Source organism: Streptomyces solicavernae, assembly GCF_029968095.1.
Lineage (GTDB): Bacteria > Actinomycetota > Actinomycetes > Streptomycetales > Streptomycetaceae > Streptomyces > Streptomyces solicavernae.
The window spans coordinates 1-57,671 of the sequence record NZ_JASCIR010000030.1 but is presented as its reverse complement, the minus strand read 5'-3'; the positions used below and the strand labels follow the sequence as shown (position 1 = coordinate 57,671).

Genomic DNA, 57,671 nt, shown 5'->3' with positions numbered 1-57,671 from the left:
GCGGCGGTACCAGTCCTGGTACCGCCGCTGGCATGTCCGCCCAGTTACCAAGCGTCCTCGAAATATTGCCCATCAGGTCGGGGAACTTTGCCCGTTGCCTGGTGCAGCTGGCCCGTAATCGACGGGTCGACGTCGCGTGGGTGCTCGACGGCCATGCTTCGGTCCGTGGGGCCTTCGGTTGCGTTAAAGGTGATCCTCTCGGATGTCCTTGGTCTCGCGGGCCGTTGACTCCTTTCTACTCCTGTCATGGGGGATGCGAAAGTCCTGGGCTGACTTCTTTACTTTTAGGTTCAAACGCGGGCGAAACGACGCCGTTGTGCCGCCTTCGAGCGCACGATGAGTGCCTGAATTCAGGAGGCGAGCGCGCGCCGCCTGCTGGCGAACCAGACCAGCCCCGCGGTGGCCGCGGCCGCGCCGACCGCGGCCACGGCGACGAGCGCGGGCCTCGGCGGAGCCGACAGGGACGGAACCCGCTGCTTCAGGCGGACCGGCCGGTGGAAGTCCAGAATCGGCCACTCGCGCGTGAGCGCCTCGCGGCGCAGCGCGCGATCCGGATTGACTGCGTGCGGGTGGCCGACCGTCTCCAGCATGGGCACGTCGGTCGCCGAGTCGCTGTACGCGAAGCACCGCTCCAGGTCGTACCCCTCGGACTCGGCCAGCTCTCTGATGGCCTCGGCCTTCGTCGGCCCGTACGCGTAGTACTCCACCTCGCCGGTGAAGCAGCCGTCCTCGCCGACGACCATGCGCGTGGCCACCACCCGGTCCGCGCCCAGGAGTTCACCGATCGGCTCGACCACCTCGGCGCCCGAGGTGGAGACGATCACGACGTCCCGGCCGGCGGTGTGGTGCTCCTCGATGAGGGAGGCGGCCTCGTCGTAGATGATCGGGTCGATCAGGTCGTGCAGCGTCTCGGCGACGATCTCCTTGACCTGCTGCACGTTCCACCCGCGGCAGAGCGCCGAGAGATATTCGCGCATACGCTCCATCTGGTCGTGATCGGCACCGCCCGCGAGAAAGACGAACTGGGCATATGCGGTACGCAGCACGGCCCTGCGGTTGATCAGTCCTCCTTGGTAGAAGGACTTGCTGAACGTGAGCGTGCTCGACTTCGCAATGACCGTCTTGTCCAGGTCAAAGAAGGCAGCTGTGCGAGGCAGGGAGTGGTTTTCCACATGCCCGAGCATAGGGGCCAACCATTCGGCGTAAGCTCGGGCGCGTGGGTTTGCCTGAGAAGGCTCTCGGGTACACCATGGAAGTCACGGATCGTTCGCGACCGTGCTAACCCGGTCTGGCTCCTCCCCCCCCGAGTCGGACCGTGGGGACGACCCCCGCTCTCCCCCCCGGCGGGGGTCGTCGCATGTCCGGGCCCGTTTCGGGCCCTTCTTTCTGCCCGCTCCACGCTGCTCGGTGCCGCTTGGCGCCCGATCGGCGTGCAGGCGCCGCATCCCAAGATCCGTGACCGTGCGTAGCGATCAGGCTGCTCTGTGGCAGTTTTCCGTCCGTCACCGGTTTGGGTGACGGAGTTATTCACAACCGCTGAGTTGTCCACAGTTTTCGACCAAGATCCACACGATTTCCAGCCTCCGCTCATCGTGATTCCAGCCGCGAAGTCCGGGACCCGTTCATCGGCCCGATCGCGGACTGCGGGATTCACGACGTTCGCCACGTTCACAAGTGAGAGGGGGGCCGAGTCATGACGGGTTCGATCGCGCATGACCGGGGGCCGGCCGAAGGAGAAGAGCGGGCCGGACCGCTGATCGTCACCGAGGACGCGCTGTTGCTCGACGACCTGCTGAGGCTGTGCGCCGCGGCGGGTGCGCGACCCGAGGTGCACCATGGTGTGCCCGAGCGCGGCGGCGGCTGGGACACGGCGCCGCTGGTGCTGGTCGGGGACGACGCGGTGTGTCGGCTGCGCGGGGCCGCCCGACGGCGCGGGGTGTGCCTGGTCGGCCATGACCAGGACGACCCCAGGGTCTGGCGGCGGGCTGTCGAGATCGGCGCCGACCATGTGCTGCGCCTTCCGGACGCCGAGGAGTGGCTCGTCGACCGGATCGCCGACGTGGCGGAGGGAGTGGGCCATCCGGCCCTCACCGTCGGCGTGCTCGGCGGCCGGGGCGGCGCCGGGGCGTCGACGCTAGCCTGCGGCCTCGCCCTGTCGGCGGCACGGTCCGGCCGGCGCACCATGCTCGTCGACGCCGACCCGCTCGGCGGCGGCCTCGATGTGCTGCTCGGCGGGGAGACGGCGAAGGGGCTGCGCTGGCCCGCGTTCGCGGAGTCCAAGGGGCGGGTCGGGGCCGGCGCCCTGGAGGAGTCGCTGCCGCGCCTGCACGATCTGCGGGTCCTCAGCTGGGACCGCGGGGACACCGTGGCGGTGCCGCCGGGCGCGATGCGGGCCGTCCTCGCCGCGGCACGCCGCAGGGGAGGGGCGGTCGTGGTGGACCTGCCGCGCCGCCTGGACGACAGCGTCGTGGAGGCGCTGGCCCAGGTGGACCTCGGCCTGCTCGTGGTGCCCGCCGAGCTGCGCGCGGTCGCGGCGGCCGGCCGGGTCGCGGCAGCGGCGGGCATGGTGCTGCGGGACCTGCGCGCCGTCGTCCGTGCACCGGGCCAGGCAGGGCTCGACAGCGACGAGGTGGCCGGACTGCTCGGCCTGCCGCTGGCCGGAGTGCTGCCGCAGGAGCCCGGCCTCCGGCACACCGGCGGGCCGCCCGGCGCCGACACGCGCGGTGCCCTCGCCCGGTTCTGCTCGGCCTTCTGGGCGAGCGTCCCCGCGGAGGGCACGTCATGACGGCGGACCTGCTCGACGGCGTACGGCAGTGGCTCGCCGCGTCCGGTGCCGAGCCGACACCGGCCGGGGTCGCGCGGGCGCTGCGGGAGCAGGGCAGAGTCTTGGGCGATGCCGAACTGCTCGGCGTGGTGCGGGAGTTGCGCTCCGAGTTGGTGGGCGCCGGTCCGCTGGAGCCACTGCTCGCCGATCCCGAGGTGTCCGACGTGCTGGTGACGGCGCCCGACCAGGTCTGGGTCGACCGGGGCGGCGGCCTTGAGCTCACCGCGGTCGCGTTCGCGGACGTCGGCGCCGTACGGCGGCTTGCCCAGCGGCTCGCCGCGGTCGCCGGACGGAGGCTGGACGACGCCCGCCCGTGGGTGGACGCGCGGCTGCCGGACGGCACGCGGCTGCACGCCGTGCTGCCGCCCGTCGCCGTCGGGTCGACGTGCCTGTCCCTGCGGGTGGTGCGGCCGAAGGCATTCTCTCTGGACGAGCTGGTCGCGGCGGGCACGGTGCCGCCCGGCGGTGACCGGATCCTGCGCGCGCTGCTCGACGCCCGGCTCTCCTTTCTGATCAGCGGTGGCACCGGGTCGGGCAAGACGACGCTGCTGTCGGCCCTCCTCGGCCTCGTCGAGCCGACCGAGCGGATCGTGCTTGCCGAGGACTCCGCCGAGCTGCGCCCCGACCACCCGCACGTGGTCCGGCTGGAGACCCGGCCCGCCAATCAGGAGGGCGCCGGCCTGGTGAGCCTGCGGGACCTGGTCCGCCAGGCGCTGCGGATGCGGCCCGACCGGCTGGTCGTGGGCGAGGTGCGCGGTGCGGAGGTCGTGCACCTGCTGGCCGCGCTCAACACCGGCCACGAGGGAGGCTCGGGCACGCTCCACGCCAACGCCGCCACCGACGTCCCGGCCCGCCTGGAGGCGCTCGGTACGGCCGCGGGGCTCGACCGGGCGGCGCTGCACAGTCAGTTGGCGGCCGCCGTCTCGGTCGTCCTCCATCTCGTACGGGACCGTGCGGGGCGGCGGCGCATCGCCGAGGTGTGCGTGCTGGAGCGGGACGCCGCGGGCCTCGTGGTGGCGGAGCCCGCCCTGCGGTGGGGCTCGGAGGCGTTCGCGTACGAGCCGGGCTGGCCGCGTCTGCAGCGGCTGTTGGGCGGTGCCGCGTGAGCGGGGGAGCGATGGCCGCGGCGGGTGGCCAGGCCGCGCCGGTGTACGCGGCGGCGGTGTGCGCGGGAGCGGCCGCCTGGCTGTGCCTCGGGCAGGACCGGGGGATGCGGCGGGCACGGCTGCTCCTCGCGGGGACAGCGGTGCGCGAACCGGTGGCCGCGCCTCCGTGGGAGCGGCTGCTCGCGCGGGTGCGGGAGCGGGTCGGACGGGAATGGTGGTGTCTGGCGGTCGGGCTGGTGGTGGCGGTCGTCGCGGAGTCGGTGCTTCCGCTGCTTGCCGGTGCGCTCGGAGTGCCGTTGCTGAAGCGGGTGTTGGGCGGCCGGGAGCGGCGCAGGAAGCAGCAGGCGCGGGCCGATGCGGTGATCGCGCTGTGCGGTGCGCTGGCCGCGGAGGTCCGCGCCGGGCGGCAGCCGGGGGAGGCGATGCTGGCCGCCGTCCGTTCGGCGGATGCGGACCGCTCGGCCGATGCGGATGCCGGTGCCGGTGCCGGTGCATGGGCTGGGGGCCATGCCCATGCCGATACCGGGGGCGGTCTCGGGGCGGAGCAGGGGGCGGTGCTGGCGGCCGCGCGGTTCGGCGGCGATGTGCCGCAGGCGTTGCGCGCGGCCTCGGCGGAGCCGGGGGCCGAGGGGCTGCTGGGGCTCGCCGCGTGCTGGCGCGTGGCGGTCGACCGGGGCGGCGGGCTCGCGGCCGGCCTCGCCCGGCTTGAGGGCGCGCTGCGGGCCGAGCGGGACCAACGTGCCGATCTGCGCGTGCGGTTGTCCACGGCGCGGTCCACCGCGGCCCTGCTCGCCGCTCTCCCGGTCGTCGGTCTCCTCATGGGGACGGGCCTGGGCGCCGACCCGCTGCGCGTACTGCTGCACACCCCCGCCGGGATCGGCTGCCTGCTGGTCGGCGGCGCTCTGGAAGGTACGGGGATCTGGTGGGCGGTGCGGATCGTGCGCCGCGCGGAGGAGCGGTGACTCGGGATGGGCATGACGGGCGCGGGGGAGTGGTTCGTGTCGGCGACCGGGACGGGGATCGGGATCGGGATCGGGATCGGGACGGGGATCGGGGCCGAGACCGGGGTCGAGCTCCATGCGGATGCCGTCCACCGGGCGGCCGATGCGGTCCACAGACTGGGGGTGACGCTGCTGCTGGTGGTGGCGCTGTTCCTCGTCGTCGGGACGGTCCTGGCGGAGAGGCGCGTACGACGGGCGCGGCGACGGGTCCGCGCGTTGCTGGGAGGCAGGAACCGGCCACGGCGCTCCCGGAAGCCGCTGCACACGCGCGAACTGACCGGCTGGATCCCGGTGTTGGGAGCGGCCTGCGCAGGCCTCGTGCTGCTGGACGGCGTTCTGGGGGCCGGTCTCGGTGGCCTGGCCGGGTACGCCGTACGGCAGTGGCTGCGGCGGCGCGAGCGGTCCTCGGGAGGCGCCGGACCGGACGGCACCGGCGGCGCCGCGGAGCGGGCCGAGGCCGAGCGTCAACTCCCGCTGGCGGCAGACCTGATGGCGGCCTGCGTGACCGCGGGGGCGGATCCCGTCGTCGCTGCGGAGGCCGTGGGGGAGTGTCTGGGCGGGCCGGTGGGTGACCGGCTGGCGCTGGCGGCCGTGGAGCTGCGGCTCGGCGGCGAGTCGGCCCAGGTGTGGGGGAGGTTGGGCGCACTACCGGGCGCCCGGCCCTTGGCGCGCTGCCTCGCGCGGGCCTGCGACGCGGGCGCGCCCGCGGCCGAGGAACTGGCCCTGATCGCCGCGGACTGCCGCGCCGCGTGGACCCGTGCGGCCGCGGCGAGGGCGCACCGGGCGGGCGTTCTGATCGCGGCACCGGTGGGGCTGTGTCTGCTGCCCGCGTTCCTCGCGGTGGGGGTGGGGCCGGTGGTCATCGGGCTGGCCGGTGGGGTTCTGCACATCGACTGATCCGAGCGAGCCAGCGAAACAGAGCCAGCGAGCCAGCGATACAGAGCCAGCGAGCCAGCAAGCCAGCAAGCCAGCAAGACAGCAAGGCAGCGATACGGAGTTACGGGGGTTCATCAGCACATGGGAGGAAGGCGAGGCATGCGGTACGTGAAGGAGAACGGGGTCCGTGCGGGCGGTGTCGGAGGCCGTTGCCGTGGGGCTCTGCGAGGGGTGTGCGACCGGCTGCGGGCGGCGGGCGACGCGGGGATGACAACGTCCGAGTACGCCTTGGGCACGGTCGCGGCCTGCGCCTTCGCGGCCGTGCTCTACAAGGTCGTGACGTCCGACACGGTGCGGGCGGCGCTGGAGTCGATCGTCGGGAAGGCGCTCGGTGTCCAGGTCTGAGCAGGGCGCCCACAAGGTCCACAAAACCCACAAGGTTTACAGGGCCCACAAGACCCACAGGACCCACAAGGCCCACGCGTCTCTCGGGGCGCGTGACGGCGGCTATGTGACCGCCGAGGCGGCCACGGTGATCCCCGCGCTCGTCCTGGTCGGGGTGGCGCTGCTGTGGGCGCTGATGGCGGCCGTCGCGCAGATCCAGTGCGTGGACGCGGCCCGGGCCGGGGCGCGGGCGGCGGCCCGGCAGGAACCGGAGCGCGCCGCCGTCGCCGCGGCGGAGCGGGCCGCCCCGGAGGGTGCGCAGGTGGAGGTGCGCAGAGCGGGAGACCTGGTCCGTGTGGCCGTCACCGCCCACGCTCCGGGCCCGCGTGCGCTCACGCTGGAGCTGGAGGCGGAGGCGGTCGCCCTGGCCGAGGAGGCGGTGGGGCGGTCATGGCCGCAGAAGTGAGGCCCGACGGCGCACGGCGGGCTGCGGTGGTCGGCCGTGCGAACGGTGCGCCGGGGCACGTGGCGGACGGTGAGCGCGGCTCGGCGACGGTCTGGGCGGTGATGGTGGTGGCCGCGCTGTGCGTGGTCTTCGGGGCCGTACTGCTGCTGACGCAGGCCGTGTTGGCGCGGCACCGGGCCGGCGGGGCCGCCGACCTGGCCGCGCTCGCCGCCGCGGACCGGGCTTTGCGTGGCACGCGCGCGGCGTGTGCCACGGCCGAGCGGGTGGCGGCGGAGCAAGGGGCCGAGGTGGTGCGCTGCGCGGTGCGTGGGGAGATCGCCGACGTGACGGTACGGGCGCGGGCGGGCGGCTTCCGGGCACAGCTACGCGCGCGTGCCGGACCGCCGGAGGCCGGACCGCCGGAGGCGGGGCCGCCGGTGTCGCCCGGCGAGTCGCCGCCGGACCAGGGGCTCGGCAGCGCGCCTAAGAGTCCGGCTCCCCGGGCGCCCCCCTGAGGAGTTCCGTGAGGAGGCGTACGGCTCCGCGTTTGTGCAGGGGGTCGTTGCCGTTGCCGCACTTGGGAGACTGGACGCAGGACGGGCAGCCGGCCTCGCACTCGCAGGAGGCGATGGCCTGCCGGGTCGCGCCCAGCCACGCGCGCGCGGTGTGGAAGGCGCGCTCCGCGAAGCCCGCGCCGCCCGGGTGGCCGTCGTAGACGAAGACGGTCGGCAGCAGGGTGTCGGGGTGCAGCGGCACGGACACCCCGCCGATGTCCCAGCGGTCGCAGGTGGCGAAGAGCGGCAGCATGCCGATGGAGGCGTGCTCCGCGGCGTGCAGGGCGCCGCCCAGGATCTCCGGGTTGATCCGGGCCGCGTCCAGCTGGTCCTCGGTGACCGTCCACCACACCGCGCGGGTGCGCAGCGTACGAGGAGGAAGGTCGAGCCTGGACTCGCCAAGGACCTCGCCGGTGATCAGGCGGCGGCGGAGGAAGGAGACGACCTGGTTGGTGACTTCGACGGAGCCGTAGCAGAGCCGGCCCTGGCCCCACGGGATCTCCACATCGGTCTCCAGGACGGAGATGGCGGTGGTGTCCCGCGCGGTGGTCGAGTAGGGCGGGTCGGCCCGCTCGACGAGGGCGACCGAGTCCTCCAGGTCGAGCTCGCGCACCAGGTACGTGCGGCCCTGATGCAGGTGGACGGCACCGGTGTGCACGGCGGTGTGGGCGGCGGAGGCGTCGACGGTGCCGAGGAGGGTGCCGGTGCCGGCCTCCACGACCTGGACGGGGGTGCCGCCCTCGCCGCGGATGTCGGTCAGGTCGGCGGCGCGCTCGCGGCGGGTCCAGTGCCAGGCGCTGGTGCGGCGGCGCAGCAGCTTCGCGGCCTCCAGCTGCGGCAGCAGCTCCTCGGCGGTCGGCCCGAACAGCTTCAGGTCGTCGCCGGTGAGTGGCAGTTCGGCGGCTGCGGCGCAGAGGTGGGGCGCGAGGACGTACGGGTTGTCGGGGTCGAGGACGGTGGACTCGACCGGCTGCCGGAACAACGCCTCCGGGTGGTGGACGAGATACGTGTCCAGCGGGTCGTCACGCGCCACCAGGACCGCGAGCGCGCCCTGGCCCGAGCGTCCGGCGCGGCCTGCCTGCTGCCACAGGGAGGCGCGAGTCCCGGGGTAGCCGGAGATGACGACCGCGTCCAGGCCGGAGATGTCGACGCCGAGTTCGAGGGCGGTGGTGGCGGCGAGCCCGAGGAGCTCGCCGGAGTGCAGGGCACGCTCCAGGGCGCGCCGCTCGTGGGGCAGATATCCGCCCCGGTACGCGGCGACGCGCCGGGCGAGCGAGCGGTCGACCCCGGCCAGCCGCTCCTGGGCGATCACGGAGATCAGCTCGGCGCCCCTGCGGGACCGTACGAAGGCGACCGAGCGGACGCCCTGGACGGTGAGGTCGGTGAGCAGGTCGGCGGTCTCGGCGGTGGCGGTACGGCGGACCGGGGCGCCCTTCTCGCCGTGGAGTTCGGTGAGCGGGGGCTCCCACAGGGCGAAGACGACTTCGCCGCGGGGGGAGGCGTCGTCGGCGACCTCCTGCACGGGCAGACCGGTGAGCCGGCCCGCGGCTATGGACGGGTCGGCGGCGGTGGCGGAGGCGAGGAGGAACACCGGATCGGAGCCGTAGCGGGCGCACAGGCGGCGCAGCCGGCGCAGGACCTGGGCGACATGCGAGCCGAACACGCCGCGGTAGGTGTGGCACTCGTCGATGACGACATAGCGCAGGGCGCGCAGGAAGGAGGACCAGCGGGGGTGGGAGGGCAGCATGCCGCGGTGCAGCATGTCGGGGTTGGTGAGGACGTAATTGGCGTACTGGCGCACCCACTCGCGTTCCTCGACGGGGGTGTCGCCGTCGTAGACCGCGGGCCGGATCGCGGTGCCGAGCGGGCCGGCCAGTTCCTTCACGGCGCGGCACTGGTCGGCGGCGAGGGCCTTGGTGGGGGCGAGGTAGAGGGCGGTCGCGCCCCTGCCGTTGGGCGCCTCGGAGCCGTCGAGGAGCGCCGAGAGCGTGGGCGCCAGATAGGCGAGGGACTTGCCGGACGCGGTGCCGGTGGCGACGACCACGGACTGGCCGTCGAGGGCGTGCTCCGCGGCCTCCGCCTGGTGGGCCCAGGGGTGCTCGATGCCCGCTCGTTGAACGGCAGCGATCACTTCTGTTCGGATGCGATCGGGCCAGACGGCATGGCGGCCTTCTCTCGGGGGCAAGTGCTCCACATGAGTGATGCGCGAAGCCCGGTTTCCCCCTGCGGCGAGGCGGTCGAGGACCGCACGCGGCGAGGGTCGCTCGGGCCCGCCCGCAGAGGGGCGATCGGGTCGGTGATTCTTGGCCATCGGCACCGAGTCTGTCACTGGCGTGACGGACAATGGTCCGAAGGCGTCGTGCACGCCCGCCGGTAAGTGATTGAATGCCATCGCGGCTGGCGACCGTCCCAGGCCTGAGACCAGGTGTCCGAGGGGCGAGCGCTCGATAGCAAGGTGCTGGAGGATCCGTGGACCTGTCCCTGTCGACCCGTACCGTCGGCGATCGTACGGTCGTTGAGGTCGGTGGCGAAATCGATGTATATACCGCGCCCAAGCTGCGCGAACAGCTGGTCGAGCTGGTGAATGACGGCAGTTTCCACCTTGTCGTCGACATGGAGGGCGTGGACTTCCTCGACTCCACCGGACTCGGCGTGCTGGTTGGCGGTCTGAAGCGAGTGCGGGCCCATGAGGGCTCACTGCGACTGGTGTGCAACCAGGAGCGCATTCTGAAGATCTTCCGCATCACCGGCCTGACCAAGGTGTTCCCGATTCACACCTCGGTCGACGAAGCGGTGGCGGCCACCGACTGAGGGCCGGTGCCCCCGGGCCTGCGGGTCCGGGGTGTCAGAGCAGGGGGTGCCGGACCGATCGGTCCGGCACCTTGAAAGCACGCTCACACGTCCGAGGGGGATGCATGGCCACCGTTGAACTCCGCTTCAGCGCGCTGCCCGAGCACGTCCGGACCGCCAGACTCGTGGCGGCCGCAGTAGCGCGCAGGGCCGGAGTGGACGAGGCCGTACTCGACGAGGTGCGGCTCGCCGTCGGCGAGGCATGTTCGCGCGCCGTCGGGCTGCATCAGAGTGCCGGCGTCACGGCGCCGGTGCGGGTGGCCCTCGTCGAGGAGGAGAAGCAGTTCTCCATCGAGGTAGGTGACGAGGTGGCGCACGCCGACACCTCGTCCGGCGCCGGATCCGCCTCGGGTGCGCCCCGAGCGGACGACCTGGACGCCGACGGCGAGGACGACATGGGCCTCGCCGTCATCAGCGGACTGGTCGACGACGTCGAGGTGACGGCCGGACCGGAGGGCGGACTCATCAAGATGAGCTGGCCGACGGCCCCGGAGCCGCAGCTTCCCTGACCCGGATCGAACAGACGGCGCCGTCCCCACGGGGGCGGCGCCGTTTTCCGTGTCGCGGCAAGCCCTCCGTTTCCCTCAACTCTCCCTGTAAACAGGCCATGTGACGATCAATGGCGGCGGCCGATGTTTATCGATCACCATCAGCGCATCGGCCGAGCGTCCCACCCCGTCAATGCCTTTGAGGCATTACCACTTTCGAGGGCAATCGTAGGACGCGATCATTTGCTGATGAGCTGGTGCGGGCCAATTCCGTTTGTCGCGCACTGTTTTGATCAGGTTCTGCTCCCTACAATCCGTCCACATCTTGAGCTCAGCCCAAGCGTCAAGGAGGACGAATGGCGGGGCTTTCTACCCCTCATCAGTTTGACCACCCCTCAACCCTCGCGGCAGCGGTACTCACCTCCGACAATCGACTGATCGTCATGGCCATCGGAGTCGTCGCGCTCGCGGCGCTCGCGGTTGCCGGAGTCCTGGTGCGCCAAGTGCTCGCGGCGGGCGAGGGCACCGAGAGCATGAAGAAGATCGCCGGAGCGGTCCAGGAAGGCGCGAATGCCTATCTGGCACGGCAGTTGCGCACCCTCGGCGTATTCGCCGTAGTGGTGTTCTTCCTGCTCATGCTGTTGCCCGCGGACGACTGGAATCAGCGCGCCGGACGTTCGATCTTCTTCTTGATCGGCGCCCTCTTCTCCGCGGCCACCGGCTATATCGGCATGTGGCTCGCGGTCCGCAGCAATGTGCGGGTGGCGGCAGCCGCTCGTGAAGCCACCCCCGCGGAAGGCGAACCGGCAAAGGACCTCACCGCCGTTTCGCACAAGGCCATGAAGATCGCTTTCCGTACGGGCGGCGTCGTCGGCATGTTCACGGTCGGGCTCGGCCTCTTCGGTGCCGCCTGCGTGGTGCTCGTATACGCCGCCGACGCGCCGAAGGTGCTCGAAGGGTTCGGCCTCGGCGCCGCGCTGATCGCGATGTTCATGCGAGTCGGCGGCGGCATCTTCACCAAGGCCGCCGACGTCGGCGCCGACCTGGTCGGCAAGGTCGAGCAGGGCATTCCGGAGGACGATCCGCGTAATGCCGCGACCATCGCCGACAACGTGGGCGACAACGTCGGTGACTGCGCGGGCATGGCCGCCGACCTTTTCGAGTCGTACGCCGTGACCCTGGTCGCCGCGCTGATCCTCGGCAAGGCGGCCTTCGGCGACGCCGGACTCGCGTTCCCGCTGATCGTGCCCGCGATCGGCGTGCTCACCGCCATGATCGGCATCTTCGCCGTGGCCCCGCGCCGCACCGACCGCAGCGGGATGAGCGCCATCAACCGCGGCTTCTTCATCTCCGCGGTGATCTCGCTCGCGCTGGTCGCGGCGGCGGTCTGGGTCTATCTGCCGTCCACGTACGCCGAGTTGAAGGGCGTCACCGACGCCGCGATCCAGGCCAAGAGCGGGGACCCGCGGGTGCTCGCCGTGGTCGCCGTGGCCATCGGCATCGTGCTCGCCGCCCTGATCCAGCAGCTCACCGGCTACTTCACCGAGACCAACCGGCGCCCGGTGAAGGACATCGGCAAGACCTCGCTGACCGGACCGGCCACCGTGGTCCTCGCCGGGATCTCCATCGGCCTCGAATCGGCCGTCTACACCGCCCTGTTGATCGGCCTCGGCGTGTACGGGGCGTTCCTGCTCGGCGGTACGTCGATCATGCTGGCGCTGTTCGCGGTGGCCCTGGCCGGTACCGGTCTGCTCACCACGGTCGGCGTGATCGTCGCGATGGACACCTTCGGTCCGGTCTCCGACAACGCGCAGGGCATCGCCGAGATGTCCGGCGACGTCGAGGGCGCGGGCGCGCAGGTGCTCACCGACCTGGACGCCGTCGGCAATACCACCAAGGCCATCACCAAGGGCATCGCCATCGCTACCGCGGTCCTCGCGGCCTCGGCGCTCTTCGGCTCGTACCGCGACGCCATCGCGGGTGCGGCCAGGGACGTCGGCGAGAAGCTCGGCGACGGTGCGCCGATGAACCTCGTGATGGACATCTCGCAGCCCAACAACCTGGTGGGCCTGATCCTCGGTGCCGCGGTCGTCTTCCTCTTCTCCGGGCTCGCGATCAACGCGGTCTCGCGCTCCGCGGGTTCGGTGGTCTTCGAGGTGCGGCGGCAGTTCCGCGAGCACCCCGGGATCATGGACTACACGGAGAAGCCGGAGTACGGGCGCGTCGTCGACATCTGTACGAAGGACGCGCTGCGCGAGCTGGCCACGCCCGGTCTGCTCGCCGTGCTCACGCCGATCGCCGTCGGCTTCACGCTCGGCGTCGGCGCGCTCGGCTCGTTCCTCGCGGGCGCCATCGGCACCGGCACGCTGATGGCCGTCTTCCTCGCCAACTCCGGCGGCGCGTGGGACAACGCCAAGAAGCTCGTCGAGGACGGCCACCACGGCGGCAAGGGCTCCGAAGCCCACGCCGCGACGGTCATCGGCGACACGGTGGGTGACCCGTTCAAGGACACCGCGGGCCCGGCGATCAACCCGCTCCTGAAGGTGATGAACCTCGTCGCGCTGCTCATCGCGCCCGCGGTCATCCAGTTCAGCTACGGCGACGACGCCAGCGTCGGCGTACGGGTGGCCGTCTCGCTGCTCGCGATCCTCGTGATCGTCTTCGCGGTCTACCTCTCCAAGCGGCGCGGGATCGCCGTGGGTGAGGAGGGCGACGCCGACCGGGTCGCGAAGCCCACGGACCCGGCGGTGGTGTCCTGACCGGAAGCCACCATCCGGCTCAACAGGCGGGCGGGCGAGGCGTTTTGATGCCTCGTCCGCCCGCCTTGTTGCGTCATGCGCCGACATTTTGTTTCAGTGACTCTCCTCTCCCTTGGTGCAAATGGCTGCAATGGGTGTTGAATCGGGCGTCCGGCCTGCTGCTGTCGCCCACTCGGCGTGTATGTTCCGGGGCCGAGAGCCATGGAAGGGACCAATCCGGTGAACAAGAAGCTCGCAGCCGCACTGTCCGGCGGTGCGGTACTGGTACTGGCCTTGTCGGGATGCGGTGACAGCGACGAAGAGAAGCTCGACAACTGGGCCAAGTCGCTGTGCGGCCAGATCCAGCCGCAGCTTGAGAAGAGCGTGAAGGCGCAGCAGAAGATCGTCTCCACGGCAGCCGACGGCAAGCCGGAGGACATCCAGAAGGCCGACTCGGAGGCGTTCAAGGCCATCGCTGACGCCGACAAGGCGATCGCCGGAGCCCTGGAGAAGGCGGGCCCGCCGCCCGTCGACAACGGCGAGAAGATCCAGCAGGACGCCATCAAGGACCTCAACGAGGCGTCGAAGGCGTACGAGAAGCTGAAGAAGGACGTCGACGGCCTGGACGCCAAGGACCAGTCGCCCGAGGGCCTGAAGGCGTTCTCGGAGGGCCTGCAGAAGGTCGCAGACGACCTGGGCAAGATCCAGAAGCAGGGCGACGGCGCCCTCAACGCGCTCCTTGAGGGCGACGTCGGCGCGGCCATCAAGAAGCAGGACGCCTGCAAGGCCAACCCGTCCACGGCCCCCGGCCCGTCGAAGGCGTAACGCCCTCCGGCACCTCCCTTAAGAGGCGGATTTCGAAAAGGCCCTGCACGCATGCGTGCAGGGCCTTTTCGCGATGCCCGTGTCCCGCCGCCCGCCTGAGTCGGCCTAGGTGCGCGCGAAGCAACCGGCCCGGAAGAGGACAATGGACGGGTGAGTACGACAACGCTGCCCACGACCGACCGCCCCGAAGTCGCCGACCGCCTCAGGAAGGCCCTCCTCGACGCCGACTTCACCGCCGACGGACTCCTCGAACTCCTCGGCGCCCCGGCCTACGCCGCGCTCGCCAGGAGCGAGACCGTGCCCGCGCTGCGCGCCACGCGCGAGGACGGACCGCCGGCGGCGCTCGTCCGCCTCTTCCTCCTGCAGCAGAGCGTCGCGCACGCGCGCGTGGCGGCGGTTCTGCCCGTGGACGACCTGCTCGCCGACGGCTGGCTGACCCAGGACGGCGACCAGCTGCGGGCCACGGTGGATGTACGGCCCTACGGCGGGCCCGACGGTGAGGACTGGTTCATCGTGTCCGACCTCGGGTGCGCGGTCGGCGGCGCCGGCGGCATCGGGGGCGGGGGCCGTCCGGCGGACACGGCGGTGGTGCTCGGCGTCGGCGGGGCCTCCACGACGCTCGCCGGGATCACTGTGCGCGCCCCGGTCTCCGCCGCACTCGACCTCGGCGCCGGCTCCGGCATCCAGGCCCTGCATGCCGCCCAGCACGCGACGCGGGTCACCGCGACCGATCTCAACCCGCGCGCGCTGAGCTTCACCCGCCTCACCCTCGCGCTCTCCGGCGCGGCTCCCGCGGAGCTCAAGGAGGGCTCGCTCTTCGCGCCCGTCGAGCACGAGACGTACGACCTGATCGTCTCCAACCCGCCGTTCGTCATCTCCCCGGGCGCGCGCCTCACTTACCGGGACGGCGGGATGAGCGGGGACGATCTGTGCCGCTCGCTCGTTCAGGAGGCGGGGGAACGACTGAACGAAGGGGGATACGCGCAGTTCCTCGCCAACTGGCAGCACGTGGAAGGGGAGGACTGGCAGGACCGGCTCCGCTCGTGGGTGCCGCGCGGCTGCGACGCCTGGATCGTGCAGCGCGAGGTGCAGGACATCACGCAGTACGCGGAGTTGTGGCTGCGCGACGCCGGTGACCACCGCCAGGACCCGGAGGCGTACGCCACGCGATACGAGGCCTGGCTGGACGAGTTCGAGGCCCGTAAGACCAAGGCGGTCGGCTTCGGCTGGATCACGCTCAGGAAGACGGGCGCCGAGACTCCCTCGGTGACCGTCGAGGAGTGGCCGCACCCGGTCGAGCAGCCCCTCGGTGACGAGGTCCTGGCCCACTTCCGGCGCCAGGACTACCTGCGGGACACCGACGACGCCGCGCTGCTCGCCGGGCACTTCAAGCTGGCCGAAGGAGTCGTGCAGGAGCAGGTCGGGCTGCCGGGCGCCGAGGACCCGGAGCACGTGGTGCTGCGCAGCCAGCGCGGCATGCGCCGGGCCACCCAGGTGGACACGGTCGGCGCCGGATTCGCCGGGGTGTGTGACGGCACGCTCAGCGCGGGCCGGATCCTGGACGCCATCGCGCAGCTGGTCGGCGAGGACCCGGTGCTGCTGCGCGACCGTACGCCGGACCAGATCAGGCTCCTCGTGGAGCAGGGCTTCCTGGACCCGGCTGAGCTCCCGGGGTAGGCGCCGGGCCTGACGGCGGGACTGCCGCCCAGCCTGCTGCCAGGCCTCGGGATGTGCCCGCCGTCACGCCCGGTCTTCACGCCGGGTTCGCGTCCGGGACGCCCAGAGGTGTTCATGGCGTGTCCCGGCCGTGTCAGCCTCCGAGCCCTGGGCACCGGCGGGGAGGATACGGGCATGGAGAGCGGACCGGCGATCTTCGCGGGAGCGGTGTTCACGCTGTTCGGAGCCGCACTGCTGCTGTGGACCGGCGCCCGGGTGCGGCATCGTGCGCCGGTCGCCCAGGGTGTGAGCCCGGTCGCATCCGTCGCGCTCGCGACCGCCGTCGGCGTGGCGTCCCTGGCGCTCGGCGTGTGGTGCTTCTCGCGGCTGTGACCTGGTGCCGGACGCGTACCGGGCCTGACACCGGGGCGGCTCCCGGGTGACGCGCGGGTGGAATCCGAGAGGCGCGATTCCGGATATTGCCGAAAGAGCGGGTAGACACTCCGGGCGGCAGGAATGCCGGTAGTCGGGTTACCGTTCGAGTGGCCGTTGCGGACTTTTCCCGTTTGACACGGGGGCGGGCTGTACCGTCACACTCCGCAGCGTCACCGTAGGAACGCGTACGGCGTCACCGTAATGAAGGTGTACGAGCCCCCGTGCGAGGCCGTACGGAGCGCAAGAGCGCGACCGCGGAGCCACCGCAGAGCCACCGAGCGTCGACCGGAGAGAAGAGCCAACGTTGTCCCCGACCAGCGAGACCGCACACGGCGGCCGCCGACTCGTCATCGTCGAGTCGCCTGCCAAGGCGAAGACGATCAAGGGCTACCTCGGCCCTGGTTATGTCGTCGAAGCGAGCGTCGGGCACATCCGCGACCTCCCCAACGGCGCCGCAGAAGTCCCCGACAAGTACACGGGTGAGGTGCGCCGCCTCGGCGTGGACGTCGAGCACGACTTCCAGCCGATCTACGTCGTCAACGCCGACAAGAAGGCGCAGGTCAAGAAGCTCAAGGACCTCCTCAAGGAGTCCGACGAACTCTTCCTCGCCACCGATGAGGACCGCGAGGGCGAAGCCATCGCGTGGCACCTCCTCGAAGTGCTCAAGCCCAAGGTCCCGGTCAAGCGCATGGTGTTCCACGAGATCACCAAGGCCGCGATCCAGGAGGCGGTCGCCAGCCCCCGCGACCTCAACAAGCGCATGGTCGACGCCCAGGAGACCCGCCGCATCCTCGACCGCCTCTACGGCTACGAGGTCTCGCCGGTCCTCTGGAAGAAGGTCATGCCGCGGCTCTCGGCGGGCCGTGTGCAGTCCGTCGCCACCCGTCTCGTCGTCGAGCGGGAGCGCGAGCGCATCGCCTTCCGCTCCGCCGAGTACTGGGACCTGACGGGCACCTTCGGCACCGGCCGCGCGGGCGACAAGAGCGACCCCTCGCATCTCGTCGCCAAGCTGACCACCGTCGACGGCAAGCGCATCGCGCAGGGCCGCGACTTCAACTCCGTCGGGCAGCTCAAGTCCGACACCCTGCACCTGGACGAGGCGAACGCCCGCGCGCTCGCCGCCGCCCTGGAGAACGCGCGGTTCGCGGTCCGCTCGGTCGAGTCCAAGCCGTACCGCCGCTCGCCGTACGCCCCGTTCCGTACGACGACGATGCAGCAGGAGGCGTCGCGCAAGCTCGGCTTCGGCGCGAAGGCCACGATGCAGATCGCGCAGAAGCTGTACGAGAACGGCTTCATCACCTATATGCGTACGGACTCCACGACGCTGTCGGACACCGCTGTGTCCGCGGCCCGTGCGCAGGTCACGCAGCTCTACGGCAGCGACTACCTGCCGGAGAAGCCGCGCACGTACGCCGGAAAGGTCAAGAACGCGCAGGAGGCGCACGAGGCGATCCGTCCCTCGGGTGACCGTTTCCGCACTCCCGCCGAGACCGGTCTGACCGGTGACCAGTTCCGGCTCTACGAGCTCATCTGGAAGCGGACCGTCGCCTCCCAGATGAAGGACGCGACCGGCAACAGCGTCACCGTCAAGATCGGCGGCACCGCCTCCGACGGCCGCGACGCCGAGTTCAGCGCCTCCGGCAAGACCATCACCTTCCACGGCTTCCTCAAGGCGTACGTCGAGGGCGCGGACGACCCGAACGCCGAGCTGGACGACCGCGAGCGCCGCCTGCCGCAGGTCGGCGAGGGCGACGCGCTGTCCTCCGACGACATGTCGGTCGACGGCCACGCCACCAAGCCCCCGGCCCGCTACACCGAGGCCAGCCTGGTCAAGGAGCTCGAAGAGCGCGAGATCGGCCGCCCGTCGACGTACGCGTCGATCATCGGCACGATCCTCGACCGCGGCTATGTCTTCAAGAAGGGCACGGCGCTCGTCCCGTCCTTCCTGTCCTTCGCCGTGGTCAACCTCCTGGAGAAGCACTTCGGGCGGCTGGTCGACTACGACTTCACCGCCAAGATGGAGGACGACCTCGACCGCATCGCGCGCGGTGAGGCCCAGGCCGTGCCGTGGCTGAAGCGGTTCTACTTCGGCGAGGGCGATGCGGCGGGTTCCGCGTCCGATGCCGGGAACGGCGACGGGGACCACCTCGGCGGCCTCAAGGAACTCGTCACCGACCTGGGCGCGATCGACGCCCGCGAGATCTCCTCCTTCCCGGTCGGCGAAGGCATCCTGCTGCGCGTCGGGCGGTACGGCCCGTACATCGAGCGCGGTGAGAAGGGCGAGGAGAACCACCAGCGCGCGGACGTTCCGGACGACCTCGCTCCGGACGAGCTGACCGTGGCGTACGCCGAGGAGCTGCTCGCCAAGCCCAGCGGCGACTTCGCGCTCGGCACGGACCCGCACAGCGGCAACGAAATCGTCGCCAAGGACGGCCGCTACGGCCCCTACGTCACGGAGATCCTCCCCGAGGGCACCCCGAAGACCGGCAAGAACGCGGTCAAGCCGCGCACGGCGTCGCTGTTCAAGTCGATGTCCCTGGACACGGTCACGCTGGACGACGCCCTGCGGCTGATGTCGCTGCCGCGCGTGGTGGGCACGGACGCCGAGGGCGTGGAGATCACCGCGCAGAACGGCCGGTACGGCCCGTACCTGAAGAAGGGCACCGACTCCCGCTCCCTGGAGACCGAGGAGCAGCTCTTCGCCATCACGCTCGAAGAGGCCCTGGAGATCTACTCCAAGCCGAAGCAGCGTGGCCGCGCCGCCGCCAAGCCGCCGCTGAAGGAGCTCGGCGAGGACCCGGTGAGCGGAAAGCCGGTGGTCGTGAAGGACGGCCGCTTCGGCCCGTACGTCACGGACGGCGAGACCAACGCGACGCTGCGCGCGGCCGACTCCGTCGAGGAGATCACCGCGGAGCGCGGCTTCGAGCTGCTCGCCGAGAAGCGCGCCAAGGGCCCGGCGAAGAAGAAGACCGCCAAGAAGGCCCCGGCGAAGAAGACCGCGGCGAAGAAGACGGCCGCCAAGAAGACGACGGCCACCAAGACGGCAGCCAAGAAGACCACCGCCAAGACAGCCGCCAAGACAGCCGCCAAGAAGACAACGACGGCGAAGAAGGCCACGGCCAAGACCGCCGCCGCGAAGAAGGCCCCAGCGAAGAAGACCGCGTCCGCGAAGGTGCCTGCCGAGGACTGACGCGACCGCCCCTTCCGGGGGCCGGACCCTGAGGGGCGGACCGACTCGTTCGGTCCGCCCCGCCTTCGTTTCCGCGGCCGTGTTGCCTTGATCGCATCCGGCCGTATGTTCGGCCGGGCCCCCGGTTTGTCAGTCGTTCCCGATAGGCTGACGGGATGACGCGTGCCGAGCAGCCAACGGTCGTGAGCCACGACCCCGACGACGCCCTGGTCGCCGACTCCCGGGAACGCGCCGTCCGCGCACTCCTGCGCAACCCGCCGCTCAAGCGGCTGTGGAGCGCACACCTCGTGGGCAGTGTCGGCGACGCACTCGCGCTTCTCGTCCTCGTCGTCCTGGCACTTCAGGCGGCGGTCGCGGAAGGCGCGTTCGGGAGCGGCTACCGCGGGGCGGCCTTCGCCGTCGCGGCGGTCTTCGGCGTGCGCGTCCTCGCCACGCTGCTGTTCGGAGCGGTGCTGCTCGGCCCGCTCACCTCGCTGACGTCAGGATCCGGGGGGAGCGCAGCGAGTTCGAACAAGAGTGGTGGCGGGCGCCGGGCGGGCGGTCCGCTCGACCGCCGCTGGACGATGATCGTGGCCGACGGCCTGCGCGCCGCGCTGCTGATCATCGCGCCGCTGTGGATCGACTGGACGCCCGACAACGCCCTGGCCGCGCTGCTGGTCAGCGGCTTCGTCATCGGTGTCGCCGAGCGATTCTGGGCCGTGTCCCGGGAGAGCGCCGCGCCCGCCCTGCTGCCCGCGCCGCCGCCCGAGGGCGCCACGGTGCGGCCGCTGCCGGACCACCTGGAGGCGCTGCGCCGACTCTCCCTGCGCACCGGTTTCATCGCGCTGCCGCTCGCCGCGCTCGCCCTGCTCGCCGTCACGCTGATCGGCAACCTGCTCGGCGCCGGGATCGACTGGTTCGCGCTGCACCAGGTCGCGCTCGCGTCGTACGTCGCGGCCGGGCTGTTCGCCGCCTCGCTCTCCGTCGTGTACTTCCTGGAGCTGCCCGACGCGCAGACACCGCGCGCCCGTTCGCCGTTGGAGGGGCTGCGCCGCCCGAAGACCGCCTCCGGTGTGGACAAGGGCCGCACCAACGCCGCCCCGCTGCTCGTGCTCGCCTGCGCGGCGGTCGCCGGCGCGATCGCGGCCGCCGTCGCCGTGGCCGTGCTGCACGCCGTGGACCTGGACGGCGGTCCTGTGCTCTTCGGCCTGTTCGTGGCCGGCCTGACCGGCGCCACCGTCGTCGGCATCCGCTCCGCGCGGTCCGTGCTGCCCGCCCTGTCGCGCCGCCGGCTGCTCGCGCTCGCCGTCGCGGTGACGGGCATCGGCCTGCTCGCGGCCGGCCTGGTCCCCGACTCCACCACGGTCCTGCTGCTCGTGACACTCTCCGGGTACGCGGCCGGGGTCGCCGCCCACACCGGGCACGCGCTGCTCGACCTGGAGGTCGAGGACCACCGCCGCGCGCGGACCACCGAACATCTGCAGGCGGTCGTACGGGTCCTGGTCGCGCTCGGGGCGCTCTCCGCACCGCTGCTCGCCGCGGTGATCGGGCCGCACCGGCTGGAGAGCGGCAAGTTCGTGTTCGCGCACGGCGGGGCCGCGTTCACCATGATGCTGGCCGGTGCGCTGCTGCTGCCCGTCGCTGCCCTGGTCCTCGCCAAGACCGACGACCGCTCCGGGGTGCCGCTGCGGCGCGACCTCGGTGAGGCGCTGCGCGGTGCCGAGCCCGAGCAGGCGCCCGCGCGCACCGGCTTCTTCATCGCCCTGGAGGGCGGCGACGGCGCGGGCAAGTCCACGCAGGCCGAAGCGCTCGCCGAGTGGATCAGGGCCAAGGGCCACGAGGTCGTCCTCACGCGCGAGCCCGGCGCGACCCCGGTCGGCAAGCGGCTCCGCTCGATCCTGCTCGACGTCTCCTCGGCCGGGCTCTCGCACCGCGCGGAGGCCCTGCTGTACGCCGCTGACCGCGCGGAGCACGTCGACACGGTCGTACGGCCCGCCCTGGAGCGCGGCGCCGTCGTGATCACCGACCGGTACATCGACTCGTCGGTCGCCTACCAGGGCGCCGGGCGCGACCTCTCGCCGACCGAGATCGCCCGCATCTCGCGCTGGGCCACGGACGGACTCGTACCGCATCTGACCGTGCTGCTCGACGTCTCCCCTCAGACCGCGCGGGAACGGTTCACCGAGGCCCCCGACCGCCTGGAGTCGGAGCCCGCCGAGTTCCACGCGCGCGTGCGCTCCGGTTTCCTCACGCTCGCCGCCGCCGACCCGGGCCGCTACCTGGTGGTGGACGCGGGCCAGGAGCCGGAGGCGGTCACCACCGTCGTACGCCACCGTCTCGACCAGATGCTGCCGCTCTCCGACGCCGAGGTGACGGCGCAGGAGGAGGCCCGTAAGGCGGCCGAGGAGGAGGCCCGGCGCAAGGCCGAGGAAGAGGCCGCGCGCAAGGCCGAGGAAGAGCGTCTGGAGCGCGAGCGGCAGGAGCAGCTGGCCAAGCTGCGCGCCGAGGAGGAGGAGCGCAAGCGGCGCGAGCTGGAGGAGGCCCGCCGACGCGAGGCCGAGCGCCAGGCCGAGGAGGCCAGGCAGCGCGCCGAGGAGGCCCGCCGCCTCGCCGAGGAGGAGCGCAAGCGCCGCGAGGCCGAGGAGAAGGTGCGGGCCGCCGAGGAGGAGCGCCGCCGCACTCAGGCCGAGGAGGAGGCCCGGCTGCGCGCCGAGGCCGAGGAGCGCCGCCTGGACAAGCAGCGCAAGGCCGAGGAGGCGCTGCTCCGCGCGGAGGAGGCCCGCCGGGCGACGGCGTCCGGCCCTTCGGGTTCGGCGCAGGGGCAGGGGCAGGGGCAGGCGCAGGGGCCGCAGCGCGACGCGGGTACGACCTCCGGTTTCGGCAGCCCCGCCAACTCCGCCTCCGGCACAGGCACCGGCTTCGCCTCCGGCACAGGCACCGGCTCCGCGTCCGGCACCGCCTCCGACAACGAGGCCACGCTGCAGACGCCGATCGTCCGGCCGCAGTCGTCCGGCGGGACCGCCGCGGACGCGGACTCCGACGCGACCACGGTCCTTCCGGTGGCCGGCGGCGCCGACTCCGAGGAGACCGCCGTCCTGCCGCAGCCCCAGCCCCAGCCGTCGGCCCCGCAACCCCAGCCGTCGGCCCCGCAGGGCGCAGCCGACGAGACGACCGTGATGCCTCGGGTGCGGGACGCCCACCCGGCCGACGCCCCGGCGGACCGCGCGCCGCACGGCATCTTCCGCGACGAGCAGCCCGGGCCGTCCGCCGGCTCGGACAACGAGCGCACCGCCGAGCTCCCGCAGGTCGATCCGAACGCGCTCCCGCCGCGCGCCGCCCGCCCCCGGCCGGACTGGGCGGAGGAGACCCCGCTCGACGACCTGCCGACGCTGGCGGACGAGCTGCTCGGCCCGCGGGAGGACGACGGCGAGGGACGGGGCGGGAAGCGCCGAGGGCGGCGGTGACCGGAGTCTCCGGTGAGGGGCGGTGGGCGCGTACGTGCGCCTGCCGCCCTTCCGTGTAGGCGGGGCCGGGCCGGGCTCGGGCTCGATTGTCAGACCTCTGCTCCACAATGGACGTCGCAGGGTCAGGCAGCAGGAAAGGCAAGGGGGGCGCCATGCCCGTATGGGACGACCTGGTCGGACAGGAGCGCGTCGCGGCGCAGCTCGACGCCGCCGCCCGGGACGCCGACGCCCTGGTGACCGCCGAGGCCACCGGCGAGACGGTGGCCGACGCCTCCAAGATGACGCACGCCTGGCTGTTCACCGGCCCGCCCGGCTCGGGCCGCGCCACCGCCGCGCGCGCCTTCGCCGCCGCCCTCCAGTGCGTCAGCCCGGACCGCGCCCTCGGCGGAACCCCGGGCTGCGGCTTCTGCGACGGCTGCCACACCTCCCTGGTCGGTACGCACGCGGACGTGGAGGTCGTGCGCACGGACCTGCTCAGCATCGGCGTGAAGGAGACGCGCGAGCTCGTCCGCCGGGCGCAGCTCTCGCCCGCCGGCGGCCGCTGGCAGGTCATCGTCCTGGAGGACGCCGACCGCCTCACCGAAGGCGCGGGCAACGTCCTCCTGAAGGCCGTGGAGGAGCCCGCCCCCCGCACGGTCTGGCTGCTCTGCGCGCCCTCCCTGGAGGACGTGCTGCCCACGATCCGCTCCCGCTGCCGCCACCTGACGCTGCGTACGCCCTCGGTGGAGGCGGTCGCCGACCTGCTGGTCCGCAGGGACGGCATCGAGCCGGACGTCGCGGCCGCCGCCGCTCGCGCCACCCAGGGCCACATCGACCGGGCCCGCCGCCTCGCCACCGACGAGCGGGCCCGCGCGCGCAGGGCGGCCGTCCTGAAGCTGCCGATGCGCGTGGAGGAGATCGGCGGCTGCCTGAGAGCGGCGCAGGAGCTGATCGACGCTGCGGCGGAGGACGCCAAGCAGGTCGCCGAGGAGGTCGACGCCAAGGAGACCGAGGAGCTGAAGGCGGCGCTCGGCGCGGCACAGGGCGGCCGCATGCCGCGCGGCACGGCGGGCGTGATGAAGGACCTGGAGGACAAGCAGAAGCGCCGCAGAACGCGCACGCAGCGCGACAGCCTGGACCTCGCCCTGGTCGACCTCACGGCCTTCTACCGCGACGTCCTCGCGCTGCAGCTCGGCTCCCAGGTGGCCCTCGCCAACACCGAGGTGAGCGACGCCCTCGACCGGATCGCGCACAGCAGCTCGCCGGAGACCACGCTGCGCCGCATCGAGTCGATCGCCGCCTGCCGTACGGCACTTGACCGGAACGTGGCCCCGCTGCTCGCGGTGGAGGCGATGGCGGTGTCGCTCAGACGCGGCTGAGGCGGGCGTCCCGCCAGCTGGATGCGACCACGGAATGTGCGTGCCCGACCACCCTCCGGATACGCTCCCCGGATGGGAACCAGGCTCCGCATCATCCGCGCAGGCGGCTCGCTCCTCACGGTCGTCGCCCTGCTGGTCTCGGGCTGCTCGTCCGGGAGTTCCGGAAGCACGCCGTCCGACGACACGGAGGCCGCGCTCCCGACGCAGACGCCGAAGGAGCTCCAGCCCTACTACGACCAGAAGTTGAGCTGGCGCGACTGCGGTGTGCCGGGCTTCCAGTGCGCGTCGATGAAGGCCCCGCTCGACTACGAGAAGCCGCAGGAGGGGGACATCAAGCTCGCCGTCGCCCGCAAGAAGGCCACGGGCCCCGGCAAGCGGCTCGGCTCCCTGCTGGTCAACCCGGGCGGCCCGGGCGGCTCGGCCATCGAGTACCTGCAGTCGTACGCGGCCATCGGGTACCCGGAGCCGGTCCGCGCCCGCTACGACATGGTGGCGGTCGACCCGCGCGGCGTGGCCCGCAGCGAGCCCGTCGAATGCCTCGACGGCAAGGCGATGGACGCGTACACGGAGACTGACACCACGCCCGACGACCAGGCGGAGACCGACCTGCTCGTCGCCGCGTACAAAAAGTTCGCGCAGGGCTGCGAGCAGAAGTCCGGCGAGGTGCTTCCGCATGTCTCGACGGTCGCCGCGGCCCGCGACATGGACGTGCTGCGCGCGGTGCTCGGCGACAAGAAGCTCCACTACGTGGGCGCGTCGTACGGAACGTTCCTGGGTGCGACGTACGCGAGCCTCTACCCGACGCGGACCGGGCGGCTCGTCCTCGACGGGGCGATGGACCCGTCGCTGCCCGCGCGGCAGATGAACCTGGAGCAGACGGAGGGCTTCGGGACGGCGTTCCGGTCCTTCGCCGAGGACTGCGTGCGCCGCAAGGACTGCCCGCTCGGCACCGGCACACCCGAGGAGGCCGGTGAGCGCCTGAAGGAATTCTTCCGCTCCCTGGACAAGAAGCCCATCCCGACCGGCATGGGCCGCGAGCTCGGCGAATCCCTCGCCACGACCGGGGTGATCGCCGCGATGTACGACGAGGCGGCCTGGTCCCAGCTGCGCGACGGTCTCGCGACGGCCATCGAGGACAAGGACGGCGCGGGCCTGCTGTTCCTCGCCGACAGCTACTACGAGCGGGACGGCGACGGGACGTACGGGAACCTGATGTTCGCCAACGCAGCCGTGAACTGCCTCGACCTGCCGCCCGCGTTCACGTCGCCGGAGGAGGTGGAAAAGGCCCTGCCGGAGTTCGAGAAGGCCTCCCCGGTCTTCGGCGAGGGCCTCGCCTGGGCCTCGCTGAACTGCGCGTACTGGCCCGTCCGCGCCACCGGCGAACCGCACGAGATCCACGCCGAGGGCGCCGCCCCGCTGCTGGTGGTCGGCACGACCCGCGACCCGGCCACCCCGTACAAGTGGGCCGAGGCCCTCGCCGACCAGCTGGACACGGGCACCCTCCTCACGTACGACGGCGACGGCCACACGGCGTACGGCCGCGGCAGCACCTGCATCGACTCGGCGATCAACCGCTACCTCCTGGAGGGGAAGGTGCCGGCGGACGCGAAGAAGTGCTGATGGGCCCCTATGAGCCCCGATGAGCCCCGGCGAGGCGGCGCCGGGGCCCGGCCGAGCCCCTGGCCGTGGCCCCGGCCGGGGGTGGTCATGGGCACCCGTTTCAACCCTGTAGACTTGGCGCCGCTGCTGATGCGAACCTCTTCCCACGGGAGGAGACCTCACTCCCGCAGCCTGCCGCCTTAGCTCAGATGGCCAGAGCAACGCACTCGTAATGCGTAGGTCTCGGGTTCGAATCCCGAAGGCGGCTCCACTGGAACCCCAGGTCGCGTTGATCGCGACCTGGGGTTCTGTGTTTTCGCTTGGCAGATGTCGATCAACCAGCTGCTGCATCTTCTGAGGGCATGAGATGTGGACGGTCAAATGGGCCATGCCTGATGACCACGGCCACAGCCACAGCCACGGCCATGGCCAAGTTCAGGGCCACAGCCACGGCCACGGCCAAGTTCAGGGCCACAGCCACGGCCATCAAGCATCGGCATGAGCCGTGAGGAATCCGGACACGGTCAGTACCGTCGGGCCGGTCAGCGTGTGGGAGCCGTCGGGCAGTACCCGTACGTGAAGGGTGCCGCCGGGGGCGTCGACGCGGTACTTGCCGTCGCGCGGACGGTGGCCGGTCCGGTGGGCCGCCGTGACGGCCGCGCAGGCTCCGGTGCCGCAGGCCGGGGTCTCGCCGACCCCGCGTTCGTGCACCCGGAGCGAGAGATGGCCGGGGGCGAGGACGCGGACGAACTCGACGGTGACGCCCTGCGGCGGGCGCGGGGTGACGGCCGGAGGGGAAGCGAGGGAGCCGGGGTGGGCGAGGTCGTCGACGAAGGCGACGGCGTGCGGATTGCCGACGTCGACGTACCGCGCGGGCCAGCAGCGCCCGTCGGCGGTGACCGTCAACGCGCCGTCGCCCAGCGGCAGGTGAGGTTGTCCCATGTGGACGGTGACGTCGCCGGTGGGCTCGGCGTCGGCGATGTCGACGGTGCGCAGGCCGACGCGGGTGGCGAGGGTGAGGCGGCCGGGGGCGCTGTGGCCGTGGTGGGTGAGGTGGCGGGCGAGGACGCGCATGCCGTTGCCGCACATCTCGCCGAGGCTTCCGTCGGGGTTGCGGTAGTCCATGAACCACGTGGCCCGGCCTGCGTACGGGTGGGCCTCGGGCGAGCGTGCGCAGCGGACGGCGCGCAACAGGCCGTCGGCCCCGATGCCGGTCCGGCGGTCGCACAGGAGCGCTGTCGAGGCCGGCGTGAGGTCGGCCCGGTCGTCGGGGTCGTGCAGCACGAGGAAGTCGTTGCCCGCGCCGTTGCCCTTGGTGAAGGGGATGGGGGCCACCGCGCTCTCCGGGTGGAGCCTCATGCCGTCCCAGGCGCGTCGAAGCGTGTCCAGGCCACCTGGCCGACGGCGGTGTCGGTCAGGCCGTAGCTGCTGCCCAGGTCGAGGACGGCGAGCAGGTCGTCCCAGCGGGCGGCGAGGGCGGGCGTGACGGGCAGTTCCAGGCGGATCGCCCCGTCGGCTTCGCTGTGCAGGCGTGGTGGGTGGCCGGCCAGGTCGTTGAGGGCGGCGTAGGCGCGCAGGACGTCGGGGGGCGGTGCTGACGCTCCGGACATCACCCTCCGAACCCTCCGAACCCTTCGGTCACCGTACGAGATTCTGGTTAACCAGATTTTAGGCGGTGGGTTAAATTGTCAAGCCCGTGAAGTTGACCTTGCAGGTGAGGAGCAGCATGGGTGCATCCGGATCGGCGAGTCCGGCCCCCTACCTGCGCGTTGCGCAACTGCTGCGCGACCGTGTTGCGGACGGCGTCTGGGCCGTCGGCGACCGGCTGCCCTCCCGGGCGACTCTCGGTACGGAATTCGGCGTCGGCGACAACGTCGTGCGCCGCGCGCAGGAGGCGCTGATCGAGGAGGGCCTGCTTGAGGGGCGGGCCGGTTCCGGAACCTTCGTCCGGGCGCCTCGCGAGCGTCGCGTCCTGCGTCGTACGAGCACGGACATGGCGACGCCCGCGCCGGCCGGGTTCACCGGCACCTGGGAGTCGCGCAGTACCGCGAAAGTCCCGGCCGGCCAGGAGACCGCGGCCAGGCTCGGGATCGGTCAGGGCGACCTGTGCGTGGTCACCACGTACGAGTTCTTCACGGAGGCCCAGCCGGTTCTGCTGGCGGTCTCGTGGGAGCCGATGGCCGTCACCGGGGGCAGCCCCGTCGTTCTGCCCGAGGGGGGACCGCTCCGCGGGCGGGGCGTTGTCGCGCGTATGAGGCACCTGGGCATCGCGGTCACCCGAGTCGTCGAAGTCCCGCACCCGGTGCGGCTCGACCGCGACCAGGCGCAGCTGCTCGGCCTGGCGACCGGCGCCCAGGCCACGCTCATCGAGCGCACCCACTACGCCGAGGACGGCCGCGCGGTGGAGACCGCCGACTGGGTCGTGCCGGGCGATCTGTGGGAGATCAACTACGCATTCGCCCCGACCTCGCCCGGAGCCTGAAGCGTCCCGCCTGAGCGCGGGGAGGCGCAGGGGAGGGTAGGGCAGGGCAGGGGGCGCAGCGGAGGGGCAGAGGGTGCGCGACACAACGTATCGAGGGGGAACTCATGGCTCAGCGGCCTGACTTGATGACGCGGATCATCGACGCACTCAACAACAAGGCGCTCAGTGCCTTGATCGGCATCGTCTCCTTGGCCGCGCCCGTGGCGGCCTGGGTCGTCGGGCACGTCAACCTGGTGCTGCTCGTTGTCGGGCAGGAGGCGCTGATCCTCTTCTTCGTGGTCACCCGCCTGTGGTCGGACAGGACCCACATTCGGCTGCGTCGTACGAACAGCATCGAGGCCATGGACAACCCGCCCTTCTACGACCGGATCCGCTCGCAGGTCGAGAGGTCGCTGACCACCGAGTACCGGAGGATCGCGGACGGGTATCTCACCGTCAACGGGCCTGCTGTGCCCCTGACTTCGGTGATGCTCGTCGACGCTCTCATCGCGACGGAAACCCAGCCGCAGCGGATCCTGGCCGTCGACCGGACGACCGATCCGCACGTGCTCACCGGGCGCCGCGAGTACCTCGACGCCAACCGCCGGTTCATCGACTCCGGCGGGCGCATCGACCGGCTGTTCGTGGTGCGGCGCCAGGACCTCGTCGACGAGGACTTCGTACGCCCCCTGCTGAAGCTGATCGACCACCATCAGGAGCTCGGTGTCATCTGTGGCCTGGCCGTGCGTGAACATCTGCGCCAGCAGGACACCGTCGACACGGTGGTGTTCGGCGACGCGGCCGTCCTCATCGAGGACGAGCAGGGCGACGCGGCGTACACCCAGGGGCGTTCCACCGTCTTCTTCAAGGGGATCGAGGGCTACTCCGAGGGTTGCACCCGGGCTTGGGAGCACGGCTTGGGTGCGACCACAGCTCTGCGCACGTACCGGGATGCGGTCCGTCCCCTGATGGACGCCTGGGACCCGCAGCAGGCCGCCGACGTCGTCGAAAGCCTCTGAACCGGCAGGCCCTACGAAAGCCTCGGCACCGGCAGACCCCACGAAAGCCTCGAAAGCCTCGGCACCGGCAGGCCTACGACAGCCTCTGAACCGGCAGGCCGCCCTACGGAGTCAGGCTCCCCTGCCGCCCGCCGCGTGCGGCCACCCCTGCCGAGGCCTCCCGCTCCCCGGCCAGAGCACGACGATGCCGCGCAAGCAGCGAGCCCGACCCGAGCAGGAGGGCCGCCGGAGTGCAGTGCGGGGGCGCCAACTCCCGCTCCACCGCGGGCAGGTAGTTCCACCGTACGGCGGGGTGGGCGGAGTGCGCGTAATGGTGGAGGTCGCCGTACGGGAGCCAGGTGACCGCCGCCACGGCCGCCAGAACCGGACCCTCCGGGTAGAGGCGCAGGCAGCGACCCGCCTCGATCTCGGCCCGGCTTCCGGTGCGACGCTGCGGGTCGAACCAGGTGTGTTCCCCGAGCAGGGACAGCCAGGCCAGCTGGGGATACAGCCACAGCCGGGGCACGATCACCCCGGCCACGAGCCCGGTCCAACCGCCCACCGCGTACGCGGCCACCGCCACCAGCACCACCGCGGCGGCCCGCTCGGGGCGGGCGAGGCTCTGCCCGAGACCGCTGACCGTGTCCCGCAGCCCGCGAAGCGTCAGCGGGTGGACCGCCGCACGCGTCACCGCGCCCCGCGCCGCACCGGGCACGAGGCCGGCGGCCCGCAGTTCCTCAAGGTTCGGATCGACCCCGCCGACGGTCGCGTTCGGGTGGTGGTCGCGTACGTGCCGGGTCCTGCGCTCGGACACGGGCCCCAGCGCCATCGGCAGGTGAACGAAGACCTCCGCCAGCATCACGTTGGCGCGGCGGCCGCGAGCCAGCACACCGTGTACCGCGAAGTGGCTGATCTCCTGCAGGTGTCTGAAGTGCACCCCGACCGCCACCGCGGCGAGGACGGCCAGTAGCGGCTCGACCCCGGCCAGGAGCCACCAGCCCGCTATCTGGATCCACTCCCCGGCCAGCAGGAGTGCCGGCACCCAGACCGTCGCGCGCGTCCGCTGCAGGGACATGGCCTCGGCCGCCGTCAGCGTCCTGGGCTTGCGCAGGTGACGGACTCGGTCGAGCTGCCGGAGCAGGAGCCCGACGACGATCAGGGCTATGGCTGCAGACATGGGTGTCCCGTGGGGGAGGTGGTGGAGGAGGAGCGGCGACGGACGGAGTGCAACCGAGAGTGTAATTAGTCCACCAGTTCTACGGTGGGGTTCGGCGGGGATGGCTGGATCGGGATGACTGGATCGGGATAGCTGGATCGGGATGACTGGATCGGGATGGCTGGATCGGGGATGGCTGGACCCCAGTAACCTCGGCGTCATCGTCAGCAGCGCTGTCAGGGGGACGTATGAGGGTCGAACTTCCGCCGGAGCCGGTGTACTTCGTGAATCGGGACGAGGAGAAGGCGCGGGCCTTACGGGCCGTCACGGAGTGGCAGGGGCGGGCGCGGCCGCTGATTCTCGCGCTGCGGGGACCGGCCGGGCTGGGGAAGACGGAGCTGGCGGGCGTCCTGGCCCGCAGCCAGCTGGAGCGGTTCCCGCACGGAGTGCTCTCGGTCGATCTGGACGACTTCCGGCTGCGCGGCGTGGCCGACCCGGGGGAGGTGCTCGAACAGCTGCTGCGCTCGCTCGGGGTCGAATCCGCCTTGGTGGAGGCGCAGTTCAGGGCGCGGAGCAAGCAGTACTGGAGCCTGACGCGCGACCTGCGATTCATCCTGGTCGTGGACAACGTCCGCTACGCATCCGAGTTGGAACCGCTCCTTCCGGCCTCCGGCGGCTGTGTCGTCATAGCGGCCGGCCACGGTCCGCTGCGTGAGCTGGAGGGCGGGGCCGTGGACCTCCCGCTGCCGCCGCTCGGCGAGCGCGCCGCGACGGAGCTGATGGAGTCGATCGTCCGCAGCTCCCGGCCGACCGCCGGCCAGGAGGACGTACGCGCCCTGGTGCGGCTCTGCGAAGGGCTGCCGATGGCGCTGCACGTCACCGGCAAGTGGGTGCGCGCCTCCCCGCTGCGGCCCTTGCCGCGGCTTGTCGAGGAGCTGCGCGGGGAGTTCGACGAGCGGGGCGTGGATGGCGTCGAGCACCTCTGGAACACGGTGTACGAGGACCTGTCGCCGCCCGCCGCACTGCTCTACCGGCTGCTGCCGCACCACCCCGCCGCCACCTTCACCGTCCCCTCGGCGACCGCGCTGCTCGGCCTCGGCGAGGACTCCTGCACGCAGGCGTTGGAGGAGCTGGACCGGGTCGGCTTCCTCGATCTGCAACGGGCCGTGACGGAGGGGCTTCCGCTCCGCCTGCCGGGTCCGCTGCGCGCGCACGCCCTGCGCCGGTCGCGACGCGACGCCACGGAGCGGGAGGTCACCGAGGCGCGTACGCGCATCCTGCGCTGGTTCGTACGACAGGCGCAGCTGGCCGACCGGTATGCCGCGGGCGAGCGCCTGACCGTGGCGGACCGGTACGAGGAGGTGCCCGGCGCGCCGGACGTACCACTGGACGATCCGCGGGCCGCGCACGGCGCCGAGCGGGAGGCGCGGGTCGCACGGGCGGCGCGCTGGCTGTACGAGGAGCGGCACGCGCTGTTCGCCTGCGTGCGGACGGCCCATGCGTACGGGAGGGACGCCGAGGCGGTCGCGCTCTCCGAGCCCTTGTGGACGTACGCGCTCGATCACCCGTACCAGCCGGAGGTAGTCGAGGTGTTCCGGCATGCCGTCGAGGGGGCGGTGCGGGACGGTCGGCATGCGGCCTGGATCGCCCGCACGCGGTGTCAACTGGCGCGCCCGCTCTGGGAGTCGGGGCGGTTCGAGGAGGCGGAGCGGGAGCTGAGTGCGGCCGCGGCCGCACTCCGGTTGCTGGGAGACGGCACCGAGGACCGCAGGCTGACCGCCTCGGTGACCGAGTTCCAGGGGATGCTGAGCGGCGCGCGCGGTGCATGGGCCGAGGCCGCCGCGTACTTCGTCCGCTCCCGTGACATCCACCGCACCCTGACCGGATCCGACTACGGCGTGATGCTGCAGACGTACCGGCTGGGCGAGGCCCGGTGGAAGCTGGGCGAGACCGAGGCCGCGCACGAGCTGCTTTCGGACGCGCACGCACGGGCCGTCAAGCTGGAGCGGCAGCGGATGACGGGGCGCACGGCGTTCGCGCTGGCCGGTGTCGAGCGGGAACTCCGTGGGGCGGCGGCCTGCACGGACGAGGAACCGGAGGCCGGGGTTCGGCGGCTGGGCCGGGCGCGTGAGCTGTACGAGCAGGCCCTCGCGAGTGCGCGTGGCCGCCGGTCCGGGTTCGATCAGGCGCGGATCCAGGACGCGCTCGCCGCACTGGCCGAGGAGGACGGGCGCGGTGCGGATGCCGCTGAGCACCGTGAGGCGGCGCATGCGATCCGGCGACGGAACGGGCTGGTGGATTAGGCGGGTGGGTTGGGACGCGTGCATTGAGGCGCGTGGTTTGAGGCGTGTGGATCAGATGGTCTGGCTGCGTTCGGGCGGTGTGGCGGCGCGGATTCGGAGGCGGAACTGGCGCTTCCCGACCAGGCAGTTGAGCTCATCGCCCGCTGCGGGTGCGTCCGGCGAGGCATGCACGGCGGATGCGGCCAGGGCCGGGTCGATACGGGCGATCCGGCCGCCGTCCTCGGCGTGCGGCCCGGCCTCGACGGCGTACGTCTGGTCGTGCGCGCGGGCGCGCAGCAGGCAGGCGCCGGCCGGCAGGAGAACGGCGGCGGTGCGGCAGCCCGGGTACGAGTCGAGGGCGTGCCGCAGCCAGCCCTCGGCCGACCAGGCCAGACCGGGCGCCGCGGGTTCGGAGGCGTACCGGTAGAGGAGGCCCGCGGAGCGGATCAGGGGCTCGCTTGCGGCACCGTATTCCGCGGCGAGGTGATGGCCGGGCGGGCCGAGACCGGCGGGGTGACGGGTGAGACGGACGACCCGGGGCGGTCCGGGGTCGGCGGGGCCGCCGGATTCCACGACCCCACCGGTAATCCCGTCCGCGGTCCCGTCCGCGGTCCCGTCCGTGATCTCCGCGTGGACGTCGATCCCCGCGTGGACGTCGAACGCTGCGTGGACGTCGAACGTCGCGTGGACGTCGAACGCCGCCGGTGAGCGGGGCGGCGCCGCTGTCGGGTCCGAGAGGGGTACGGGCAGCGGGCGCGGTGGGGTGCGGCCGGTGCTGGTGGCCGGTGGGGTGAGGCCGAGGAGGGCGTACAGCTCCTCGCGCAGCCGGGCCGTCGCCTCGCCCGGGTACGCGAAGGCCGCCTCGGCGGCGGCCCGGCCGATCCCGGGGTCGTAGGCGCGCAGGGCGCTTTCCACCTGCCGCAAGGTGTCGGCGGGGGCGCCGGTCTCGTCGAGCTTCAACTCCGGTGCCCGGCCGAGGAGTACGTGCATGGGGCTGCCCGGAATCAGCTCGCCGCTGAGACGGCTCCCGTACGCGCGGTCGTGGACGCCGATGACCGGCCGTGCGTCGCCCGGCGGCTGGGCGGCGGCGAAGTACAGCGCGGCCGAGCCGTGGTCGGTGACCAGGGCGTCCGCGGCGAGGAGGACGGCGGCCCACTCCTCGCGCGGGCGGGCGAGGACGAGGCCCGCGTCGAGTGCGGGGGCGAGCCGTTCGGCCAGCTCGTACGCGCCGAGCCGGCTCCATTCGTTGGGGTGGACGATCAGGGCCAACTGGTAGGAATCGTACGGGAGATGGGCCGCGAGCCGGGCGGGCAGTCCGGGGTGGCGGTGGAGCAGGGAGTCGGGGCCCCAGGTCGAGGCGAGGGCGAGGAGGGTGCGGGGGCCGGTGCCGAGGGCGGTCCGGTAGCGCTCGCGGAGCGGGCGGGAGGCGAGGAGGCGGTCGAGGGTCGGGTCGCCGATGACTTGGGCGGCGCGGGCGGCCTGCGGGTCGGTGGCGGCGAGGCGGTCGAGCTGGTCGGGGTGGGCGAGGGCGTGGAGCGCTGTCGGGGCGGCGCCGCCGGGGCGGGTGCGGCGCAGGAAGGCGGGGTCGAGCCCGGACGCCGAGTCCGCGGAACCCTCGTACGGGAGGGCCTTGTTGAAGCCCGCGCCGTGGGGGAGGAGGACGTGCCGGCCGTGGAGCAGTTCGAGTGCGCCCTTCGGGCTGGCGGTGACGATCAGGTCGAAGGTGCGGGTGCGGGCCTCTTCCCAGGGGACGAGGCGGCCGCCCGCCGCGTCGATGGCGGCGAGAGCGTCGATGCCGAATTCGGAGCCGGGTACGAGGGTGAAGAGGCGGGTGATCCGTTCGTCACCGGCGAGGGCGGGTGCGGCGTCGAGCAGCCGGTGGAGGGCCACGGCGGACCTGGCGGCGAGAAGCACGACACGGCGCTCGCCCGTCGCCCGTCGCCCGTCGCCCGTCGCCCGTCGCCCGTCGCCCGTCGCCCGTCGCCCGTCGCCCGTCGCCCGTCGCCCGTCGCCCGTCGCCCGTCGCCCGTCGCCCGTCGCCCGTCGCGTCGATTCTACCGTGGAGCGGTCCGTGAGGTGGGGCGTTCTCGCAGGTCAGGGCGGGTTCTTCGGGGTCGTCCGGCGCCATGTCCCGATCGTACCGCCGCCGTGGGGGCGTACGGCCGGGAGTGATCTCTGACGCACCTGTGGGGAGCGGAGGGTGGGGCGGTGGGGGCGTGGTGAGGATGGGCCCATGACTGAGGTGTGGGTGGGGGTGATCGCTGCCGTGGCGGCGCTCGGGGGCAGTTTCGTGGCCGGATGGTTCGGCCACAGTGCGGGTGCCCGGCAGGCGGAGGCGGCACGGCATGCGGGAGACCGGCAGGCGGAGGCGGCGCAGCATGCGGGGGACCGGCAGGCCGATGCGCTGCTTGAGTCGGTACGCCTGACGATCCGGGCGGAGGCGCGGCAGCGTGCGCTCGCGCTTCGGCGCCAGGTGTACGGAGAGTTCCTGGTGGCCGCCGAGGCCGCGATGCTGGCGGAGCGGACGGGACGCGGTGGGCCGGACGACTCGGTGCGGCTGCAAGGGGCGCTCGGCGCGGTGGTACTGGAAGGCCCGGCGGAGGTGTCCGCGGCTGCTCGGCTCGTGGTCGACGGTCTGCGTCGGCATGTGCGGCCCGATGAACTGGCCGATGCGCGGGACGAGTTCGTGGCGGTGGCGCAGCGCGCGCTGATCGATCCGGCGGCCGACGGAGGGGCGGCCGACGGCGGGCCCGCGGGCGGAGGGCTGGCCGACGCAGGGCCCGCGGACGGAGGGTCCGCCCAGGACCACCAGGGCTAGTCTCCCGGCGCCGAGCCGCCGTCGGGGCGGTACGCAGGCGGTACGCAGGGGTGCAGGCCGAGGGGGCGTGGTCCGGGGCTGCGAGGTGCCGACTACGCTCGGCCGCAGGTCACGCGGAGCAGCCGGGGTCGTACGGGACTGCCCTGCGGGGCACGCGTGTCGAGGGGCGAGGTGGCTGAGGTGGCTGAGGTGTCCGAGGTGGCTGAGGTGTCCGAGGTGTCCGAGGCGGAGGTCGTCCGGGAGGTGCGCGGCAGCGCCGGGTGGCTCACCCTGAACCGGCCGCGCGCCCTGAACGCCCTGACGCATGACATGGTCCGCCTGATCGACGCGGCCCTCGCGCGCTGGGAGCGGGACGAGCGGATCGCGTACGTCGTACTGGACGGCGCGGGGGAGCGCGGCCTGTGCGCGGGCGGCGACATCCGCGCCGTCCGGGACTCCGCGCTGACGGACGAGGGGGCGGCGGCGCGCGCGTTCTGGCGGGACGAGTACCGCCTGAACGCCCGCATCGCGCGCTTCCCCAAGCCGTACGTCGCGCTCATGGACGGCATCGTCATGGGCGGCGGCGTCGGGCTGTCCGCGCACGGCGGGGTGCGGATCGTCAGCGAGCGGTCGCGGGTCGCGATGCCGGAGGTGGGCATCGGGTTCGTGCCGGACGTCGGCGGCACGCATCTGCTCGGTCGCGCGCCGGGCGAGCTCGGCACGCATCTCGCGCTCACCGCCGACGCCATGACCGGCGCGGACGCCGTGCACTGCGGGTTCGCCGACCACTTCGTGCCCGCCGAGCGGCTGCCCGAGCTGCGCGCGGCGCTCGACGGACGCCAACTCGCCGACGTGCTCGCGGAGTTCGCCGCGCCCGCTCCGCCGTCCCCGCTTGCGGAACAGCGGCCGTGGATCGACGGGTGCTACGCCGCCGGAACCGTCGAGGAGATCGTCGACCGGCTCGTCGACCACGGCGAGCGTCCCGCGAAGGAGGCGGCCACACGCATCCTCGGCCACTCGCCGACCGCGGTGAAGGTCACCTTGGAGGCCGTACGCCGGGCCCGCGCGCTCGGCACCCTCGACGCGGTGCTCGACCAGGAGTACCGGGTCTCCTGCGCGGCGCTCGCCGGAGCCGACTTCGTCGAGGGCGTACGCGCCAAACTCGTCGACAAGGACGGCGAACCGCGCTGGTCGCCGGGCACGCTGGGTGAGGTCGCTTGGGCGGAGGTGGAGCGGCACTTCACCATCAGCCCGTCCGGCGCTTGAGGACGAGCCCGCAGGGCGGTCAGTCGAGCCCGCAGGGCGGTCAGCCGAGCCCGCAGGGCGGTTAGTCGAGCCCGCAGGGCGGTCAGTCGAGCCCGCAGGGCGATCAAGGGTGCCCAAGTCGACCGTGCCCGGGCCGACTGCGTAAGCCCTCTCACTTCGCGTCCGCATAGCACTCCACCACCGCCGTGCTGAACGGAAACCGCACCCGCGTCTCGCCGAAGACCGTCCGGGCCGCTTCGAGCGAGGCCGCGCCGATGGCCTCGACGACCGCCTCGGCCTCCTCCTGCGGGCAGTGCACGATCACCTCGTCGTGCTGGAAGAAGACCAGCTCGGCCGCCAGGTCCGCGGTGGCCCGGCGGAGCGCCGCCAGCAGCACGAGCGCCCAGTCGGACGCGCTGCCCTGGACGACGAAGTTCCGGGTGAAGCGGCCGCGCGCGCGGGAGTTGGTGGACGCGTACCCCGGCACCCACTCGTCCGGCTCCGCCGAACCGCCCGCCGACCGGTCCGCCGCCTCGCCCGTGCCGCCGCCCCCGCGGTCCGTGCCCTGGCCGCCCTCCTCCGGCGGGACCGGAATCCCTGCCTCCCCCTGCTCCTCGGCCCCCGCCGCGGCCGGGCTCGTCCGGCCCAGCCAGGTGCGGACGAGGCGGCCCTCCTCGCCGGCGCGGGCCGCCTCGTCCACGTACGCCACCGCGCGCGGGAAGCGGCGGCGCAGCAGGGCGAGGTTCTTCAGGCCGTCACCGGATGTCTGGCCGTAGACCGCGCCGAGGACCGCGAGCTTGGCCGCGTCCCGGTCGCCGGAGAAGGCGCGGTCGGACACCGCCTGGTAGAGGTCGTCCGCGCGGGCCGCGACCTCGGTGAGGCCCGGGTCGCCGGAGACCGCCGCGAGCACCCGGGGCTCCAGCTGGTCGGCGTCGGCGACGACGAGCCGCCAGCCCGGGTCGGCGACGACCGCGCGCCGGATGACCTTCGGGATCTGCAGGGCGCCGCCGCCGTTGGTCACCCAGCGCCCGGTGACGGTGCCGCCCGGCAGGTACTCGGGGCGGAAGCGGCCGTCCCGCACCCAGTCCTGGAGCCAGGACCAGCCGTGCGCGACCCAGATGCGGTACAGCTTCTTGTACGCCACCAGGGGCCGCACCGCCGGGTGGTCCAGCGTCTCGATCTCCCCTCTGCGGGTCGACCTGATCCGGATCCCGGCCTGCGCGAACGCCTTGATCACGTCCGCCGGGAGGTCGGGCCGCACCCGCCGCCCGAACGCCGCCGACACCTCGTCCGCCAGCTCGGCCAGGCGGCGCGGCTCGCCCCCGCCCGCGTACCGCTCGCCGAGGAGTTCGCGCAGCACCTGCTTGTGGACGTCCGCGCTCCAGGGCAGCCCGGAGGCGTTCATCTCGGCGGCGACCAGCATGCCCGCCGACTCGGCCGCGGTGAGCAGCCGCATCCGGCCGGGATGCAGCGCCCGCTCGTGCCGCCGCAGCTGGTCCGCGTACACCTCAAGCAGCCCCTCCAGCGGTACGTGAACAGGGCCCGGCTCGAAGAGGGAGGACTGCGAGCCGGGTTCGGCGGCGCGCTGCGGCGGGTCGGGAGGCACCGGGCGGTCGTGCAGGCGGGCCCGGGCGGCGGCCGCGGAGCGGGGTTCGCCGAGGCGGCCCTCGTGGGCGAGGAGAAGCTGCTCGGCGTCCTCGATGTCGTAACACCGCTCCACCCGGACCCCGGCCGCCAGCAGCCGCGGGTACACCTCGGCGGTCGAGCGCCACACCCAGCGGTAGACCTCCGGGCGGGCGCGCACGGCCGTCACGAGGTCCGGCTCGCGCACGGCGTCACCGAGCGGCCGCCCGGCCCCGTCGACGGGGACGAGCAGCGCTCCGCGGCCGTCGTCGGCCAGGGCCAGGACCCAGCGTTCGCTCACAGATGCGAGTCTTGCAGCCGCCACTGACAACGCCCCCGAGCTGCTCCGACCGTACGGTAGAAAAGGCACAAAGAGCGTCGAAGTCATACGAACCGGTTCGCGGTGCTCAAGGCGGAGGTGTCTGAGGAGTCTGAGGGGTCGGAAGAGCCGGAGGAGCCGGAAGAGCCGGAAGAGCCGGAAGAGCCGGAGGAGTCGGAGGAGTCGGAGGAGACCGTATGCGTGTGGCCCTGGCCCAGACGGACTGTGAGCTCGGCGAGGTCGACGCGAACCTCGCGGCCGCCCGCGACCAGATCGGGCAGGCCGTGGCCCAGGGCGCCGACCTGGTCGTCTTCCCCGAGCTGAGCCTGCACGGCTACCACCTGGGCGGGCTGCGTCGGGACACCTCCGTCGAGGCGCGCGACCCGCGCCTGCTCGACCTGTCCACCCTCGGGGCCGACGTCCTGGTCGGCCTGCACGAGCACACCAGCCTGCGCGCGTACAACACCTCCGCGTACTTCAGCGAGGGCGCGCTCCTGCACGCGCACCGCAAGCTCTATCTGCCCAACTACCTGGCCTGGGAGGAGCGCAAGCACGTCAGCCCCGGCCAGTCCCTGCGCGCGTACGACCTGCCGGGCGGGCACGGGCGGGCGGCGACGCTGGTCTGCAACGACGCCTGGCAGCCGGTGCTGCCGTGGCTCGCGGTGCAGGACGGCGCGGAGGTCATCGTGGTCCCCACCAACAGCGCCGCGAGCCTCGACCCGGAGGCCATGGACACCGGCCTCTACTGGGACACGCTGCTCTCGTACACCGCGAAGATGCTGCAGTGCTGGGTGGTGTTCGTGAACCGCGTGGGCAACGAGAACGGGGCCACGTTCTGGGGCGGTTCCCGGGTCGTCGACCCGCGCGGCACCGTCGTCGCGCAGGCCCCCAAGTGGGAGCCGGCGCTGGCCACCGTGGACATCGATGTGCACGAGGCACGGCGGCAGCGGCGCGCGGTCCCGCTGGTCGCGGAGGCCCGCCTGGGTCTGGTGGACCGCGAGGTGCGGCGCCTGATCGACGAGGGCGGCGACAGCTGACGGGGCCGCCACTGGCAGGGGGGCGAGGACGCGCGGCTATCGTGGACGGCTGCCCACGCGCGCGTGGGGAGTGATTGCGGGAGGGAATTCGGGAGGGACTCATGCCGGACGCGACAGACGCGACAGACGCGACGGACGCGACGCACGCGACGCACGCGACGCACGCGACGGACGCGACAGGCCCGACGGACGCGACAGGCCCGACGGACGCTGTGGAGCGCGCCTTCGCCGCCGCCCTGTACGCGGACGGCGACGACGGCGTGGACACCGGCGCCGCCCTCCTCACCGCGAACCCGGCACACGCGCGGGAGGCGGAGCGCCGCGGCGAGGAGTTCGTACGCAGCGCCTGGCAGCGCGGCTGGCAGCCGGCCGACGTGATCCGTACGGTCCGCCGTGAGCTGACGGAACAGCACGCGACGGTCGCGGCCGAGCTGATCCGCCGGGAAATCCGGCGCTACAAGAGTGAGCCCGCCGGCCTGCCCCCGCGCTGGCAGGACCAGCTGGACGAGCTGCCCGGACCGGCACCGCGCGGGGACCGATTTCTGTACGCCGGCGCCCTGTTGGAGCTGTACCGGCTGCTGCTTCGCCTGCCCGCCCTTGAGCCGGTCGGCCCCGCACCCGGAACCCCCGTGCACGCGCGCGTGGGGCACGCCGAGCCCCGGACGCCGGCGCGGATCCGGGCGCTGCTCGCCAAGGCCGAGGCGACCGGCTACCCCGAGGAGGCGGAGGCGCTCACCGCGAAGGCCCAGGAGCTGATGGCCCGCCACGGCGTCGACGAGGCCCTGCTTGCCCACCGCACGCACACGCCGGACACCCCGGCCGCCCGCCGGATCGGCGTGGCCGCCCCGTACGAGTCGGCCAAGGCGATCCTCCTGGACGCGGTGGCCACGGCGAACCGCTGCCGCGCGGTGTGGAACGAGGCGTTCGGCTTCTCGACGGTGGTCGGGTTCGACACCGACCTGGACTCGGTCGAGTTGCTGCACACCTCGCTGCTCGTCCAGGCCACGGCCGCGATGACGAAGGCGGAGGCGGCCCAGCGGGCGGGCGGCCGTAAGCGTACGAAAACGTTCCGGCAGTCCTTCCTGCTCGCCTACGCCCACCGCATAGCCGCCCGCCTCGACGAGGCCGCCGACCACGGCACGGCGGCGGCCCGGGACGAGGCGGGCGCTGCCGCGGCCGACCTGCTGCCCGTCCTCGCGGCCCGCGACGTGGCGGTCACGAACCGGACCGACGAGATGTTCCCGGAGACGACCAGCACCCGCGTCCGCTCGGCCCAGGACGCGGCCGGCTGGCACGAGGGCACGGCCGCGGCGGACCGCGCCGGCATGTGAGCCCCGGCCAGGGAGCCCTGCGTACCGCCGCACAAAGATCACTCCCGACCCCTCCTCACCCCCTCTCACCCCCTCATCCGACGTATCCTCGCGACGTGAGCTGGCTGCGAGCGCTGAAGGAGACCGCCCGCTCGGGCCTGAAGGTCGAGCGGCGCCGCCTGGAGCCCCTGATCACCGTCCGGGCCGGCGCGGGCCTCGCGATCGTCGTCGGCGTCAGCCTCTGGCTGTTCGGCCCGGCCGTCGCCGCCAGCTCCGCGTTCGGCGCGTTCCAGGCGGCGATCGCGACGTTCCAGCGCAGCTGGCGCCCGCGCCCGGTGCTCGCCCTCGCCTCCGGCGTCAGCCTGGGCATCAGCACGTTCCTCGGCTATCTCACCGGCACCCATGTGGTGCTGTTCCTCGCGCTGCTCGCCCTGTGGACCTTCCTCGCGGGCCTGAGCTGGTCGGTGGGGCCGACGGTCGGCATCATCGCGGCCTCGAACGTGGCGATGATGCTGGTCACGATCACGCTGCCGACCAGCCTCCCGGCAGCCGCGGGCCACGCCGCGATGATCGCCGCGGGCGGCCTGGTGCAGGCGCTGCTGATCGTGTTCTTCCCGGTACGCCGCTGGGGCGCCCAGCGGGACGCGCTCGCCGACGCCCTCGCCGCCGAGGCCGACTACGCCCGCCGCCTGCGCCAGGACCCGGAGGCGCCCTTCGACCCGGCCCCGCTGATGGCGGCCAGGGACGCGGCCACGGTCACCCCGCGCCAGGCCCGCCGCCGCCCCGTCGAACTGCACGGCGCCCGCGGCCTCGCCGAGCGCATCCGCCCGGTCCTGGCCTCGCTCGCCGACCCGGCCGTCGGCGTACCCGCGGAGGGCGTGGAGCGCGACCGGGTACGGGAACTCCTCGCCGCGGCCGGTGAGGTGCTCGACGCCGCGGCCCGCGCGATCCGGCACGGCGTACCTGCCGGGCTGCCGCCCGCCGCGCTCGCCGCCCTGCGCACCCCGGACACCGGCGCGATCCTCACGGGCCCGCCGCACCGCGCGGCCGGCCGCCTCGCCGCCCTGCTCGACGACGTGATCGAGACGGCCGACCCGCCGAGCTCGATCGCCGGCCGCCGCTCCCTGAGGTCCATGCTGTCGACGATGGCCGGCCACCTCCCGCCGACCGTCAGCAACCACCTCCCGCCGACCGTCAGCAACCACCTCCCGCCGACCGTCAGCAACCACCTCCCGCCGACCGTCAGCAACCACCTTCCGCCGGCGGTCACCGAGCCACAGACAGCCGACCCGAAGTCCGCGGAGACCCCCGACGCGCCCGTCGGCCCCGCCGTCACCGGCACCACCCCCCTCCCCGCCACCCCCAGCTCCTCCGACACCCAGCCCATCACCCTCTCCCGCCCCACCGTCCCCGAGCTGGCCCCGGTCGCCGCCCGCAAGATGCGCGTCGAACTGGCGCAGAGCACAAGGGAGTCGGCGATCAAGCGGCACGCGTTCCGTGTCACGGTCGTCGCCGTCGTCGGCTACCTGATCGGCCAGGCCCTGCCCCTCGGCCACGGCTACTGGGCGCCGATGGCCTCCGTGATGGTGATGCGCCCGGACTTCTCGCAGACGTACGGCCGCGCGGTCGCCCGCTTCGGCGGCACCCTCGTCGGCGTCGCCGTGGCCACCGGGGTCGTCCAGCTCACCGACCCGGGCCCGGTCCTCTCCGGCGCCCTGGCGGTGATCTGCGCGGCGCTCACGTACCTCCTGATGAGCACCGGGTACGCCGTCTCACAGGTGACGATCTCCGCGTACGTCGTGTTCCTGCTCGGCATGGGCGGCACCGAGTGGACCCAGACCGTGCCGGAGCGCGTCGTGCTCACCCTGGTCGGCGGCGTCCTGGCGATGCTGTCGTACGCGGTCTACCCGGCCTGGGAGACCCCGCGCCTGCGCACCCGGCTCGCGGACTGGCTGGTCGCGGGCGGGAGTTACGCCGCGACGGTCGTGCACCACTACGCCGAGCCCGTGGGCCGGCACAGCACCGGTGTGCGGGAGACCCTGCTGGCCATGCGGGACGCCAGGATCGCCTGGCAGGACGCGGTGGAGCGGGCCGAGGACGAACCCGTACGGCACCGCGGCCTGTCCCGCGCGGCGACCGAGGACGCCGGGCACGCGCTCGCCGAGATGGCCCGCGTCGCGATGCTGATGGAGGCCCACCTCCCGGAGCGCGGCACCACCCCCGTACCGCCTGCCGCGCTGCTCGCCGCAGCCCTGCGCGAGACCACCGAGCGAGCCGCCAAGGACGTGCGCGAGCGGCGCGTGCCCGACTGGGAGTCGGTACGGGAAGTGCTGCGCGACTGGGACGGCGAGGGCCTGCCCGACCGGGTGGTGCGCCGCGGCGGCCGCCTGCTCCTCGAATCCCTCGACGAGCTCTCCGAGTCCCTGGACACCGCGGCCCCGCGCGAGCCCGCCGAGACCGGGCGGGAGCGCGGGCAGGACCAACAGGAACCCCGGCAGGACCAGCAGGAATCCCGGCAGGGCAAGCCCGGACCCCGGCAGGGCAAGCCCGAACCCGGGCTGGACCAGCAGGAATCCGTCCGTGACGACAGCGGGCCGCAGTCCCCGGAGGGAACCGCGGCCCGCTGAACGACCCTTGCGGGGCGGTGGGTTCAGCTCTGCGGGATGCCCTGCGGCAGGTCCGTCGGCATGCCCTCCGGCAGCTTGCCCTCGTCCGTCTTCCGGAACTCGTCGACGCCGACGCCTTCCCAGGCGACGGTCAGCGAAGTGGCGTCCACGGACTCGACCTTGCCGGTCTCCCGCTCGCCGCCGCCCTGGCACTTCAGGTCGATCGCCGTGGCAGTGGCCGTGCCGACGCAGGTGGCGCCGGTCTTCTCGCCCTGGCCGAGCTCGCCGAGCACCGCCACCTTGCCGCCCTGCTGGACGGAGAGCACCACGGACTTGCCGCCGTTCACCGAGACCCACAGCCCGTCGATGCCGCCCTCGGCACCGGTCCCGGCGCCGGAGTCGCCCGTGTCGCCGGTGTCGTCCGAGCCGCCGCCGGTGGTGGTGTCCTTGGCGCCGTCCTCGGCCGCGGCGCCGTCGCCGCCCTTCCGCTTGCCGCCGTCGTCGCTGCTGCACCCGGTCAGGGCGAGGGCGGCGACAACCGCAGCGGCGGCGGCGCAGACGCGTACGTGCTTGATCATGTGAAGTCCCCCTGGACGGCTCGTGGTTCGTGTCGGGTCGACGAAGCCGGGCCAAGTTACCAGCACGTCTTGCGCACCCCGGGGAGATGTCCGGCGTGCGCTTGCTCACGCAGGTTCACCCGGGACAGCCCGAAGGCGCGCAGATGGCCGCGCAGTTCCCGCTGGGCGGCGAGGCGTTCGGAAGCGGCGGCACTCCGCGTACCGATTCCGTCGAGTACTGATTCCGGCGCGATTGGGCACACGTATTGACGCGCAGTGCTGTAACCAGGCAAACACCGCGCGTGCACGTGCATCTGCCCATGCATCCGCATGTGAACAGGGTTATGATCCGGGGCAGTTGACGGCTCGACCGACACGAGTCACGGCACCACCGGGGAGCGACCTGTGCACCACGTGTACAACGGCATGGCGGCCACGGAGCTTGACGGTGTGGCCTGGCAGAAGAGCATGCACAGCAATTCGCAGGGCTCCTGCGTGGAGTTTGCGAAGCTCGCCGACGGCAGTGTGGCGGTACGCAACTCACGCCACCCCGAAGGCCCGGCCCTGGTCTATACGCGCGCCGAGATAGAGGCGATGCTCCTGGGCGTCAAGGACGGGGAGTTCGACCACCTGATAGCGGGCTGATCCGCCCGGAACGGAACCGAACGGAACCGGACGGAACCGGACGGAACCAGACGGGAGCCGGACGGCGTAGTGCCGCCCGGAGCGGCGCCGGGCGAGGTGGCGCCGGGCGAAGCGGCGCCAGGCGAAGTGGCGCCGGGCGAAGTGGCGCCGGGTGGATCAGCGCTCGTCCGGCGCCAGCCGGAACAGCGCCCACACCACCTTGCCGCCCCGCGTGCCCGACAGCGGATGCCACCCCCAGCTGTCCGCGAACGACTCCACCAGGAAGAGCCCACGCCCCGACTCGGCGGAGAAGTCCGAGAGCTCGGCGTCGTCCCGCGCGACGGGGGACTCGGCGCTGGGGTCGCGTACCGCGCACACGAGACGGGACGTCCAGCGCATCAGGTGCAGCCGGACCGGAGAGGCCGCCTCGCGCGGGGTGTCGGCGGGCAGGCCGTGCCGCAGCGCGTTGGTGACGAGTTCCGAGACGATCAGCGCGACGTCGTCGAAGCGCTCGTCGAGCGACCAGTCGCCCAGCGTGCGCCGGGTGAACTGCCGGGCCGCGCGCACCGCTTCGTAGCGGGCCGGCAGCGCGCAGGACGCCGCGTTCGACACCGCTGAGCGGTCGATGGGGGGAAGCCCCTGCCGTAACGGCTCGACCATGGTCGATCCATTCGTCCCCATGCGAGGCACTCCCCGGTTTCGCGGCCAGTCAGCCAGTAGCGATGTTGCGGTGGTGCGCGGGGCCCATCGTTCCGAATGCGCAGGGCGGATGCAAGGGCAGATGCACGTGCACGCGCCGGAGTTGGACGTTCCCGTACCGGTTCTGGGTCATTTCTTCTTGCGTCCGGTTTTGAAGCTGTTCCGTGAGAGGCCTGTTTCTGTAATCGATCGAGTACGGGGCGGAGCGTTTTAATGGCAGACTGCGGCCTCTGGCCAGACGTTCGCGAACGACGGGGAGAGTGGGGAGGGTTGTCCACGTGACCGCTGGAGTGTCATGGGGGTCCCCCCAGGCGGGCGAGCCCGGGGGCGGCTCTGTCGTGCGACGCATCCTGCTGGGCTCGCAGCTGCGGCGGCTGCGTGAGGCACGTGGCATCACGCGCGAGCAGGCGGGCTACTCGATCCGGGCGTCCGAATCGAAGATCAGCCGCATGGAGTTGGGGCGGGTGAGCTTCAAGGCCAGGGACGTCGAGGATCTCCTCACGCTCTACGGCGTCTCGGCGGACGCCGAGCGCGGCCCGCTCCTCGACCTCGCCAAGGAAGCCAACGTCGCGGGCTGGTGGCACAGTTACTCCGACGTTCTGCCCGGCTGGTTCCAGACTTATGTCGGTCTGGAGGGAGCGGCTTCGCTGATCCGGGTCTACGAAGTCCAGTTCGTGCACGGCCTGTTGCAGACCGAGGACTACGCCCGCGCGGTCGTCGAGCGCGGCGCCCCGAACCTCGGCAGGGCCGAGACCGAGCGCCGCGTGGCCCTGCGCCTGGAGCGCCAGAAGGTCCTCGTCTCCGAGCGCGCCACCCGCTTCCACTGTGTGCTCGACGAGGCCGCGCTGCGCAGGCCGTACGGCGACCGGGCCGTGATGCGGGGGCAGCTGGAGCATCTGATCGAGGTCTCGCAGCGGCCGAACGTCACCCTCCAGGTCATGCCGTTCAGCTTCGGCGGCCACGCGGGCGAGTCCGGCTCCTTCGCACTGCTCCGCTTCCCGGAGTCCGACCTCTCCGACATCGCATACCTGGAACAGCTCACGAGCGCCCTGTACCTCGACAAGCGTGAAGAGGTCGGTCAGTACGAAAAGGTCATGGAGCGGCTCCAGTCGGACAGCCCGAATCCGGACGAGACCCGGGATCTCCTCCGCGGCCTTCTCCAGCTCTCGTGAGAACGGCCGCCTCAAACTCTCATGAGAAACAGCAGCATCAAACCCTCATGAGAAACAGCCGCCCCAACTGTCGTGAAACACAAGTACGATGACGAGTCATCAGTCGGCAACGACCATGCCGATGACGCACCCGAACCCGCGGTAAGGGGTCGCATGTCCTTCTTCACCGACCTTGGCCGGCAGTACATCGACGGCAAGTGGCGCACCGGCAGCGGTTCGTGGGACATCATCGATTTCAACCCGTACAACGGCGAGAAGCTGGCCGCCGTGACCGTGGCCACCCGCTTCGAGGTCGACGAGGCCTACCGCGCCGCCGAGCGCGAGCAGAAGCCCTGGGCCGCCCGGAGCCCGTACGCGCGCCGGGCCGTCATCGAGCGGGCGCTGCGCCTCACCGAGGAGCGGCAGGGCGAGATCGTCGAGGCGATCATCGACGAGCTCGGCGGCACCCGCATCAAGGCGGAGTACGAGGTCCACCTCGGCAAGGAGTTCCTGCGCGAGGCCGCCGAGCTGGCCGTGCGTCCCGAGGGCCGGATCTTCCCGTCCACCACGGACGGCAAGGAGAACCGGGTGTACCGGCTGCCGGTCGGCGTGGTCGGCGTCATCAGCCCGTTCAACTTCCCGTTCCTCGTCACGCTCAAGTCGGTCGCGCCCGCGCTCGCGCTCGGCAACGGTGTGGTGGTCAAGCCGAACCAGAACACTCCGGTGGTCGGCGGCGGTCTGATCGCGAAGATCTTCGAGGACGCGGGTCTTCCGCCCGGGCTGCTCAACGTCGTCGTGACGGACATCGCCGAGATCGGTGACGCGCTCATAGAGCACCCGGTGCCGAAGGTGATCTCCTTCGCCGGCTCGGACCGGGTGGGTAGGCACGTCGGCGCGGTGACGGCCAGTCACTTCAAGCGGGCGATCCTGGAGTTGAGCGGCAACAGCGCGCTCGTGGTCCTGGAGGACGCGGACGTGGACTACGCCGTGGACGCGGCGGTCTTCAGCCGGTACGTGTACCAGGGCCAGGTCTGCATGGCCGCCAACCGGATCCTGGTGGACCGGGCCGTGGAGGCCGAGTTCACCGCCAAGTTCGTGGCCCGCGTCAAGGCGCTGAAGGCCGGTGACCCGCGCGACCCGGACACCCAGATCGGCCCGGTCATCAACGCCTTCCAGGCCGACGCGCTCACCGGCCTGGTCGACCAGGCCCTGGCCGAGGGCGCCACGGCCCTGGTGCGGGGGCGCACGATCGGCAACCTGGTCGAGCCGACCGTCCTCACGGGCCTGCCCGACGACTCCCCGATCCTGCGCCAGGAGATCTTCGGCCCGGTCGCCCTGCTGGTCCCCTTCGACGGCGAGGACCACGCGGTCCGCCTCGTCAACGACACCCCGTACGGCCTCAGCGGCGCCGTGCACACCGCCGACGTGGAGCGCGGCGTCAGCTTCGCCCGCCGGATCGAGACGGGCATGATCCACGTCAACGACGGCACCGTGCACGACGAGCCGTACGTCGCGTTCGGCGGCGAGAAGCAGTCCGGACTCGGGCGGCTCAACGGCGACTCGACGGTCGACGCGTTCACCACCCAGAAGTGGATCTCCGTGCAGCACGGCCGGAGCCGCTTCCCGCTCTGACCCCCGTGGCGGGTGCGGGAGTTCAGTCCTGGTCGCCGGGATGGTGCTCCCCGGTGGCGTACGGGTTCTCCTGGCCCTCGGCGAGCACGCCCACGAACGGCTCGCCCTCGCCGGAGAAGACGTACGCCCCCTCCTCGATGCGCTGGATCAGGCCGCGCGTCCACTCCGCGCCCGCGTCGGCCGAGTGCACCCAGAAGTTCATGATCTCCCCGATGTGGCCCAGCTGTTCGGGCCCTTCCTCCGGGGTGTAGTACTCGGTGACGGACGTCCGCCACTGCTGCAGCCCCTCGACCCGCTTCTTCAGCAGCTCCACGGCCTCCGCGCGCGGCAGGTCCACGATGAAGCCGATACCGGCGGAGAGCACGTCCAGCTTCTGATCGTACGAGGTGAGCGCCTCGCGCAGCAGCTTCAGGTACTCCTCGGTGCCCTGCTCGGTGATCTCGTACTCGGTGCGCGGCGGGCCGCCCGCGGTGGACGGGGCGATCTCGTGGGCCTTGAGCAGTCCTTGCTTCGCCATCTGCTTCAGGGCGTGGTAGATCGAGCCGGGCTTGGCGTTCGACCACTCGTGCGCGCCCCAGAACTCCAGGTCGTTGCGCACCTGGTAACCGTGCGCGCGGCCGTGCATGCGGACGGCGCCGAGGACCAGGAGCCGGATGACGGACATGGGGGCAGCCCTCCCTCTCGTACGGGTTCGCGACCTGGGTTCGCGACCTGGGTTTCGCGACCTGGTCACGCCCTAATCAACTTTGACTAGGGTACCCCGGAGGGCTGCCCCGCGACTCATGCGGTCCCGCTCTGTGCCTCGTCCACCAGCTCGAAGGCGGTCTTGCCGTCCAGGGACTCGCGGATGATGTCCGCGTGCCCGGCGTGCCGGTCCACCTCGCTGATCAGCCGGAGCAGCAGCCAGCGCAGCGAGACCCGCTCCTTGGGGAACCAGGGGGCGTCCGGGAGCGCGAAGGTCGCGTTCAGGTCGGGTGCGTTCCGGATGAACTCCTCGGTCTCCTTGGCCACTTGGTCCCAGTAGGCGAGCTGCGAGGCGACCGTCTCGTCGCGTACGAGGACGAAGCACTCGTGCCAGTTGGACTCGTCGCGCGACACGGCCGGGTCCTCGCCCTTGGCGCGGGCCACCCAGCCCTGTTCGACCTCGGCCACGTGCTTGATCAGGCCCGCGAGGGAGAGCTCGCTCGCGCTCGGCCGGCTCGACGCCTGCTCGTCGGTCAGTCCGAGCACGGTGCGGCGGATGCCTCCGCGGGCCTCGTCGAGGAAGGCGAGCAGGGCGCCTCGCTCGTCGCCGTGGGCTTCTGCGGGAACGTGCTTGACCATGATTCGGCCGCCTCTCGGTCGTGGTCACCCGGCGGTGCCGGATTGCTTGAGTACGACGTTACGGAGGATTGCGGTCAGGTTCTGTCCGCAATCCGCGAGTCTTGCGTCGGCCTGGACCTTGGCCGTGCGCCGCGGCCGCGGGCATCGCGCTGCGGCGGCCCACGCTCGGCGAGGCGTTCCTGCGGCTGACCGGCGACGATCAGCGGCCCGGACCTCACCTCGCCGTCGTCGGATCCCCCGGCGGCGGCGTCGGCGCACCCGGGAGGCGGATCACCGCCACCGTGCCGGGGCCGTCCTCCGCGCGGCGCAGTGAGACCTCGCCCCCGCAGTGCTGCACCGTGCGCGCCACGATCGAGAGCCCCAGGCCCGAGCCCGGCAGGCTGCGCGCCGAGGGAGATCTCCAGAACCGGTCGAAGACATGCGGGAGTTCCTCCTCGGGTACCCCCGGCCCCCGGTCCCGGACCGTCAGCTCGCCGCGGTCCAGGCGGACGTCGACCCGGCCGGCCGGCGGGCTGAACTTCACCGCGTTGTCGAGGACGTTCACCACGGCTCTCTCCAGCGCCGGCGCCTCCGCCCGTACGTACCAGGGCGCCAGCTCCGCCTCGACGGTCAGCTCGGGGCCGCGAAGCCGGGCCCGGTCGATGGCCGTCCGCACCACCGTGTGCAGCGCCACCACCTGCACCTTCCCCGGGCCGCCGGTCTCGTCCGCTCTGGACAGTTCCTGCAAGTCCCCGATCAGCGCCGCCAGTTCGGTCATCTGGGCCTTCACCGAGGCGAGCAGCGCCCTGCGGTCCTCGGGCGGAATGGCCCGGCCCGTCTCCTCACTCCGGGCGAGCAGCTCGATGTTCGTACGCAGCGAGGTCAGCGGCGTACGCAGCTCGTGGCCCGCGTCCGCGATCAGCTGGGCCTGCAGCTCCTGGGACGACGCGAGCGCCGCCGTCATCGCGTTGAACGAGCGGGACAGACGCGCGATCTCGTCGTCCCCCTCCGCCGGGATGCGGACCGTCAGGTCCTCCGTGCGCGCCACGTGCTCCACCGCGCCGGTCAGCTCGTCCACCGGCCGCAGTCCGGTCCGCGCCACCCACAGCCCCGCCGCCCCGGCCCCGACCACGCCGGCCCCGGCGACCAGGGCGAGGACCAGGGTGAGGTCGCTGAGCGTGGCGTTGACCTCGGTGAGCGGGCGGGCCACGGAGACGGCGCCCTTGTACCCCGCGAGCGGGTAGGTGAGGACGCGGTACTCCGTGCCCGCCTCCGATCTCGTGTTGTGCAGGCTCTTCGGCGAGCGGCCGTCCGCCACCTCGATGTCGCTGCCCGCCACGGCGACGCCCTTGCCGATGAGCGTGCAGGTGACGCCCTGCGGGTTGATGACCTGGATGGACAGCTTGAACGGGTTCACGTCGTCCGGCAGCAACGGCCCCGACGAGCGGCACTGCGCCCCGTCGACCTGCTGCAGCACCCAGCCGCTCGACACCCGGTTCTGCTGCAGGGAGTCGTCCAGGGAGTCGTACAGCGCGCCCCGCACGATGAACCAGCAGGCGGCCGCGCTCGCCGCCACCGCGACCGCCACGGCCGTGGCGACGAGCAGGGCGAGCCGGGACCGCAGGGGCAGGGAACGGAAGCGCCGCACGGCACCGTTCATTCCGCGCCGCCCGACCGCAGGACGTACCCCACCCCGCGCACCGTGTGCACCAGGCGGGGCTCGCCGCCCGCCTCGGTCTTGCGGCGCAGGTACATCACGTACACATCGAGGGAGTTGGAGCTCGGCTCGAAGTCGAATCCCCAGACGGCCTTCAGGATCTGCTCGCGGGTCAGCACCTGGCGGGGGTGCGCCAGGAACATCTCCAGGAGCGTGAACTCCGTACGCGTGAGCTCCACGGGACGCTCGCCGCGCACCACTTCGCGCGTCGCGAGGTTCATCCGCAGGTCGGCGAAGTCCAGGACGTCGGGCTCCGCGCCGCCCTGCGCGCCGAGCAGGGCCGCCGCGTACGAACTGCGGCGAAGCAGCGCGCGGATGCGGGCGAACAGCTCGTCCAGCTCGAAGGGCTTGACCAGGTAGTCGTCGGCACCGGCGTCCAGGCCGGTGACGCGGTCGCCGACCGTGTCCCGGGCCGTGAGCATCAGGATCGGCGTCGTGGAGCCGGTGGCGCGCAGTCTGCGGGCGGCGGTCAGGCCGTCCATGCGGGGCATCTGGATGTCGAGCACGATCAGGTCGGGCTGCGTGGCCGTGGCCTTCTCCACGGCCTCAAGGCCGTCCGCGGCGACGTCCGTCGCGTACCCCTCGAACGCGAGGCTGCGCTGCAGCGCCTCGCGCACGGCGGGCTCGTCGTCGACGATCAGGATGCGCTGCTGGGCGGCTTCGGGGCTCATGTCTCTCGGGTCCTCGGGGCTGGTGCCGGTGTCGTGCGGTCAGCCTCGCACGGAGTCGCGGCACGTGCGTCGGCCTGTGGATAACTCTCCCGCGGCGCCCGCGCAGCTCAGTCCGCCGAGCCGGCGCGCAGCTTCGCCAGGTCGGCCTTGACCGTGTCGATCGGGATGGCGAAGCCGAGGCCGACCGAGCCCGAGCCGGAGCCGCCGCCCGAACTCGGGGCGTACATCGCGGAGTTGATGCCGATGATCTCGCCGTTCATGTCGATCAGGGCGCCCCCGGAGTTCCCCGGGTTGAGCGAGGCGTCGGTCTGCAGGGCCTTGTACGTGGTCTTCGACGAGCCCGTGTCGCCGTTGAACTGCCGCCCCTCGAACTCGAACGGCCAGCGCCCGCCGCCGCCCTGCTGCCCCTGGTCCTGGCCGCCTTCCTTGGACACCGTCACGTCGCGGTCCTTGGCCGAGATGATGCCGCTGGTCACGGTGCCGGTCAGGCCCTCGGGCGAGCCGATCGCGACGACCTGGTCGCCGACGTTCACCTGGTCCGAGTCGCCGAGCGTCGCCGCCTCCAGGCCGGACGCGCCGCGCACCTTGATCAGCGCCAGGTCCTTGTCGGCGTCGGTGCCGACGACGTCGGCGGTGTGCGTCTTCCCGTCGTTGGTGCGCACCTGGACCGTGGCGGCTCCGGAGACGACGTGGTTGTTGGTGACGATCTCGCCGTCGGACGTGATGATCACGCCGGAGCCGGTGGACTCCCCGGAGGGCGTCTCGGCCTGGATCTCCACGATGCTGTCGCTCACCGCGTTCGCGACCCCGCTGACGCTGCCCTTGCCGCCCGCCGCGGCGTTCGTCCCGTTCACGCCGGTGGTCGCGGCGGCCGCGGTCTTCCCCCACAACTCCTGCGCGACGTACGCGGTGCCGCCGCCCACCGCCGCGGCCCCGAGCGCCACGGCGGCGAGCAGCGCGACCGGGCCCTTGGCCCGCCGCCTGCGGCCTCCGGCCGGGGGTGCGGGGGCGTACGGGGGTGGCGGCGGGTAGGCGTGGTGGGTGCCGTACGTGTCGGGGTCGCCGTCGCGACGGAAGCTCTCGGTCATGTCTCCGAGCTTCACCGGCGATCATGAGAACCGTCTGAGTGCGTCCTGAGAAGCCCGACAGAAGGCCGTATGCCCGATGTAAGGCTGCGGGCGCGGGGGCGTTCTTCTCCCCCTCCGCCCCTTCCCCGGGGGCCGGGTCCTAGTCGCAGCCGCAGGACTGGCGGACCACCAGCCGCGAGGGGAACAGCCGCAACCGCTCGCGGCGGGAGCCGCTGACGCGCAGGGAGTCGTCCAGGAGCAGGTCCACCGCGGCCCGCGCCATGGCCGGGCGGTCCGAGGCGACCGTGGTGAGCGGCGGATCGGTGAGCGCCGCCTCCTTCACGTCGTCGAACCCGGCGACGGCCAGCTCGCCCGGCACGTCGATGCGCAGCTCACGCGCGGCGCGCAGCACGCCGATGGCCTGGTCGTCGGTGGCGCAGACGATCGCGGTGGGCCGGTCGGGCGCGGACAGGATCCGCAGCGCGACGTCGTACGCGTCATAGCGGTTGTACGGCGCCTCGAAGAGGCGGCCCTCGGTGGCGATACCGGCCTCGGCCATCGCGCGCCGCCAGCCCTCGATGTGGTCGGCCACCGGGTCGCCGATCGTGGGCGTCGACTCGGTGATGCCCAGGCAGGCGACGTACGCGTGGCCGTGCTCCAGGAGGTGGCGGGTGGTGAGCTGGGCGCCGCCGACGTCGTCCGTGACGACCGCGACGTCCTCGATGGCCTCCGGCCGCCGGTGCAGCAGCACCACGCGCGCGTCCCAGGCGTCGATCTCGGCGGCGGCGTGCTCGCTCGGGCCCTGGCTGACCAGAATCAGCCCGGCGACGCGCATTCCGAGGAAGGCCCGCAGATAGTGCACCTCGCGCTCGTCGAGGTAGTCGGAGTTGCCGACCAGGACCATTTTTCCGCGCTCGGCTGCGGCCTGTTCCACCGCGTGCGCCATCTCGGCGAAGAACGGCTGCCGCGCGTCCGGCACGATCATGCCTATGAGGTCGGTGCGCCGCGAGGCCATCGCCTGGGCTACCCGGTCCGGCCGGTATCCCAGCTCCTTGATCGCGGCGAGCACACGCTCGCGCGTGGCCGGGGCGACCGGCCGGGGTCCGTTGTTGATGACGTAACTGACGACCGCGGTCGACGTCCCCGCCAGTCTTGCCACATCATCTCGCGTCACCTTGGCCACACGCGAAGTCTACGCGGGGAGAGCTAGCGCTTTGCAGGTCGCGTACCGGCTCGGACCGCTTCCGCTGCGCCCGGCCGGGTGACAGATGCCGCAGAAGCCGCATCCTTGCCGCTGCTCCCGGCCGGCTCGGAGCCCTCGGCCTTCGGCCGGGCCTCCTTCGCCTTCTCGGCGTCGGCCTTCCGCTCCACCTTCTCCGGCGTCACGAAGCGGTATCCCACGTTGCGCACGGTGCCGATCAGCGACTCGTACTCGGGCCCGAGCTTGGCGCGAAGCCGTCGCACATGCACGTCCACGGTCCGCGTACCGCCGAAGTAGTCGTAGCCCCAGACCTCCTGGAGCAGCTGCGCGCGCGTGAAGACCCGGCCGGGGTGCTGCGCCAGGTACTTCAGGAGCTCGAACTCCTTGAAGGTGAGGTCGAGCACCCGGCCCTTGAGCTTCGCGCTGTACGTCGCCTCGTCCACGGAGAGATCGCCGTTGCGGATCTCCATGGGGGAGTCGTCGCCGGTGATCTCCGAGCGGCCCATCGCGAGGCGCAGCCGCGCCTCGACCTCGGCCGGTCCCGCGGTGTCCAGGAGGACGTCGTCGATGCCCCAGTCCGCGGTGACGGCCGCGAGGCCGCCCTCGGTCACGACCAGGACCAGCGGGCAGCCGGGCCCGGTGGAGCGAAGGAGCTGGCAGAGGCTGCGCACCTGCGGCAGGTCGCGGCGGCCGTCGATCAGGATGACGTCGGCGCCCGGGGTGTCCACGAGTGCGGGGCCCTCGGCGGGGGCCACGCGCACGTTGTGCAGGAGCAGGCCGAGAGCGGGCAGCACCTCGGCTGAGGGCTGCAGAGCGTTGGTCAGGAGCAGCAGAGAGCTCATCGCGACCCACCTGCCTGGGTCGGTCGTTCTTGGTCGTGCACGGTTTGCTCGCCCATTACGTCGGTTCCTCCTCGGTCCCTGCGCTGGGGGCATCCCCCTCGCCGTGTGCGGCGGTGGGGGAGTTTGCGGCACTGCTTCGTACGCGCACAGCCGGTGGTGCTTCTGCGGTACCCGCGCCCTGGGTTCCGCCGCTCTCCCGGGCCCGTACCGCGCACCGGCCCGAAAGCACGAAAGGACCCGGGGGCTGCGCTGCCCAGGTCCTTCAGCTAGGAGAATAGCCCACATGAGCACCGGATCGGCAGGACGTGTGACGCGAACTACTCCCCGGCGGCCCCGCCGGGCGAGCACGGAACGCGGCGACGCGGGCACGCTCCGTACCACTCTGCGGGCCGCCGACGGCGTCCCCGTGGACGCCCTCTACGAGCCCGGCCACCTGGGTGCGCGGGGCCCGGCGATCGTCCTCGCGCACGGTTTCACCGGCGACCTGGAGCGCCCGCACGTGCGCCGCGCGGCAGCGGTTTTCGCGCAGTACGCGGGTGTGGTGACGTTCACGTTCCGGGGGCACGGGAAGTCGGGCGGCACGTCCACGGTGGGCGACCGCGAGGTGCTCGACCTGGCGGCCGCGGTGGCCTGGGCGCGCAGCCTCGGGCACGCGCGCGTGGTGACGGTCGGGTTCTCGATGGGGGGCTCGGTGGTGCTGCGGCACGCTGCCCTGCACCGGCCGCCGCAGGAAGACGGTACGGGGAGGGGGCGTGCGGAGGCGCACGCCGACGCGGTCGTCGCCGTGAGCGCCCCCGCGCGCTGGTACTACCGGGGTACGGCCCCGATGCGCCGCCTGCACTGGCTGGTCACGCGCCGGTCGGGACGGGTAGTGGGCCGGCACGTGCTGCGCACCCGGATCCACCACCGCGAGTGGGACCCGGTCCCGCTCAGCCCGGCCGGGGCGGTCCCGCTGATCGCGCCGACCCCGCTGCTCATCGTGCACGGCGACCGCGACCCGTACTTCCCGGTCGACCATCCGCGGATGCTCGCCGACGCCGCGGCCGGCTCCGCCGAGCTGTGGCTTGAGCCGGGCATGGGGCACGCGGAGAACGCGGCCGGGGACGAGCTGCTCGCCCGGGTCGCGACCTGGGCCGTCGGCAGGTTTTCCACAGGCGGAACGGGCCGGGGCGCGGAACACGGATACTGAGTCGGTAGTGAGTCGGTAGCAACGAAAGGAGCGCTCGCCATGGCCAACGGCACCATCCGCTACTGGGCGGCCGCCAAGTCCGCCGCCGGCATCGCCGACGAACCGTATGACGCGGTGACCCTCGCCGAGGCGCTGGCAGCCGCCCGCGAACGACACCCCGGCGAACTCGTCCGCGTGCTGCAGCGCTGCTCGTTCCTGGTCGACGGGGACCCGGTGGGCACCCGCGCCCATGAGACGGTGGCGCTTGCCGAGGGCGGCACGGTCGAGGTGCTCCCGCCGTTCGCAGGAGGGTGACCCGCACGCCATGAGTCAGCAGCCGTATGAGCCGTACGAGCAGCACACGTACGACCCGTATCAGCAGCCGCAGCAGTACGAGCAGCAGGCGCAGCAGTACCAGCAGCAGTACCAGCAGCCGTATGAGCAACAACAGCGACTGCATCAGCACCAGCACCAGCACCAGCAACTGCACCAGCACCAGGCGTCGGACGCCGCCGCGGACGCCACGTATCTGTCGCAGGGACAGCAGGCCGCGCCGATCGGTGCCCCGTCGAGTGCTCTGATCCAGCCTCCTGAGTCCCCTGAGTCCCCTGAGTCCCCTGAGTCCCCCGAGTCCCCTGAGACCGGCTCCGGCGTGTCCACCGCCACCAGCGAAGAACCCCGCCTCACCTACGCCCAGCGGGCCCGGCTCGAAGGGCGGTCGCCGATCATCGAGCCCGGCCTGAAGCCCGCCGCGCTCACCGCGGTGCTCGCGCTGCTGCTTGCGGGTGGTGCGGCCCTCGGCCCGTTCGGACTGCTCGTGCCGCTGGTTCTGCTGCAGGCCCTGACGGCGGCCGGCTGGTTCCGGCTGAACGGCATGTGGCCCGCCCGGCAGGGCATCGCGCTCGCCTTCCTCGGCGGGCTCGTCGCCGACGCGCTCGTGCTGATCGCCGGCCGGGAGCACGCGCCCGCGGCCATCGTCGGCACCGGCGGGGTCTGGGTGCTGCTCACGCTCGTGCTGCAGCTGCGCAGCCACGCGGGCGCGGACGAGCGGATGTACGGCCTGATGGCCACGGTCTCCTCGGCCGCGCTCACGATCCTCGCCGGAGGCAGCCTGGCCGCGGCGCCCGAGGCGGTCTCGGTCGGCGCGGCCGCCGTGGCCGTCGCGGTGCTCGCGCGTGCCCTGCCGCTGCCCGGTGCCGCGTCCGTCGTGGTGGCGCTGCTCGCCGCTGCGGGTGCGGGCATCGCCGCGGGCGGGCTGACGGACATCGGCACCTCCGGTGCGCTAGTCGGCGCGGGCGCCGGGGTGTGCGCCCTGGTCGGCCTGCGGGTGGCGAGCTACGACTACCCGTCGCGGTTCGTGCACATGACGGCCGGGGTGGCCCTGCCGCTGACGGCGGCGGTGCCCGCGCTGTACCTCCTGGGCCGGGTCGTGGC

47 protein-coding genes, 1 tRNA gene and 1 pseudogene are annotated in these 57,671 nt (G+C 72.5%); 32 read left to right on the top strand and 17 right to left on the bottom strand.

Annotated elements, in window-relative coordinates:
* Positions 1-350: 350 nt before the first annotated feature.
* Positions 351-1,184, bottom strand: coding sequence for an HAD family hydrolase (locus QIS99_RS26080; RefSeq protein WP_282516094.1), 834 nt, complete (start codon positions 1,182-1,184; stop codon positions 351-353).
* 509 nt (positions 1,185-1,693) lie between these two features.
* Here QIS99_RS26080 and ssd point away from each other — a divergent pair.
* The 7 genes from ssd to QIS99_RS26045 all read left to right on the top strand — a co-directional run bounded on the left by ssd (position 1,694) and on the right by QIS99_RS26045 (position 7,151).
* Positions 1,694-2,785, top strand: coding sequence for a septum site-determining protein Ssd (gene ssd, locus QIS99_RS26075; protein WP_282516093.1), 1,092 nt, complete (start codon positions 1,694-1,696; stop codon positions 2,783-2,785).
* Positions 2,782-3,930: a TadA family conjugal transfer-associated ATPase gene (locus QIS99_RS26070; RefSeq protein WP_282516092.1), complete on the top strand. Its 1,149-nt coding sequence runs from the start codon at positions 2,782-2,784 to the stop codon at positions 3,928-3,930. Before ssd ends, QIS99_RS26070 begins: the two co-directional genes overlap by 4 nt.
* An 11-nt stretch (positions 3,931-3,941) precedes the next feature.
* A complete protein-coding gene (locus QIS99_RS26065) occupies positions 3,942-4,892 on the top strand; it encodes a type II secretion system F family protein (RefSeq protein WP_282516121.1) in 951 nt (316 codons plus the stop codon).
* Positions 4,893-4,898: 6 nt separating this feature from the next.
* Complete coding sequence (locus QIS99_RS26060; protein WP_282516091.1) at positions 4,899-5,828, top strand: type II secretion system F family protein; 930 nt, start codon at positions 4,899-4,901, stop codon at positions 5,826-5,828.
* A gap of 138 nt (positions 5,829-5,966) precedes the next feature.
* Positions 5,967-6,212: a DUF4244 domain-containing protein gene (locus QIS99_RS26055; protein WP_282516090.1), complete on the top strand. Its 246-nt coding sequence runs from the start codon at positions 5,967-5,969 to the stop codon at positions 6,210-6,212.
* 106 nt (positions 6,213-6,318) lie between these two features.
* Positions 6,319-6,657, top strand: a complete 339-nt coding sequence (locus tag QIS99_RS26050; RefSeq protein WP_282516120.1) for a TadE family type IV pilus minor pilin — start codon at positions 6,319-6,321, stop codon at positions 6,655-6,657.
* Positions 6,642-7,151 carry an Rv3654c family TadE-like protein gene (locus tag QIS99_RS26045; protein ID WP_282516089.1) on the top strand — a complete coding sequence of 170 codons (510 nt, stop codon included), beginning with the start codon at positions 6,642-6,644 and terminating at the stop codon, positions 7,149-7,151. The genes QIS99_RS26050 and QIS99_RS26045 overlap by 16 nt, the downstream gene beginning before the upstream one ends.
* Here QIS99_RS26045 and QIS99_RS26040 read toward each other — a convergent pair.
* Positions 7,120-9,582 (bottom strand): DEAD/DEAH box helicase, encoded by a 2,463-nt coding sequence (locus tag QIS99_RS26040; RefSeq protein WP_282516088.1) that lies wholly within the window; start codon positions 9,580-9,582, stop codon positions 7,120-7,122. The two genes, QIS99_RS26045 and QIS99_RS26040, sit on opposite strands and share 32 nt — an antisense overlap.
* A gap of 77 nt (positions 9,583-9,659) precedes the next feature.
* Here QIS99_RS26040 and bldG point away from each other — a divergent pair, with 77 nt between their 5' ends.
* The 11 genes from bldG (at position 9,660) to QIS99_RS25985 (ending at position 26,043) form a co-directional block, all read left to right on the top strand.
* On the top strand, positions 9,660-10,001 hold the full coding sequence (bldG, locus tag QIS99_RS26035; protein ID WP_005475923.1) for an anti-sigma factor antagonist BldG: 342 nt from the start codon (positions 9,660-9,662) through the stop codon (positions 9,999-10,001).
* A 104-nt stretch (positions 10,002-10,105) separates the two neighbouring features.
* Positions 10,106-10,549 carry an ATP-binding protein gene (locus tag QIS99_RS26030; protein ID WP_282516087.1) on the top strand — a complete coding sequence of 148 codons (444 nt, stop codon included), beginning with the start codon at positions 10,106-10,108 and terminating at the stop codon, positions 10,547-10,549.
* Positions 10,550-10,884: 335 nt separating this feature from the next.
* A complete protein-coding gene (locus tag QIS99_RS26025) occupies positions 10,885-13,287 on the top strand; it encodes a sodium-translocating pyrophosphatase (RefSeq protein WP_282516086.1) in 2,403 nt (800 codons plus the stop codon).
* A 219-nt stretch (positions 13,288-13,506) separates the two neighbouring features.
* Positions 13,507-14,091, top strand: a complete 585-nt coding sequence (locus QIS99_RS26020; RefSeq protein WP_282516085.1) for a small secreted protein — start codon at positions 13,507-13,509, stop codon at positions 14,089-14,091.
* Between the two features lie 150 nt (positions 14,092-14,241).
* The gene (locus tag QIS99_RS26015; protein WP_282516084.1) at positions 14,242-15,768 is read left to right on the top strand and encodes a DUF7059 domain-containing protein; all 1,527 of its coding nucleotides are present in this window, start codon (positions 14,242-14,244) and stop codon (positions 15,766-15,768) included.
* Between the two features lie 174 nt (positions 15,769-15,942).
* Complete coding sequence (locus QIS99_RS26010; RefSeq protein WP_282516083.1) at positions 15,943-16,140, top strand: hypothetical protein; 198 nt, start codon at positions 15,943-15,945, stop codon at positions 16,138-16,140.
* A 346-nt stretch (positions 16,141-16,486) separates the two neighbouring features.
* The gene (gene topA, locus QIS99_RS26005; RefSeq protein ID WP_282516082.1) at positions 16,487-19,372 is read left to right on the top strand and encodes a type I DNA topoisomerase; all 2,886 of its coding nucleotides are present in this window, start codon (positions 16,487-16,489) and stop codon (positions 19,370-19,372) included.
* Between the two features lie 155 nt (positions 19,373-19,527).
* The gene (gene tmk / locus QIS99_RS26000; RefSeq protein ID WP_282516081.1) at positions 19,528-22,815 is read left to right on the top strand and encodes a dTMP kinase; all 3,288 of its coding nucleotides are present in this window, start codon (positions 19,528-19,530) and stop codon (positions 22,813-22,815) included.
* 152 nt (positions 22,816-22,967) lie between these two features.
* Entirely contained in the window at positions 22,968-24,173 is a 1,206-nt protein-coding gene (locus tag QIS99_RS25995; protein WP_282516080.1) for a DNA polymerase III subunit delta', read from the top strand.
* Positions 24,174-24,245: 72 nt separating this feature from the next.
* Positions 24,246-25,793, top strand: a complete 1,548-nt coding sequence (locus QIS99_RS25990) for an alpha/beta hydrolase (protein WP_282516079.1) — start codon at positions 24,246-24,248, stop codon at positions 25,791-25,793.
* Positions 25,794-25,966: 173 nt separating this feature from the next.
* Positions 25,967-26,043 (top strand) — tRNA-Thr (locus tag QIS99_RS25985).
* Between the two features lie 215 nt (positions 26,044-26,258).
* Here the strand turns inward: QIS99_RS25985 and dapF are convergent.
* Together dapF and QIS99_RS25975 are read right to left on the bottom strand one after the other, a co-directional pair.
* Positions 26,259-27,107 carry a diaminopimelate epimerase gene (gene dapF / locus QIS99_RS25980; RefSeq protein ID WP_282516078.1) on the bottom strand — a complete coding sequence of 283 codons (849 nt, stop codon included), beginning with the start codon at positions 27,105-27,107 and terminating at the stop codon, positions 26,259-26,261.
* A 20-nt stretch (positions 27,108-27,127) separates the two neighbouring features.
* Positions 27,128-27,382: a hypothetical protein gene (locus QIS99_RS25975; RefSeq protein ID WP_282516077.1), complete on the bottom strand. Its 255-nt coding sequence runs from the start codon at positions 27,380-27,382 to the stop codon at positions 27,128-27,130.
* A 116-nt stretch (positions 27,383-27,498) separates the two neighbouring features.
* Between QIS99_RS25975 and QIS99_RS25970 the strand changes: the two genes are divergently transcribed.
* Together QIS99_RS25970 and QIS99_RS25965 are read left to right on the top strand one after the other, a co-directional pair.
* A complete protein-coding gene (locus QIS99_RS25970; protein ID WP_282516076.1) occupies positions 27,499-28,254 on the top strand; it encodes a GntR family transcriptional regulator in 756 nt (251 codons plus the stop codon).
* A 104-nt stretch (positions 28,255-28,358) separates the two neighbouring features.
* Positions 28,359-29,252, top strand: a complete 894-nt coding sequence (locus QIS99_RS25965; protein WP_282516074.1) for a hypothetical protein — start codon at positions 28,359-28,361, stop codon at positions 29,250-29,252.
* A gap of 103 nt (positions 29,253-29,355) precedes the next feature.
* Here QIS99_RS25965 and QIS99_RS25960 read toward each other — a convergent pair whose 3' ends face one another.
* A complete protein-coding gene (locus QIS99_RS25960; RefSeq protein ID WP_282516073.1) occupies positions 29,356-30,408 on the bottom strand; it encodes a fatty acid desaturase in 1,053 nt (350 codons plus the stop codon).
* Positions 30,409-30,635: 227 nt separating this feature from the next.
* Here QIS99_RS25960 and QIS99_RS25955 point away from each other — a divergent pair, with 227 nt between their 5' ends.
* On the top strand, positions 30,636-32,690 hold the full coding sequence (locus QIS99_RS25955; protein WP_282516072.1) for a hypothetical protein: 2,055 nt from the start codon (positions 30,636-30,638) through the stop codon (positions 32,688-32,690).
* A 51-nt stretch (positions 32,691-32,741) separates the two neighbouring features.
* Here the strand turns inward: QIS99_RS25955 and QIS99_RS25950 are convergent, their stop codons facing one another.
* Positions 32,742-34,583, bottom strand: coding sequence for a translation initiation factor 2 (locus tag QIS99_RS25950; RefSeq protein WP_282516071.1), 1,842 nt, complete (start codon positions 34,581-34,583; stop codon positions 32,742-32,744).
* A gap of 319 nt (positions 34,584-34,902) precedes the next feature.
* Between QIS99_RS25950 and QIS99_RS25945 the strand changes: the two genes are divergently transcribed.
* Together QIS99_RS25945 and QIS99_RS25940 are read left to right on the top strand one after the other, a co-directional pair.
* Positions 34,903-35,487: a hypothetical protein gene (locus QIS99_RS25945; RefSeq protein WP_282516070.1), complete on the top strand. Its 585-nt coding sequence runs from the start codon at positions 34,903-34,905 to the stop codon at positions 35,485-35,487.
* A 216-nt stretch (positions 35,488-35,703) separates the two neighbouring features.
* On the top strand, positions 35,704-36,732 hold the full coding sequence (locus QIS99_RS25940; protein ID WP_408909636.1) for an enoyl-CoA hydratase/isomerase family protein: 1,029 nt from the start codon (positions 35,704-35,706) through the stop codon (positions 36,730-36,732).
* Positions 36,733-36,883: 151 nt separating this feature from the next.
* On the opposite strand, the gene QIS99_RS25935 is transcribed toward QIS99_RS25940, so the two are convergent.
* Positions 36,884-38,635 carry a bifunctional 3'-5' exonuclease/DNA polymerase gene (locus QIS99_RS25935; RefSeq protein ID WP_282516069.1) on the bottom strand — a complete coding sequence of 584 codons (1,752 nt, stop codon included), beginning with the start codon at positions 38,633-38,635 and terminating at the stop codon, positions 36,884-36,886.
* Positions 38,636-38,850: 215 nt separating this feature from the next.
* Between QIS99_RS25935 and QIS99_RS25930 the strand changes: the two genes are divergently transcribed.
* The 3 genes from QIS99_RS25930 (at position 38,851) to QIS99_RS25920 (ending at position 43,627) form a co-directional block, all read left to right on the top strand.
* Positions 38,851-39,690, top strand: coding sequence for a nitrilase-related carbon-nitrogen hydrolase (locus QIS99_RS25930; RefSeq protein ID WP_282516068.1), 840 nt, complete (start codon positions 38,851-38,853; stop codon positions 39,688-39,690).
* Between the two features lie 212 nt (positions 39,691-39,902).
* Entirely contained in the window at positions 39,903-41,021 is a 1,119-nt protein-coding gene (locus tag QIS99_RS25925; protein ID WP_282516118.1) for a DUF2786 domain-containing protein, read from the top strand.
* Between the two features lie 95 nt (positions 41,022-41,116).
* Positions 41,117-43,627, top strand: coding sequence for an FUSC family protein (locus QIS99_RS25920; protein WP_282516067.1), 2,511 nt, complete (start codon positions 41,117-41,119; stop codon positions 43,625-43,627).
* A 23-nt stretch (positions 43,628-43,650) separates the two neighbouring features.
* On the opposite strand, the gene QIS99_RS25915 is transcribed toward QIS99_RS25920, so the two are convergent.
* Together QIS99_RS25915 and QIS99_RS25910 are read right to left on the bottom strand one after the other, a co-directional pair.
* Complete coding sequence (locus tag QIS99_RS25915) at positions 43,651-44,184, bottom strand: hypothetical protein (RefSeq protein ID WP_282516066.1); 534 nt, start codon at positions 44,182-44,184, stop codon at positions 43,651-43,653.
* Between the two features lie 56 nt (positions 44,185-44,240).
* Positions 44,241-44,378 (bottom strand): annotated as a pseudogene (locus QIS99_RS25910) (30S ribosomal protein S14); the annotation flags it as partial.
* A gap of 190 nt (positions 44,379-44,568) precedes the next feature.
* On the opposite strand from QIS99_RS25910, the gene QIS99_RS25905 reads away from it, so the two are divergent.
* The gene (locus QIS99_RS25905) at positions 44,569-44,808 is read left to right on the top strand and encodes a DUF397 domain-containing protein (RefSeq protein WP_282516064.1); all 240 of its coding nucleotides are present in this window, start codon (positions 44,569-44,571) and stop codon (positions 44,806-44,808) included.
* Positions 44,809-44,964: 156 nt separating this feature from the next.
* Here QIS99_RS25905 and QIS99_RS25900 read toward each other — a convergent pair whose 3' ends face one another.
* Positions 44,965-45,468, bottom strand: a complete 504-nt coding sequence (locus QIS99_RS25900) for an ATP-binding protein (RefSeq protein ID WP_282516063.1) — start codon at positions 45,466-45,468, stop codon at positions 44,965-44,967.
* Between the two features lie 296 nt (positions 45,469-45,764).
* On the opposite strand from QIS99_RS25900, the gene QIS99_RS25895 reads away from it, so the two are divergent.
* Both QIS99_RS25895 and QIS99_RS25890 read left to right on the top strand, forming a co-directional pair.
* A complete protein-coding gene (locus QIS99_RS25895; protein ID WP_282516062.1) occupies positions 45,765-46,658 on the top strand; it encodes a helix-turn-helix domain-containing protein in 894 nt (297 codons plus the stop codon).
* Between the two features lie 153 nt (positions 46,659-46,811).
* Positions 46,812-48,269, top strand: a complete 1,458-nt coding sequence (locus QIS99_RS25890; RefSeq protein WP_282516061.1) for an aldehyde dehydrogenase family protein — start codon at positions 46,812-46,814, stop codon at positions 48,267-48,269.
* Positions 48,270-48,291: 22 nt separating this feature from the next.
* Here the strand turns inward: QIS99_RS25890 and QIS99_RS25885 are convergent, their stop codons facing one another.
* The 7 genes from QIS99_RS25885 to QIS99_RS25855 form a co-directional block, all read right to left on the bottom strand.
* On the bottom strand, positions 48,292-48,933 hold the full coding sequence (locus QIS99_RS25885) for a PadR family transcriptional regulator (RefSeq protein ID WP_282516060.1): 642 nt from the start codon (positions 48,931-48,933) through the stop codon (positions 48,292-48,294).
* Between the two features lie 116 nt (positions 48,934-49,049).
* Positions 49,050-49,592, bottom strand: a complete 543-nt coding sequence (locus QIS99_RS25880) for a DinB family protein (protein WP_282516059.1) — start codon at positions 49,590-49,592, stop codon at positions 49,050-49,052.
* Between the two features lie 214 nt (positions 49,593-49,806).
* Positions 49,807-51,231, bottom strand: a complete 1,425-nt coding sequence (locus QIS99_RS25875; protein ID WP_282516058.1) for a HAMP domain-containing sensor histidine kinase — start codon at positions 51,229-51,231, stop codon at positions 49,807-49,809.
* On the bottom strand, positions 51,228-51,959 hold the full coding sequence (locus QIS99_RS25870) for a response regulator transcription factor (RefSeq protein WP_282516057.1): 732 nt from the start codon (positions 51,957-51,959) through the stop codon (positions 51,228-51,230). Before QIS99_RS25870 ends, QIS99_RS25875 begins: the two co-directional genes overlap by 4 nt.
* 107 nt (positions 51,960-52,066) lie before the next feature.
* Positions 52,067-53,047, bottom strand: a complete 981-nt coding sequence (locus QIS99_RS25865; RefSeq protein WP_282516056.1) for a S1C family serine protease — start codon at positions 53,045-53,047, stop codon at positions 52,067-52,069.
* Between the two features lie 139 nt (positions 53,048-53,186).
* Entirely contained in the window at positions 53,187-54,209 is a 1,023-nt protein-coding gene (locus QIS99_RS25860; RefSeq protein ID WP_282516055.1) for a LacI family DNA-binding transcriptional regulator, read from the bottom strand.
* A gap of 23 nt (positions 54,210-54,232) precedes the next feature.
* Positions 54,233-55,069 (bottom strand): response regulator transcription factor, encoded by an 837-nt coding sequence (locus tag QIS99_RS25855; RefSeq protein ID WP_282516054.1) that lies wholly within the window; start codon positions 55,067-55,069, stop codon positions 54,233-54,235.
* A 283-nt stretch (positions 55,070-55,352) separates the two neighbouring features.
* On the opposite strand from QIS99_RS25855, the gene QIS99_RS25850 reads away from it, so the two are divergent.
* From QIS99_RS25850 to QIS99_RS25840, 3 genes are all read left to right on the top strand, one after another.
* Positions 55,353-56,258: an alpha/beta hydrolase gene (locus QIS99_RS25850; RefSeq protein WP_282516052.1), complete on the top strand. Its 906-nt coding sequence runs from the start codon at positions 55,353-55,355 to the stop codon at positions 56,256-56,258.
* A 39-nt stretch (positions 56,259-56,297) separates the two neighbouring features.
* A complete protein-coding gene (locus QIS99_RS25845) occupies positions 56,298-56,552 on the top strand; it encodes a MoaD/ThiS family protein (protein ID WP_282516051.1) in 255 nt (84 codons plus the stop codon).
* Positions 56,488-57,671 (top strand): hypothetical protein (locus QIS99_RS25840; RefSeq protein ID WP_282516050.1); only part of this gene is annotated, 1,184 nt, incomplete at its 3' end. The genes QIS99_RS25845 and QIS99_RS25840, both read left to right, overlap by 65 nt.

Excerpts from the sequence above, each read along its gene's own strand:
- QIS99_RS26030 (WP_282516087.1), top strand. The coding sequence starts at position 10,106 with ATGGCCACCGTTGAACTCCGCTTCAGCGCGCTGCCCGAGCACGTCCGG.
- QIS99_RS25975 (WP_282516077.1), bottom strand. The coding sequence starts at position 27,382 with ATGTCCGGAGCGTCAGCACCGCCCCCCGACGTCCTGCGCGCCTACGCC.
- QIS99_RS26045 (WP_282516089.1), top strand. The coding sequence starts at position 6,642 with ATGGCCGCAGAAGTGAGGCCCGACGGCGCACGGCGGGCTGCGGTGGTC.
- QIS99_RS25930 (WP_282516068.1), top strand. The coding sequence starts at position 38,851 with ATGCGTGTGGCCCTGGCCCAGACGGACTGTGAGCTCGGCGAGGTCGAC.
- QIS99_RS25970 (WP_282516076.1), top strand. The coding sequence starts at position 27,499 with ATGGGTGCATCCGGATCGGCGAGTCCGGCCCCCTACCTGCGCGTTGCG.
- QIS99_RS25945 (WP_282516070.1), top strand. The coding sequence starts at position 34,903 with ATGACTGAGGTGTGGGTGGGGGTGATCGCTGCCGTGGCGGCGCTCGGG.
- QIS99_RS25875 (WP_282516058.1), bottom strand. The coding sequence starts at position 51,231 with ATGAACGGTGCCGTGCGGCGCTTCCGTTCCCTGCCCCTGCGGTCCCGG.
- QIS99_RS25955 (WP_282516072.1), top strand. The coding sequence starts at position 30,636 with ATGAGGGTCGAACTTCCGCCGGAGCCGGTGTACTTCGTGAATCGGGAC.
- QIS99_RS25900 (WP_282516063.1), bottom strand. The coding sequence starts at position 45,468 with ATGGGGACGAATGGATCGACCATGGTCGAGCCGTTACGGCAGGGGCTT.
- QIS99_RS25870 (WP_282516057.1), bottom strand. The coding sequence starts at position 51,959 with ATGAGCCCCGAAGCCGCCCAGCAGCGCATCCTGATCGTCGACGACGAG.
- QIS99_RS25845 (WP_282516051.1), top strand. The coding sequence starts at position 56,298 with ATGGCCAACGGCACCATCCGCTACTGGGCGGCCGCCAAGTCCGCCGCC.
- QIS99_RS25960 (WP_282516073.1), bottom strand. The coding sequence starts at position 30,408 with ATGTCTGCAGCCATAGCCCTGATCGTCGTCGGGCTCCTGCTCCGGCAG.
- ssd (WP_282516093.1), top strand. The coding sequence starts at position 1,694 with ATGACGGGTTCGATCGCGCATGACCGGGGGCCGGCCGAAGGAGAAGAG.
- QIS99_RS25965 (WP_282516074.1), top strand. The coding sequence starts at position 28,359 with ATGGCTCAGCGGCCTGACTTGATGACGCGGATCATCGACGCACTCAAC.
- QIS99_RS26025 (WP_282516086.1), top strand. The coding sequence starts at position 10,885 with ATGGCGGGGCTTTCTACCCCTCATCAGTTTGACCACCCCTCAACCCTC.
- QIS99_RS26065 (WP_282516121.1), top strand. The coding sequence starts at position 3,942 with ATGGCCGCGGCGGGTGGCCAGGCCGCGCCGGTGTACGCGGCGGCGGTG.
- QIS99_RS26080 (WP_282516094.1), bottom strand. The coding sequence starts at position 1,184 with ATGCTCGGGCATGTGGAAAACCACTCCCTGCCTCGCACAGCTGCCTTC.
- QIS99_RS25880 (WP_282516059.1), bottom strand. The coding sequence starts at position 49,592 with ATGGTCAAGCACGTTCCCGCAGAAGCCCACGGCGACGAGCGAGGCGCC.
- tmk (WP_282516081.1), top strand. The coding sequence starts at position 19,528 with ATGACGCGTGCCGAGCAGCCAACGGTCGTGAGCCACGACCCCGACGAC.
- QIS99_RS25865 (WP_282516056.1), bottom strand. The coding sequence starts at position 53,047 with ATGACCGAGAGCTTCCGTCGCGACGGCGACCCCGACACGTACGGCACC.
- QIS99_RS25915 (WP_282516066.1), bottom strand. The coding sequence starts at position 44,184 with ATGATCAAGCACGTACGCGTCTGCGCCGCCGCCGCTGCGGTTGTCGCC.
- QIS99_RS25990 (WP_282516079.1), top strand. The coding sequence starts at position 24,246 with ATGGGAACCAGGCTCCGCATCATCCGCGCAGGCGGCTCGCTCCTCACG.
- QIS99_RS26070 (WP_282516092.1), top strand. The coding sequence starts at position 2,782 with ATGACGGCGGACCTGCTCGACGGCGTACGGCAGTGGCTCGCCGCGTCC.
- QIS99_RS26060 (WP_282516091.1), top strand. The coding sequence starts at position 4,899 with ATGGGCATGACGGGCGCGGGGGAGTGGTTCGTGTCGGCGACCGGGACG.
- QIS99_RS25855 (WP_282516054.1), bottom strand. The coding sequence starts at position 55,069 with ATGAGCTCTCTGCTGCTCCTGACCAACGCTCTGCAGCCCTCAGCCGAG.
- QIS99_RS26010 (WP_282516083.1), top strand. The coding sequence starts at position 15,943 with ATGGAGAGCGGACCGGCGATCTTCGCGGGAGCGGTGTTCACGCTGTTC.
- QIS99_RS25850 (WP_282516052.1), top strand. The coding sequence starts at position 55,353 with ATGAGCACCGGATCGGCAGGACGTGTGACGCGAACTACTCCCCGGCGG.
- QIS99_RS26040 (WP_282516088.1), bottom strand. The coding sequence starts at position 9,582 with ATGGCATTCAATCACTTACCGGCGGGCGTGCACGACGCCTTCGGACCA.
- QIS99_RS26055 (WP_282516090.1), top strand. The coding sequence starts at position 5,967 with ATGCGGTACGTGAAGGAGAACGGGGTCCGTGCGGGCGGTGTCGGAGGC.
- QIS99_RS25890 (WP_282516061.1), top strand. The coding sequence starts at position 46,812 with ATGTCCTTCTTCACCGACCTTGGCCGGCAGTACATCGACGGCAAGTGG.
- QIS99_RS25885 (WP_282516060.1), bottom strand. The coding sequence starts at position 48,933 with ATGTCCGTCATCCGGCTCCTGGTCCTCGGCGCCGTCCGCATGCACGGC.
- QIS99_RS25995 (WP_282516080.1), top strand. The coding sequence starts at position 22,968 with ATGCCCGTATGGGACGACCTGGTCGGACAGGAGCGCGTCGCGGCGCAG.